Raw genomic sequence first — 57,671 nt, forward strand, 5'->3', positions numbered from 1 at the left:
AGGCGTGCAGCCCTATCGGGAGGTGCTCAGCAACATCTTCGGCCCTCATAACCGGGAATTTGTCCGCGCGCTGGTGGCGCGCATCACGGAGCTTGAAGGGCAGGGGCCACACCTGGCGCCATCCACGACCATTCTGGTTACCGAACTGACCAAGCTCCGGTTTTTTGAGCGGGTATTTCAGCGGCCCGATGAAGCCCAGACCAAGACAGAAGCGGAGACGGAGCAGAGCATTTTGCGGGCACTACTAGCACTCAACACGGAAGCTGACGATGCGGAAGGGGCCTCGATGGCCGAGGTGAAGCACTTGCCGGGAGTGCCAACGCTGGTGCGCCTGATGCTCATCACCCACCACGCCACCTATGACCTCAGCCAGGACGAGACCCACGAGGTTATAATGGGGCAGTTGGCTAAGTTCATCCAGCTGTTCCGCTTTCTGGAAGCCGACCCGGAATACACGCCGCTTCTGACTGCGTTTCTCCGCCATTTTGACTGTGCCAACTGGGAAGAATACGCCCGGCGAATTTTTGCGCTCCTGCAGCCCGTGCTACAGATGCTGAAGGGACCGGGCTGGATGATAATCGAGGTGAAGCCAGGGGCGGAGTTCGCCAGCGACTGTACCTTTCTCGACCATTTCATTCTGGCTGAGGGCACCTCTCTCATACAGGAGGATTTCCTGTCTACCCGGGAGTTTCCCCTCTATAAGGTGCAGCAGGGTAAGTACGTTATTGTGTACCCGCGCTTTGTAGTAGAGCTGCTACACAAGGGGCTGTTTTTCCGGTTGAAGAAGCTGAATGAAAGCGCTAAGCCACGGCTGCTAGGTAAGAAGGATTGGGGTTCACTTTACAAAAAAAGCTTCTCAGAAGAGAGCCTGTTGGTGCCCGCTCTTAATGCCATGCTCAAGCCCCGAGGGCTAGCCCTGAGCGGCAAAGAAATTGAAGACAGTGGCGCCTTAAAAAAGCTAAATAATGGGGAGCCTGACTATTATTTCCGTCGCGGCAAGCGGGTAATTCTCTTGGAATCAAAAGATGTAAACGTCAATAAGGACGTGAAAACAGGAGAGAAATTCTCCGAATTTGTGGAGGCCATGCGGAAGAAATTCTACCGGCCCAGTTCCGAGCCCATCAATGACGTTTTGCGTGAAACTGCTGTGCTACAGCTACTGAATAATATCCGGCGCCTCTTAGCAAAACAACTGCCTTTCGACACGGACTACAATCCGAAGAATTTGATTTTTTACCCGTTAGTGGTGGTGCACGACCGCTCATTCATGATGCCGGGCCTGAATGTGCTGGTGAATAGCTGGTTTCAGGAGCAGGTAGCTTACCTACGCCAGCTTGGCATGTTCGGAGGCACTATCAAGCCCCTAGTGCTGGTGGATATTGATACGGTGCTGGCATATCAGGACCACATGGCTAATGCAGACAACCGGCTTGTGCTGTGGGATGCGTTGGAGGCTTATTATGACTACTTGCAGGCAAACCCACGCCAGTATAAGGCGCGTGGGAGCCGGCCACTAAGTGGCCAGGAGCAGTTGAACCTCGCCAAGCGTCAGGCAACTTCCTTCCCGGATTTTCTGGCTGATTATGCCGGTCGAAGGCTTAAGCTTCCGGCCCTATCCGAAACCCAGCGTCAGTTGATTGAAGACTTCCTAAAATCATCGGCTTACAATCAAAAAATCAAGCATGTGCCTGACTAATAGAGTTGATATATAATTTTTCACCTCTCCAATTGGGATTCTTTCGCTACCCGAGCGCTTTCCACGCGGCTGGAGGCCTGCTGCCGCTCATCCCTGTCTCTGCCATGCTCTAGCACTCGGTTACCGCTCTGCTGTGCCACCGCGTCGAGCGCTTGACTTACCCGTGCAATATCAGGCTGGTCGGTGCGGTACGATACCTTCATCTCAGCGTGGCGCACGCCTTGCTCATCGATGCTGCTCTGCACGTCGCCCACTTTGGCTCCGCTGGCCACGACGGCAGCATGTACAGCTGCGGCTTGGCCTCGCTCTCCGGCGGCAGCCGGCTCGTCTACGCGGATAATTACCTGCTTTTCGCTGCCAAGTGATTCGGTGCTAGTGGCCTTCTGTCCAGAGCCGCTAAGCCCTCCTGCAGGTTTGGGTGCCACGTCCAGGCTCCGGTCCCGGATCTGGGGCTGGATGGTCGCGGCAGCAGCCGCAATCTGGCGGGCGGCGCGGTCTTCATCACGCTCGACAATGCTCACTCCGGTGTACTGTTCCTTGCCGGCCGTGGCGCGGGCATTGGTGTTGGTCACGATGGCGTGAATGATGGCAATATCCGGCTGGTCGTTGCGGTAGCGCATATCAAATTCCGCCCGCCGGATGCCCTGCTCATCTACGGTGCTGCGCACGTCACTCGTGTGCATGGAGTAGCCGGAATTATCCAACAGAGCTTTCCAGGCCTCGGCTCGGCCGGTCGTGCCCGGCTCCAACTCATCAATCTTCCACGTCGCCGTTTTCACGTCGGCGCCTGCCGCGCCGGCTAAGGTGCCGGCCGTAGCCGCCTCGGCAAAGCGGGCCCGGTCACGCAGCTCCTCCCGTTTGGCCTCATCGACTTTGCGGCCGGCTGGTGGGGGGTTATCGTGAATGTACTCTTTGAGCAGCACTAGGCCCGCATCCTTGGCGTGCACGAATTGAGCGGTGTGCTCCGCTGCTTCCTGCTCGCTGCGGTAGGAGCGGGCCGGCCGCTCACCCTCGGCAGTTGCCGCTGCCAGCACGGCCTGATTGAAGCGCTTATCGTTTTGTTCCCGCTCCTGCTGCTCCTCGGGACTGCTTTCCCGCTCGCGCTTGGCCTGCCGCTCGAGTTCGCGCTGCTCCCGCTCCTGACGCAGGGCTTCGGCCAGCCGCTGCTGGCGCTCGGACTCGCGCTGCGATTCTTCGCGCTGGGCTGCTTCCCGAATCTGCTCGGCACTCAGCCCCTGCGAAGTGTACGCTAGCTCCTGGTTGAAATCCTTGGCCAGCGGGTAGTCCACCCGCAGAAAGCTTTCCTGCTGGCGCTCGGCTTCCGCGCGCAGCTGCTCGCGCTGCCGGTACAGCTCCTGGGCCACGACTTCCAACTGGGCCGTGTCGGCGCGGGCCACGGTCAGGCGCACGATGGTGGCCTGCTCGGTGCTGCGCTGCACTTCCACCGCTAGGGAAGGACCGTCCTGCTGAGTCTGGTTGATGTGCTCCACCCGCTCGCGCAGCTGCTGCACCTGGGCACCGCCCTGCTCGGCCGATTCGTGGTGAAAGGTCACCTTCAGGCTGGTGTGATACTTATCGCTCGTAGCGTGCCACTCCACGGGCCGCCCAGCCTCGCGGTAGGCTTCCTGCTCGGCCACGGGCACCAGCGGGCGGGCCGGCTGCAGCTCGTTGAGGTAGTTGATGTTGAACTGCCGGCCGCCGGCATCACGGTCGTTGGCCAGCACTACTTCCTGCGGGGCCTGCTTATCAATGACCCGCTGAATCAGGGCAATCTGGGCCTCGGTGGGCGTGCCGCTGGTGGCAATGTACAGGGTGTTCTTTGGGTCCTGCCCGTGCTTAAGCTGAAAGTGAGACAGCGAATCAATGGCCGACTCGCTCACCACCACGCGCTCCACCGGCGTGTCCTTGCCCTCGGTAGGGTGCGACACCCAGATGCCGTTTTTGGGCAGGGGCAGCAGGCTTTTGTAGTGCTCGTTCTTCTGCTCGACGCTGGCCAGCCCGTGCTCGTTGTAGAGGGGAAAGGCCGTGTTCCTGTGCTCGTTCTGCTGCGCGGTGAAGATGCGCCCCTGAAAAGCCGGGCTGTCGAGGGTGGCATCCGTGATGCCGCGCCCGTGCAGGTAGCCGCGGTCAGTAAGCTCTTTTTTGACGCCCAGCACCTCAGAAATCAGGCGGGTGCGGCGCTCCTCCTCCGTCTGCCGGGCTGCCAGCTCCGGGTCGCCCACGGGCAGGCTGCTCAGGCGCGCGGCATCGGGTGGGGTGGCGTACTGAGTCGCATACTGGCGGGCCGGGGCAGGGGCGCCGTCAAGGTACTCCCGTAGCTGCTGGCGCACCTGGCCCAGGTTGAGGCCGTGGCCGTCGCCGCCCCGGGTTTTGGCGAAGTCGATGATGGAGCCCGCGTCGCGGTCGTCGCCGGTGTTCAGGTACACTTGGTGGTCGCCTTTGCGGGTGACGATGACGTGCTCGTCGTCTTTAACCAAGTGATGCCAGTCGCCGCGGCGGCTTTCCTTTTTGATGGTGTAGCCCTGGCGCTGGGCGTAGTCAACCAGGTCAATGTCGCGCTTGAAGCGGTCGAGTTCAGTAGGGTCGTTTTCCCGGGGTGCGTTCATAGGGTAGGCTGGGGGAGTGGAGCCGGACAGCTCCATCTCCTTGCCAGCACCCGGGGGCGGGGCCCCAAGCAGGAAAGCTATCCGGGGTTAGGTGGTCGGTGGCGAACCGCCGGCCCGCTGCGCGGCGCCGTCGAAGAAGGCCAGCTGCTCGCGGAATTGGGTTAGTAGCTCACTGGTGCCAAACACGTACTGATTAGCACCGCTGCCGATGTCGATGCGCACGATTTCCGTGGAGACACCCAGCGCTCGCAGCACCTTTTGCACGAGGCGCGGCTCGTCGCGCTTGAGCTTGCCATTCTTCAGGTTGACGACATTGGTATAGGTCAGGCCATGCTGGGCACAAAAAGCGGTTAAATCACCCTGGGGAAGGGCTTTAAGGCGAAACTGCACGTAGCGCAGGCACTCCGTGTAGGGCGCAGACAGGCTAAGGTCAGGAAACCCCAACGGGGCAGATAGATGGTCAGATGACGACATGCGAGGAGGTGTGCTGCCGGGGGCAGTAGGGGCTAAAAGATCAGAGCAATACTCCAAAGGACGCAAACCACGGCTACAAGATGCCATGCCCTTCGGGAAAAACTCAAATCTTCTATCTACTACCGATTGCGGTGTCGCAACCGGCAACACGCCACCTCACGGATAGCCGCTTCATACGACCAAGTTATTTTTAAGTTTTCACTAACTTTTAACTAACACAAACACGCATCCTGCCGTAAGGGGCCGGTATGCGTTCCGGATTACTCTTACTGGTGGTGATACTGGCCCTGGCCGCGCTGGCGGCGCTGCTCTGGTGGCGCTTCAAGGGCAGCGGCCTGCCGGCGGCTCCGGCCGCGACGGCCACCCGCAACCACCATTCCCTGCGCACCTTCCACTATGGGGCGACCTCAGCCGAGGAGGAGCACGCCCTGACTCCGGCCGCGGCTCCGCAGCCGGTCGCTGCTGATCAGGAGGAAAGGAAGCAAGAAACGTCCCTGGACGAAACACCCCAGCCTACCTCTATTCGTCACGCGGCCGGCGCCCTGGCTTCCCTGCTGGATGCGCAGGAAGTGGTAGCCGCACCTGCAGACTCAAGTCACGAGCCGGAGTCCGAAGCTGACGAAGAGCCGGCCGCAGCCTTGTTTCATAACCCCATCACCGCGCCGGCGCCAACGGCCAACGACCAGGCTAACCGCGCTGCCGAAATCGCCCTGCGCCAGCAGCGGCGTGCCCGCATGAGCACAGACGCGGCCGCCCAGCGCGCCGCCCTTAGCGAACTGTTTCCCGGCGCCGGCAGCCCCGTGCCCACTGCTAAACCTTCCTAGATGTCACACCTGCTTTTCGGGGAGATAAGCGCCCTGTTTCCACCTATTACCCCTTTCTATGCTAACCCATTTGCTTTTCCGGGCCCGTACCCACGCCGCAACGGCTACTGAAACCCTGCACACGCTGGCCGCCGCGGGTCAGACTTACCAGCCTTCCAAAGCCGAGCAGCGCGTAGCGGCCCTAGTGACCACCCTGGCTCTTGCCACCAGCCCCGCCAGTGCCCAGCGCGGCGGAGGTGCCGCGGCCGCGCTTGAAGGCGTACAGGAAACAGTAGTAAGTATCGTGCAGGTCATTTTCGCCATTGTGCTCATCGTGGGCCTGATTCGGGTGGTGATGAAGTTCGTGCAGGGGGCGCCCGACGCGCTGGGCTCTCTGGGCTGGTTGGTAGGCGGCGTGATTCTGTGGTTTGGCTTCCAGCTCTTCAAGGACGATTTGGTCAGCGCCGTGGGCGGCGGGGACGGGGGCGTACGCTAACCGGCCATGCGCTCCTACAAATCCATTGAGCGGCCCGCCCAGGTGCTGGGCATGAACATCCAGGACCTGGGCATCATGGTCGGCCTGTTCATCGGCTCGGTGCTGCTGCTCGGCTTTCTGGGCATGGCGGTCAAGATTCCGCGCCTGGTGTACCTGCTCGTCATCCTCATCGAACTGGGCCTCATTCTGGGCCTGCGCTACCTGAGCAAGCGGCAGGCGCCCGGCTTTCTGATGGGCTGGCTCTCCTTCACCTTCATCCAGCCCCGCCGCCTAGCGGTAGGGCCTATTCCCACCCCCAACCATGACCAAAAAGCCCAAAACGGCCGCGTTTAACGCCGTGATGCCCGTGCACAGCTTCGAGGGCGATAAGGTGGTCTTCAAGGACGGCCGCGTCGCGGTGGGCTTCCGCGTGGAGCCCGCCGAGATGGAAAGCTGGACTTCGGACGACTACGACGCCTTCCAGACCGCGCTGGTGGGCGTGCTGCGCCCCCTGCCGGTGGGCACTATCGTGCAGAAAACTGACATCTATTACGACCGGCCCTACCGCGAGGACAAAACCCAGCAGACCTACTTCGAGAACAAGATGAACAAGCACTTCTTCGAGCGGCTGGTGCTGTTTCAGAAGTCCTACCTGTTCCTCTCCTTCGCCCCGGTAGCCGTGAAGTCGCCCAAGACCAACGCCGTGAATGCCCTGGTGGCCCGCGCCGGCGAAGCGGTGCTCAAAAACCCGTTTGCCCAGCTCGTGCACACGCTCGAAGCGGCTGAAAGCGGCGCCGTGGAATTCATCCAGGGCATCAAGAACCTGGGCGGCGTGACCTTCGAGCGGCTGCCCAGCGCGGAGATTCACCAGCTCTACCTGCAGTACTTCAACCTCAACTTCGACGGCCAGCCCACCCGGCAGGAGCGCGAAATTGGCAACGACCTGGGCACCTTCAGCGTGGGCGAGCAAAAGGTAAACGTATTGAGCATGGTAGGGCAGGGCTCCGACGCCTACCCGGCCGTGCGCAATTCCTACGGGGTGACGGCGCCGATGCTCTACCCGCTCACCCACATCCTGCAATGCCCGCACGTGCTCACGCAGGCTTTGCTGATTCAGGATACCCGCGCCGAGCTCAGCTCGCTGGATACCGACCGCAAGCTCAACGCCTCCCTCTCGTTTCTGGCCACCCAGGATAATCACCTGCGTGCTGCCGAAGTCGAGGAGTTCACCGCCGAAGTACGGGCCGAAAACAAGCAGATTGTGGGCCTGCACCTGAGCTGCGTGCTCTGGGACACGAACGACACCAGCCGGCGTGAGAACGTGGAGCGGGCCACGGCGGCTTTCCGCTACATGTTCGGTACCGAGAGCGTGGTGGAAAGCTACCTGTCCCTGCCCGTATTCTTCGGGCTGCTGCCCGGCAACGCCTGGCAGGTGCCCGACCGCTGGCTGACAAGCACCGCCGACCGCGGCGCCTGCTACACCCATTGGACGGCTACCTACAAAACCGACCCGGTGGGTGAGTACCTGACTGATAGGTTTCGCAACCTGGTGCAGGTAAACCTCTTCAACACGGCCCTGGACAACCAGAACGCCATTGTCATCGGGCCCTCGGGCTCGGGCAAGAGCTACACCTTCGGCAACCTGATTGTGCAGCGCTTCGAGAAGGGCGCCCGGCAAATCATCATGGACGTGGGCGGCTCCTACCGCAACGTGCTGCAGTCGCTAAACGGAGAGGACTTCGACAACACCTACTTCGAGTACGACCCGCAGCGTCCCATCGAGTTCAACCCCTTCGTGGTGCCGCGCGACGCGGCGGGCAAGTGGCTCTACAACGACGAGAAAACCAACTTTCACCTGGCCCTGCTGGCCGCGCTTTGGAAGGGTGGCAAGGACACGGCCCTGGACAAGTCGGAGCGTACCATTCTCTCGCGCTTTCTGATTGAGTACTACGCCTGCCTCAACGAGAGCCCGCGCCTGAACCAGAAGGACGAGGAGTTTCCCGGCATGGAAAGCTTCTACCGCTTCGTGGAGCAGTACGACCAGGAAATGCAGAAACCGGTGGCCGTGCCAGGGGAGGGCGCAGAGCCCGACCCACTGGACGGAGCCCGCCGGCAGTACCAGAAAAACCTGAAGTACATCGACATGCACCAGTTCTTCCTGGTGCTGGGTCAGTACATCACCGGCGGCCGCTACGAGCGGGTGCTCAACGCCAAGCGCGACGTGGACTTGTCGGAGTACCGGCTCATCTGCTTTGACCTGGCCAAGGTGCAGGCCGACCCGGACCTGTACCCGGTGGTGGCCATGCTCATCACCGAGCTGAGCCTGGACCTGTTCCGCAAGTTTCCCGACGACATCAAGTACATCGCCCTGGACGAGGCCTGGACCATGCTCTCCGGCGTGCTCTCGGAGTTCATCGAGTCGATGTACCGCACCATCCGCAAAACCAATGGCTCGGTCACCATCATCACTCAGGGCATCACCGAAATTACCAACAGCAAGATCGGGCCTGCCATCATCAACAACTCGGCCACCAAGATTATCCTGCGCCACGTCAACCCCGACTCGCTGGCCCAGCTGCAGGCCCCGCTGGGCCTGACCGGCCACGAGATGGATCTGATTAAGTCGGTGCGCTCCACCGAGGCGCTGCGCGAGTTTTTCATCAAGCAGGGCGCGAAGGGGAAAGTGTTTGCACTGGAGGCCTCGCCGCAGCTGGATGCCATCCTGACGTCGAAGCCCGTGGAGCGCAACCACCTCAACAAGCTGGTCAAGTTCTACCAGCAGACCCAGCAGCGGCCCCGCACCGACAAGAACGGCCACGTGCTGCTCAATGCCGAGGGGCAGATTGAGTTCGAACCTGTGCGGGTGCAGCGCCTGGACTACGCCGTCGACCAGTTTGTGGAAGATAAACAGGCCCGGAAAGGGGCCCTGGCGAAATGAGTATGCTCGCTATGGTAGCCTACGGCATCGACCCGGGCTTTCTGCGGGCCTGCGACCAGACCCTGCAAGTGGTGCTCACCGCCTGCCGCTTCATCACCCCTTCGCTGATGGGCATTGCCCTGCTCTACACCATCGGGCGCGGCTTTATCTCGGGCAGCGGCCTGGCCATGGACTGGGGGCCGATTATCAAGGCCACCTGGATATTCTTCCTGCTCTTCTTCTACCAGACGCTGATGGATACGCTGGGCACGGGCATTGCGGCCTTTACGGCGCTGTTTGCCACGAACCAGTCAGCGGCCGAAGCTCTGCGCGACCTGACCACCCCGCCGGCCGTGGCAGCAGCGGCTCGTAACGACTCCATGGGTATCGGCGACATCGTCTCGGGCGCTTCGGCGCTGATGACGAGCATTTCAGAAACGCTGTCCACGTTCACATTTTCGGGGCTGATGACCCGGCTGTTTACGGCCACCACGGTGCTCATCATCCGCAAAATCATGACGTTCATCCAGCAGTTCATCCTGGGTTTTCTCTACGTCTGCGGCCCGATTGCCATGACTCTGTCAGTCGTCCCCTCCTTCGGACAGCTGGCCATGAAGTGGCTGCAGAACTTCCTGGCGGTGCAGATGTGGGGCCTCACGTTCGTGCTGCTCGACACGCTTTATAAGTTCTATGCCGAGTCGGCCCGCGCCCCCGGAGGGCTGTTTGGCAACATCGTGAACGGGCCCCAGCAGTCAGTCGATGACCAGATGTTCATGCTCACCTCGGTAGCCTTCGTGCTGCTCTACGTGATGGTGCCTTACCTCACGTCGATGTTTATCGGCTCCTCGGCCGCGCAGGGTTTTATCGGCTCCATGACGGGCATGGCTGTTGGCGCGGCGACGGCTGCCGCCGGCGTCGTGGCTCCCGGTGGGGGCGGCTTATCGAGTGCCGTTGGTCGCGCGCTGGGGAATGGGGGCAGCGGTGGGAGTGGGGGAGGAGGCAGTAGTGCCGCCGCCTCAGGCAGTAACGCCTCCGGTAGCGAAGCTCCCAGCGCTTCCGCTTCCTCCGGCCTGCCGGTCATAACGATGTCCGATGCGCTGAACCCATCCTACCGGCAACGCGCCTCCGGCATCTGGACCAAATAGCTCCTTCCACCTAACCTGTCACGCTATGAAAAGCCTGCCTTTATCCTTCGCTGCTATCATGCTTTGCTGCCTTGCTTCGAGCTGCCAATCAGACAACACCACACCGGCTACTACCACGGAACCTGGCTCCAGCCAATCTGCCCCCGCAGCCGCCGCTCCAACCGGCAGCGCGCCGGCTCCTTTGTCCCCTTCTACATTCGATGTGCGCCCGGGCGTGGAGCAACAAACGCCAAAGCAAGGCTACCTGCAGGTCGTTTCCGCCAAAGTCTTGAAGACAGAGCCGATGCAGCTAACGCTACCCTGGATGTGGGGATCGGACCCAGACCGCCCCGGTGGTCGAAAAGTCGGCACCGCGCCCGGCTACCGCATTTCCTACGAAGCCGTGCTCCGCTGGCAACCCATAGGCTACGGGCCTAAGGAAAAGGTACCGGCCTCGCTACCGCTGTACGCTCCTAATGGCACCGATTCGCTGGCCAGCTTCAAGGTCGGAGCCCAGGGCCTAACAAAGCCGGAGCGCTTCACGGTGTCGCAAATCCAGCCCCATAAGCCCTTGACGGTACGCGGCACCTTGTATGCCTACACGGGGCAGAACAATCAGAAGCAGCCTGCCCTGATAGTGTACCCCTACCGCGACCCTTCCGGTTTGCCGGAACCCAACAGGATGACCTTCCTCACGCTCCAATCATCGGGGCAGTAGGGCAAAAAGGCATTCCCTTCCAACACTCACAACCACTCACCAATGGATTCCGCCAAAGACTTAAGTACTTCTTTCTCCACCATGCGCAACCTGGCGCTGGGCAGCGTGCTGGCCCTACTGCTCGTGGCCCTGGCCTCGGGCTTCCTGGTGTACCGCGCCTACGAAAACAGCGGCCGGCGCGTGTACGTGGTCTCGCAAACCGGCTCGGTGGCGGCTCTCTCGGCGGGCAACGATGCCCACACGCCCTATGAGGCCCGCAACCTGGTGCGCCAGTTTATGCAAACCATGTTCGGCCACGACCAATACACCTTCAAGGCCAACCTGGACGCGGCCCTGCCCCTGATTGAGGGTCGCGGCGGCCGTCGCATCTACGAAGGCTTCACGCGCGGGCAGGTGCTGCAGAACTACGAGCGCTACGCGGCCCGCAACGTGGTAACCGTCGACAGCGTGCTGGTGGACATGAGCAAGCGCCCCTGGTCGGGCGCGGTCTACATCAAGCAGCGCATTTTCATCGGGGGCCAGCAAAAGGAGCCCCTGCCGCTGGCCGCCAAGTTCAACCTGGTGGAAACCAACCGCTCGGATGCCAACCCCTACGGGCTGCTCATCACAAACTTCGACTACATCCCTTACTCGCCGCAGCTGACGCGGGAAGAGCAGGAGCTGCTGCAGGCCCAGGAGGCTGACCGCCAGCGCCGCCTGCAGGAAGCCGAACGCGGCCTGGCTCCGGCCGGCGCGCCGGCGGCTCCGGCCACCACGCCTGCTCCAACTGCCCCGGCTAACTAACCACCAATCCCTTTCTCCGATGCGACTTTACACCCTTCCGGCCTTGCTCGGGCTGTTTTCACTACTTCTTCGGACGGCGCCGGCTGCTGCGCAAAGTACTGCCGCCACCCCGACTACAGCCTTAGCTACCTCCGACAACCTGTTGGACGTGGCCGTGTCCGACTCCTCCACGACCTACCTGGTTTTTGGCGGCCCCGTGTCGCTGGTCGATGTAGGCATGGCTAATAACTATCTGGTAAAGATTGAGGCAAACGCTGTGTTTGTGCGCGCCAAGCGCAAGCATGCGCCGCCCACGCCCATGCTCATCCGCTACGGCTCGAAGTACTGGATGGGCCGGCTGGTGTACGCTAACCGGCCGGTGCTGCAGCTCTACGACTTTCAAAAGGACGGCGCGCTAAGCATTAACGGCAAAAGCGTCTCGTCCACGGGGGCCGCGCCGGAAAACGAGCTGGCCCTGGACAAGGAGCGCGAAAAGAAAGCTGTCGTCGAGGGCAAGCTCAGCCAGCTGCGCAAAGCCCGGGAAGAGCACCAGGCCGTGGCCGTGGTCGACAACGACTTAGTGCTGTCGCTGGCCAACGTGCGCAACGACAAGGATTTTACCTACCTGCGCTTCAAGGTCATCAACAAGACCAACATTGACTACAACGTGGATTTCACCGACTTCCAGCTGGTGGAAAACGCCCAGAAGAAGTTTCTGGCCCGCAAGAAGAACGAGGCCCGGCGCCCGCTGGCCCCCTCAGGCGGTAGCCCGAACCAGGTAATTACCGGCCGCACTACCGGCTACCTGACTTATGCCATTCCGCTGTACGCGGCCACCGAGCGCGGCTTCCTGGAAGTAACGCTGCGTGAGCTCAACGGCGCCCGGGTGCTGGTGCTGCCTGTGCCTTCCCGCGTCATCAATCGCGCTGCCACCATTTAACGCCGCTCCTCCCGTTATGGAACCTATCACACCTCCTACATTGCCCAGCCGTCCGGACAGTGAGCAACCCACTCCGGCGGCCGAGTCCCACAAACGCACTCCGGCAGAACTACTTCGCGCCAACTGGGTAGCCTTGGCTGGCCTGCTCGTGGTCCTTATTATCGGTGGCCTGCTGCTGTGGCTGAAAGCCGCGCAACGGGCGGCCCAGCAGGAGCGCGAGCCGGTGGCGGCCGCCTCGGCCAACATCGAGCCCGAAATTCCCTCGGTAGAAACCGCGCCGCCGGCACCGGCTGCCTCGCCTTCCGCCCAGATTGAAGCTCAGCGCCGCGCCGAGCAGGATGCCCAGAGCGCTCCGGCCCGGGCGACGGACCAGGATGTGGTGGACGTGTTTGCCGTTGACACCACCGGGCTGGCCCTGCGCAAGCGGCGCCGCGCCCAGGCAGCCGCGCAGGCCGCGAGCCGCCGGGCAGAAGCGGCCCGCCTGGCCGCGGCCGACGTCGACACGATTGAAACCACCATTCAGGACCCGGCTACCGGCTCCTACCGGGCACAGACGCTGGTCGTACCCCGCCGGCGCCTGACCGCCGGGGGCAGTACGGCTCGCCGCTCGGGCGCTGGTTCTGTCCGGACGGGTCGCAGCCTGGTGCCGGCCCGCGACGTGGACGGCACTCCGTTTGAGACCGACCCGGACGTGCTGGCGATGCTGGGCTCCTCGCCGCCGGAAACTCGCGCGGCATACGAGCGCATGACCGGCAAGCGCTACCGCGACCCTAACCAGACCGCGCAGCTGCTGGCCAGTCGCATGAGTGCCCCCGGCATGGACGGCTTCAATACCGTGAAGGTGGGTAACGCTACCCGGATGATGGCCCAGGGCAGCCAGCGCGAGCAGCAGCTGGCCCCGGACGTGTTTTTCAAGTGCGTTATCAACGGCGAGCAGAAGGTACGCACCGGCTCGGTGGTCATCCTGCGCCTGCTCGAGGATGCCGTAGTGTCCGGGGTAACCTTCCCCAAGAACATGGTCTTTGCCGGCGTGGCCACCGTGGGCACCAACAACGTGACGCTGGAAGTCAACCGCCTCGGGCCGACGCGGGTGCAGGCCGACATCTACGACTTCAACTACATGCCGGGCATCATGATTGACCCGGTGAAGCGCGTGGCCCGCGAAGCCGGGATGGCCGGCAACGAGCTGCAGCAGCAGACCACCCAGGAAATCAGCACGGCCATCGACCGCTCGGCCTCGGCGGCCAACTCCGTGGTGGGTGTAGGCGGCCGGGTAGCTGCCTCGGTGCTCTCGCGGCCCAAGACCCGCACCAGGCTGCGCGACGTGCTGCTGCCTGACGGCTACCCCATCCTGATTACCACCGCGGCCGCCGGCCAGTTGGGTCCGGAGGCGGCCGCGCGCTGATTCAACTCCTTTTACTAAACCGGTTACGACAATGAAAAAGACGCTTTTGCCGGCCCTCGTGGCCTTCGCGCTGATTCTGGCTACTGGTCATGAGGCTTCCGCCCAGATGGTGGTCAACGACCCCGTACACATGGGCGTGCACATCGGCGACTTTGCCAAACGCCTCAAGCAGTGGACCGAAACGGTCAAGAACTATCAAGTGATAAAGGATGCCAAGCAAATAGCCGGCGTCACGAAGGACATTACCGGGCAGGTCAAGGACATCACCGACGAGACCCTACAGCTGCAGCGCCAGGTGCAAGCCGACCTGCGCAAGGTGCAGAGCATTCAGGATTTGCGCCTCTCCAACCCCCAGGAGCTATTTGCCCGCGCCCTGGCCATGTCGGGCCGGGGCCAGAGCAACCAGTACATGCCCGTGTTTCAAAAGGCCGAGCGCCTGCGCCAGGCCCTGCAGCTCAACAACCCCCAGCAGGATTTGAACACGGTGTACGACGTGTTTTCCCGCTTTGGCTCGGGCGCTACGGCCGGCAACAACCGCATGAGCTCCCAGCAGTACCAGCAAAAGCGCGAGGAAGCCGCCGTCTCCACGTTCGCCTACGAGGAGATGATGCAGAAAAAGAAGATTGCCACCGCCTTCGGCTACTACAAGATTGCCGACGAGATGACCCAGCAGAGCATTGAGATGAATGCCACGCTGAAGAACCCCGGCCGTTACGCCATGACCGAAGGCGAGCGGATGGTGGCCCTGAACACCTCGAACGACAACATGATTAAGGCCATGCAGCTGCGCCAGGAAGCTGACCGCCTGCTGGCCGAAGCCGCCCAGCCCGGCCCCTCCCGGCAGGCGGCCGAAATGGTCTACTCCGACATCCTGGTGCAAAACGCCCTTATCAAAGCGGACCGGGCCCGCCCCCGCAACTAATCCCCTATGAAGAACCTAGTGCTAGTGGCCCTGTTGCTGGCGGGGGCCGGCGCCGTGCCGGCCTCTGCCCAGCGCCACGTTAAACATATTTCCAGCTGGGGCGCCCACCTAGGCCGCTCTGAGAAAGGCGACTACTACGAGCTGAGCTACACCAGCATGCTCACCAACCACCTGGCGCTGCGCGCCGGCGCCCTGCGCGACGCCGGCAACCTGGGCGGCCGCGGCGAATACTCCAGCTACGCGGGCCGGGTACTGCTCGCCCCGCAGCTTTTCCGCCTCGGGGAAGTCGCCTACGTGCACCTGCTGCTGGGCGCCACAGCCGGCTACGAGCGCACCCATGAGAACGGCACGGGTGAGTTACTGGTGGATGCCAGGGAGCCGCAGCGTTTCACCTACGGTCCGCAGGCCGGAGCCGAAGTCGACTGCTTCCTGGGTAACCGCTTTTCCCTCGTAGCCACCGCGACCAAAGGCTACCTGCTCAACAATCCCATTATCGACCAGTGGCCGGGCTATGCCAGCGCCGGACTGCGCTACCATTTCCGCTAACCTGCTTTTCTGACCTATGAAACGACTGACTTGTCTGCTGCTGAGCGCTGCTACCCTGGCCACCGCTGCCGGTTGCTCCAAAGACGACGCTGCCCCCACCGGCCCAACCGAATACCAGGTGGAGTACCGCGTTTCTTCCACCACCGCTCCCCTGTCTGATTACATCAGCTACGACAACGAGAGCGGCGGCACCACAACCCTTAACAATGTTCCGCTGCCGGCCACCTACCGCTTCAAGCGGACCATGAAGCGGGGTGACCACCTGAGTTTGCTGGCCAGCCTGGACGGGGGTACGGCCGCATCGGAGATTACAGCCTCTATCCTGCTCGACGGGCGGGAAGTGAAGAAGGAAACCGGCCGCGGCACCAATGCGCAGGCCGTCCCGGTGTACGTGATTGGGCAGTAGGGAAGGAATTATACGAAATACCTCCATGGACTCTCCCTTTGCTGATGCGGGCTTTCCCGACCCGGCGCTCATCATCAACTACCCTACGGCCCTGCGCTTCGTCCGCTTCCGCCTCAACCGCATGCCGCACGGGCAAATGAAGCCCTGGGCAACTGCGCAGCGCTTCAACTACGCCCGGCTGGTAGAAATCAAAAAGGATGAGCGCCAGCTATACGCCCCGCTACTCAAGCGGCTTTTGGCAGCTTTTGGCTACTCGGTTGACGTGCTTCGCCTGATTTCAATGACCGACGAAAAAAGGCATTTCTATTGGTTTGCGACGCCCGAAGAGCATGCTCTGTTTTGCCAGGAGCTGCGTGCCTACGATGCCTTGGTCGTGCAGGCCAGTCAATAGCTCCTGCCGCTGGCACAATAAAAAGGCCGTCCAGAAATCTGGGCGGCCTTTCTTGTAAGAGTTCGCAGTGGTGCTACGCTGCTTTGGTCAGCTCCCGCTGCAGGCACTGGTGCAGCAGCGGGTAGGATTCCGGGCAAAGCCGGATGGTGGGCTCCTGAGCGGTGCAATACAGAAAAGAGGGGTCGGCCAGAGCAATGGCGCGGGACCAAGCCGCCTCGGGTGCTTCAGTGGAAAGGGATAGCTGTGGGGTGAATTCTTCTTGAATGAGCCGGATCACCAGCGCCTGCACGGTAGGGCAGATGCTGGAGAACCGGCAGTAAGGACTGGCGGACATATGGGTTTGCTTCGACGGAAAGGGTTGACAACGCCCTGCCCGTGGCCGCACGAATGGGGCCGGGCAGGAAACAGCGAATCAGCGGCACCGCCCTCCACGTCTTGCGAGTGAGGCAGCAACCTGCGGATTACAGCACGAAGGGAGCGTTAGTCGAGGGAACCCACGAAGAGGGCCGGCCGCTGCTGGATGGGCAGCGGCTGCCGGTGAGCCCAGCTCAGCCAGTCCGCAGCGAGGTCTGCTGACGAGGGGCATTTATGCAAAGCGGAGAATTTCAGAGCTAGCATACTCGGCAATCAGTTTGATGGGACAAAGCTAGCCAATATGCTTAATCAGGGCATCTTTTGAGCTTTAAAGCCAAAATTTTTCCTTCGCTGGGCTGAAAAGCTTGTAATGGCGCGCCGACAATTCTCCTGCGCTTTCCAGCGGAGGAGCAACCTCTTACCAAGGCCATGCTTGCCCTTAAGCTTCTATCGCTTCTTACTGCCTTATAAGCTCACAGAACCTACATCTGACAGGGCCTTTATGGGTCTTAATGGAAAATATTCGTCAATTTCAGCCTCTTATTGGAAATGAAAGCCCACTGTCGGCCGACGGCTCCTGGTTACTGGAAAAAGCATGAGTGGCCCTGCTGGCCTGAATCAGATGGAAGAAATGCTCCAACCCCGCCACCCGCTCGACAAGCAGCACCAGTCCCAGTTGCAGGCCCTGCAGCAGCTGCCTGAAAGCCAGCGGGCCGAGACGGCCCGGCTGTTCCGGCTGGGCAACGCCACGTATCGCTACCAGCAGCTGGCCGATGGGGATGTAACCGAGGAGGATTACCAGCACTGGCTACAAGGATTGCCTGAGCGCTTTCGCCAAGCCATGGAACGGGACGGCTTTGCGGGCGCTAAAAGCAGCTTGGCCCTACGCCGTCATGCGCTGGAACGACGCGATGTGGGCTGGAACGACGCGACGTGGGCTACTCCGCTTTCATGCAGGCCATTCTTTCCCCAGAGGATTGGGGCTTCCCGCTAGCAACAGTGTGCGGCCGCAGGTCTGTAGCTAGCGGGAAGCCCCTATCGGTTTTAATAGCTGGTTCTTTTAGGAGCGAACAACCCAGTGAGCCCTTGATGAGCCCATTGCCACTGCGCAGACTCGCACTAAAAATGGCCCATACGTGCCAGAGAACCGCTTGCATCAACTATAAACCGGGTGCGATGAGCCTATTGAGAGCCCATTCGCTGAGGAGTACATAGTAGACAACATCCGCCTTACTGTTTACGCAGCCGTTGAACTGCGGCTTCATCCGCAGGGGCAACCCCTGATAGGTCAAGCGAGCCCTCCCCCGCTTCCCCCTCCTCGCCCTCATAGCCGACTGATGTACGCCTGAAACTCGCCCGGCGCATCTTTGGGCCGCAGTATCCGCTGCCTGCAACTATAGGCATGGTTTCCTTGCCAATTAGTATTCAACCAAACCCTTAGCAGAAGACCGATTCGGCCCAAACGCAAGTAACACGTAATACTTTTGACTGATATGTCATACACCGTGTAGTAAATCAGGCCTTATTGCATGATTTATCACTCAATGTTGTTTCACAGTAGCTGCAAACGTAACTTGCACGATAAGTCATTCAAAAGTCACCGTTTTTAGCCTTTATGACTGATATATCATACATCCACTGGGCAGCAATGAGTGATGATGCTTTGGCAGCCCACATTGGGGCCTTTGTGAAGCATCACCGACTAACCCGGAACAAATCACAAGAAGCCATAGCCCACGCCGCGGGCATTAGCCGGTCAACACTCAGTCTATTGGAGCGGGGACAAACGGTAACCGTTGCCACCCTGATTCAGGTGTTGCGGGTGCTCGATTTGCTCTATACTATGGAGGCGTTTACCGTCCCCAAAATGGTCAGCCCGCTAGCCATTGCTAAGCTGGAGCAGACCAAGCGAATTCGAGCATGGTCGACGGGCAAAGCCAGTAAAGCGTCACAAGGCGGGAAACGAAACACCGATTGGTAACGATGAAAGTAGCTAAAATCAATATTTGGGATGAGTTCGTGGGGGCCGTATTCTGGGACGAAGCAACCGGCACCGCCACCTTTGAGTACGACCCGGCCTTTAAAAGACAAGGCTGGGATTTGGCTCCGCTTAAGATGCCCGTCTCCTCGTCGCAGGCCATTTTTTCCTTCCCCGAACTGCGCAAAAAGGAGAAAAGCGGGCTTGATACCTTCAAGGGACTGCCTGGGCTGCTGGCCGATGTGTTGCCCGACCGCTACGGCAATGAATTAATCAATCTGTGGCTATCGCAGCAGGGCCGCCCAACGGACAGCATGAATCCGGTGGAGATGCTCTGCTTTATTGGCCAACGGGGCATGGGAGCCCTGGAATTTGAGCCCACCACCCTGAAAGAAAACAAGAATACGTTTTCGGTAGAAATTGACAGCTTAGTGGCGGTGGCGCAAAAGATGCTTTCCACCAAGCAGGAGTTCCTGGCCCATATGAATCAAGGCGAGGAAAAGGCCCTGATGGAAATCCTAAAAATAGGCACTTCCGCCGGGGGCGCCCGTCCTAAAGCGGTAATTGCCTACAACGAAAAAACCGGGGAGGTGAAATCCGGGCAAACCAAAGCGCCTCAGGGATTCGAACACTGGCTGCTCAAACTCGATGGGGTCAGCGATGTCCAACTGGGGGCCACCCACGGCTACGGGCGGGTAGAGATGGCCTACTACAACATGGCCCTCGCGTGTGGCATCGACATGATGCCCTCGCGACTGCTGGAGGAGAATGGCCGGGCGCATTTTATGACCAAGCGGTTCGACCGGGACGGCGGCAGCACCAAACACCACGTGCAGACCCTGTGCGCAATCAATCACTTCGACTACACTGCTGTGACCAGCTTTAGCTACGAGCAGTTGTTTCAAACGATGCGGGAGCTTGGGCTGTCCTATCCCGAAGCGGAGCAGATGTTCCGGCGGATGGTGTTCAACGTGATAGCACGCAACTGCGACGATCACACGAAGAACTTCGCTTTTCGGCTGAAAAAAGACCACGACTGGGAATCAACCCCCGCGTACGATGTGTGCCACGCGTACCGACCCGGGAGCCCGTGGGTCAGCCAGCACGCGTTGAGTGTGAACGGCAAGCGACAGGGTATTTCCCGGGATGATTTGCTAAGCATCGGCCGCTCCATTCGGACGAGGAGTGCTGTCGACAAAGCCCAGAGCATTATTACGGAAATCAGCGAGACCGTTAATCGGTGGCCCTCTTTTGCCGAGGAGGTGAATGTGGCCCCGAACTTACGCGATGCCGTTGCAGCAACCCTGCTAAAGCTATAGACAGCTCTCCCATGAGCACAGCTCCAAATGGAGACGGCGCAACTCCGTCCGCCAGTGGGCAATTCAGCTGACAGAGCATTTCAGGCATTTCCCCAGTACCGGGCGCCGCCGGCCGCCAGAGGCGGGTCGGACTTCGTGCAAATCCATCGGCTCCAATGAAGCATGCTTACTGGAACGCGTCCACTGCCCGGATTCCGGGAGAAGCACGGACAATTTAGGTATCATAAGTATTAATTATAATGCCTGCCATCTCTTGCAGCCTCAAACAAAACTTAGGTTCCATAATTGTTCATTATCGGACCTAGGTTTTGCGTACCTTTAGCCGGCGGCAATACCCGGATGTGGGACGGTCGCCGACGAGTAAATGGCTGCCAAACCCAACAAGCATCTGCCGGCCGTGACCGGCGAACTACCGGCGCTGGCCTTGGCCAATGACCTGGCCAACCAAGTAGCGCCTAATGTGGGGCGCTACCTCACCCTAGGCTTAGAAGGCGCCGACAACACTCGTTTGGCGTACTCGGCCGACCTGCGCAGCTACGAAGCCTTCTGCGCCGCACACGAGTTCACTCCCTGGCCGGCCGACGTGGCCACGCTGGCCAGCTACGTGGCGCACCTGGCCGACCTTCCGCGCAAGCTGGCCACCATCAACCGGCACCTGGCCGCCATTGAGAAAAACCACCAGCTGCTCGGGTTACCCTCGGCCGTCAACGCGCCGGCATTGGACGTACTGCGCAAGGGCGTGGCCCGCGCCGTGGGCAAAAAGCAAAAACAGGCCCCAGCGTTTTCGGTGGCCCACTTAAAAAAATGCATCGCCGCACTTGACTTGAATAGACCCGAAGGCGTACGCGCGCGCGCACTCCTATTAATAGGGTTCACCGGCGCCTTCCGCCGCTCCGAACTCGTTGGCCTGAACCTGGAGCATATTGAGCTTACCGATGCGGCCCTGGTCTTGAATTTACCCAAAAGCAAAACCAACCAGGCCGGTGAGTTGGAGCAAAAAGCCGTTTTCTACGCTTCCAATCCGTTGTTCTGCCCCATCCGGGCATACAAAGCTTGGGTGGAGTTGCTGGGCGAGCGCAGCACCGGGCCGCTATTCGTGTCGCTTTTACGAGGCAAAACCGGCGAAGCCGGCACCCCTTCCCGCCGCCGCCTGTCGGACCGGCGCGTGAACCTGCTCGTCAAAGAGCACTTAGGCGAGAAATACTCTGCTCACTCACTGCGGGCCTCGTTCATCACCACCGCCAAGCTAAACGGGCAATCCAACGAGTTTATCAAAAACCAGACTAAGCAGAAATCCGATGCCATGATCAGCCGCTACTCCCGGCTGGACGATATCATTGCGTATAACGCGGCTCATTCACTGGGCTTATGATATCGTAGCTTTCGATATGTAGGCCACTTCTCACTCTTGCCTAGATGCGGCGTGCCGGAAATCTACCTGACTGACTGACCTCGGCAATTCCCGTGAGTTACACCAACTGGATTATATCTCCGTAGAGGCCAACCCGCATAATACTACCTCTAAGATTATGGCCAACTCGACCAAGGGTGTTGTTATCCTGGCGCCTCTCAATCCGCCGTAGCGGGCACTGCTGGCCTGCTCATTGTGTCCAATTTCCTGAAGGCTGGCCCGTTGAAAGGGCGATAGCGCGAATACATTCACGTCACAAGCAACTGCTTCAATCCATCTGCTATCACTAACACTTTACATTTAATACAAGCGGAGAGCGATGAAAAAGTCCTGGTTGTTACCTGTGAAGCAGCATCTTTGAAAACTCTGCGGAAACGGCCTATCCATTAGCAAGAAATTGGTTTCCGCCATAATTCAATTGTTGATCCAGTATGGAACGCTACTTGGTTGAGGAATTTTACAAGGCAGATCACGATGCATTTGAGCGCCATGCCAATGCTGGTAGCGAACTTGAACTGCTTTTTCCTTTATCATCAGTTGGTTTTACGCAAAGCAGCGTTGATATCGTTCAGGACTATAGCATGGTTTCTTACTGCTGCGAGACGATTGCTCCTTTCATATCGGTGATCAGCTCTGGATACGAGAACAAAGACCGCATACATCTATACTTCAGGATAACCTGCAAATCAACTGACACCTCCTCTTTACGAGAGGAGCTCGCGTATTTTTCTGAGGTCATAAGCCAAGAGCTTACGGTCTATGACGATATAGATGTTATTTCTTTTTGGGCTACAGTAGCTGAGTATGAGGAAAGCTTTGACAAAAGGGTATTCCACTTCCCGGATCTGATTAATGGATATTGGGCGAACCTGGTCAATCAAGGGCACTCGGAAATTGCCTCGGAATACCATAAATCCGAAAGAAAATACTTCAACAAACTTTACCGCAAGTACCCCGAGCAGAGCTATCTGTTCTGGCGGAATCCACTCTCCATAGACTTCGCGGATCCAATCTACTTCTCAACCGAAAATTGGATCATTCCCCCGGGAACCGATCTGAACGGTGCCTTGGCCTTGTATTCCGGCATCGGGCACACCACCAGGTTGGAACAAGCTGAGAAAGTGCATTACAATGGCTCACTCGTATTGGTCTCGGATACCGCCGCGTTATACTTCAGGCAGCTTGATCAGCTCTTTCATTCCATAAAATGCACTGCCCTCCTGTTGGCTCAGCGGCATAGCCCCACGCCTGAGTTGCACTTAAACGCCATCATCACACATGACCCCGGTTTTCAGGGCCACCTTTTCAAGGACAATAACGTCCCGGGCAAAAAGGCTCACAGCTTCACCAGAACTGTTAAAATCGATACGGAACAGATAAGCTATCATCTTTCAGAACTGGGCGACATCGTTGTTGCCGGTTACAAGGATTTCAAATATGTGTTTTTTAGTGAAAGCCCCCTAAGCTTTGAACAACTCAAAGAGTTGAACAAATTCCTGTACCCAGCATACGCAAAAACACAAACCATACTTGAAGCTTCAGTTACTGAAGAATGCAAATGGCCAGAATTGGATGACGAGAAGTTCGAGGAGCTTTGTTATGATATTCTGTATTGCGATCCAAGATTCGACTCGAATACTATTCAAAAAATGGGCAATTCCCGTTCGAGGGATGGTGGTAGGGATATAGTAATCAAAACCCGGACGGTGCCAGGCAGACCACCAGAGTTATACGTGTTCCAGTGCAAATACTTGTCTACCCGCACGTCGCTGTCAGCGGCAAAATTGCCAAACGCGGCTAATGTCATTATGCAGTATGGCGCACAAGGGTATGGGGTTTTCACGACAACTGTAATAGACGCCACCTTATATGATATGCTAGCCGGGTTTGTCAAGAACGGGCACCTGCACAATTATCACTGCTGGTCCAGATATGAACTCGAGCGCTTCCTCAACAGGCATCAGATGATAAAGCGCAAATACTTCACCCCCTAATAACCGCTTCCGAGCCACCTGGCTCACCGGTACTGGAAGTGACTGGGAGAATGCGGGCACCCGATTCCCGCTGCGGCCACGGCATTCGCCAGTCGGTGATCGCTGCCAATCACCATACCGCTTACCAGCCACGGCGCTGAACGGGCAGCAAGCCCGCTGCAGACGGCTGCACCAAGCTGGTATGCCACACGGAACCCCACCCCCAGAGGAGCTTCCTGATGCTGCCAAGCGATTCCGAGCACCTGCTCCACCTGTCGGGGCCATCTGATTTATACCCGCTTGGGCTGCACCCCTGTTCAACCATAACCAGTGAACGGGGCGCGCCCAGCAGGAGTTGAATGAGCTATGGCTGATAAGATTTCTCCCCAACGGCGCAGCTTCAACATGTCCCGGATCCGCAGCAGGAACACCAGGCCTGAGGTTACGGTGCGGAAATGGCTCCACAGTCAAGGGCTGCGTTTCAGGGTTCACTGCCAGACCCTCCCGGCCAGACCTGACATTGTGCTGCCGCGCTTCCGGGCGGTGGTTCTGGTACACGGCTGCTTCTGGCATGCACACGAGGATTGCTGCTGCTTTAAAATCCCTGCCTCACGAACGGAGTGGTGGTTGCGCAAGTTGGGGCGCAACAAAGCCCGTGACTGGCAGCAGCAACGGGAGCTGGAATTAGCAGGATGGCGTGTATTTGTTGTGTGGGAATGCGAGCTGAAATCAGCGCGACGGGCAGAAACGCTTGAGAAACTGAGAGATGGTATTACACAGCCTGATAATGATGTTCCGCTATGTGATTTGCAAGCGGATTATTCTGGTTATAATTAGCCTCGGAAATCACAAAATTCGTCCGCAAGGCCAGGATGATGAATTATATTGAGTGGAATAATCTACTAGGTGACCAATTATTCAAACAGAAGCGCAAGGAACAGGAAGTCTTTTTGTTCCTGACCAAAGAACAGGTTATTGAAGCGGGCTGGCAGGCGGCCGAAGCTCCAGGAGCCTTCGATCCCGACGAGGAGGCTGGCGAATGCCTGGACGATGCTTACATCTGGCGCAATTTCCTGGGCTGCGTCAAAGCAGGGCCCGCTGGTGCTGGCGGCAACAGTACGCCTTTGCTGGACAGGACTTACAAGTGCTTTACCCGTTGGCTGGCACTGCGGCCAGCCGGCAAGTCACTGGGTGAACGGATACTCCGGCAAAATGGGGAGGAGATCCTGGTACGCCACCCCTTGCACCTAGCGTACCTGCTGTTGTTCACAATGCCATTCGGCTCGGGCGGGGCCGCGATGACCAGCCGGGGGTATTACGATTCCCTCAACAACTGGCTGCACGACAATAATCTGCTTCCCTCTGGGGGGCGAGTGGACAAAATTGCCCTCAGGGAAATTGGCGGAGAAGGCGGTTGGCAGCGGATGTGGCAATCGGTCGGCGAATGGAGCACGGTCACGTGCGGGGGCGCCCTGGGGGCAGTGCGGAATCGGGCCAACGCTTGGCCCGCGTGGCCTTACGTGGGTTGGCCCCTTGCCCAGTGCCTGCTTCCGCCGCGGGCGCTGCAGCAGCTCAAGCAATTCTTCGTCAAGAATAACCTGGTTCCGGGTATACCCTGCCCACCCGCCAGGATGCGTCAGTTGCTGCTGCATACCAGCGGTGAAGAGCTAAGCCTGCCCCAGCTCACCCGGACCAGCTTAGCCCATGCGGAAAGCGAGTTGGGTAACAGCATTGTGGAAATGGTACTGGGAATGCTGCGCACCTGGAATGGCAGCACCAACTACTCGCGGCGCACCAGCTACCCGGGCGAAGACGGGCATCCGAGAAGCGGCAAGGAGCAGGAAATGGGTGAAACGATGGCCCGCCTGATGCCCTTTGTGCAACTGGACCCGGCCAACGAGCGGGTAATATGGTACCACCGGGTACGGATTCAGATCCCGCTGCCGGATGATTTCACGCTGCATGGATCAGGATACGAACCCACCCCATGCCCCACTGCCACCCCGGAATGGTCGGCGCCAGTCCGCAACCTGGGAATCGGGTTCAGCCCCAAAGTGCTGTATGATCCGGTGAACAGGTGGCGGGCGGTGTACCGTCCAACCGACACGCAGCTTTTCGTTGCGGCCAGCCGCTATGGACTGCCCCACTGGGCCCCTGTGGAGGAATTGGAACAGGGCGTGGAAATGCTTTTACTGTGCCGCGAGGGTGAGATCGGGGGGCACGTCCGGGCCTGGGGCCAGGCATTTGGGGCCAGGGGCTCATTCCTGGAGCTGAAAGACTACGATGGAATTCCAGAAGGGCACTGCCTATTCCGCCTTAAGAACCCGGTCAACGCATGCCCAGGGGTTGGGGAACTGGTGCTGGCAACGGGAGCCCGGCTGGTGGCAGAGGGCGGCATGCGCTGGGCCGCCCGCACCTATTTACAGGCGTTGCCACCGGGTTTCCGGCTGATCAACGCGGCAGGCGAGCATTCCGTGTGCATGCGGCTGGCAGAAGGACAGGTGCTGACCCTGGAGCGGGACTCCTCCGAGCCCAACAAGTGGTACTTGCCGCGCGAAGCGGCCGGTGCGGGAAGCTTCACTGTGTTCGTTGCCGGCCTGGAATTGGCAACTGACGGATACAGGTATGAGCTGGCTCAGCCCGTAACCTCCCCTGCCGTCAACGGCATAAAAAAGGGCCCCTACAACGACGATCTGACCGGGCAGGCGCCTGACATGGCCGGGACAGGAATGGTCGTTTTTTACAACGGCTATCAATTAGAAGAGGCCTGCTTGCCCGTCAAAAACCCGGCAGCACTTTGGTCCCCACCCCACAACTGGCATAACTCCGCTGCCTCCTCCCCGCTCGAGAAGATAAGAAATCACATGATGGTGTACAGCCCGATCTTCAACCCGGTGGTGGGCAACCACTGGCACGGGACCGGCGAATCTGGCAAAGGCCACGATGAACTGCTGCATCTGCTGACCACCAAGGGAAAGCTGACGCTGGCGGAGTTCTCGGCTGCCTATGACAGCCTGTGGTCAACCCGGCACCGGAGTGACCAGGACCACGGCTTGCCGACCACGGTACAGAAACGCGGTGTCATGCGGTTGTACTCCCACATGGGGTTTGGCGATTACGGCTACCGGAAGGACTCCGAGCAAATCACCGCGTTGGCACCTACCTTGCTGGCGTTACCCACCAGAACTGCGTCGGTAAGACGCATGCTGCTTACGGGGGGGCGTACCCCTGCCTTGCTGGGGCTGGTGAGGGAGTATATCCGGTGCTCTGCACCCGAGATAGAGCTGCTTATAACGGGGCCGGACGCAAGCAACCGCACACTTATTCTTCCTGACACCATTGTGCTGCAGACCGCAGCGCACAATGAGGAAGCTGCAAAAAACAAGTTTGGCGCCCTGGCGCAGGCGTGTGGCATCCGCTACATCGGATACGAAGCCCACGTGCCGGTGGAGCTGGTCCTGTTTGCCGGGAGCCTGCGCCAGTACGCCGAAAAACTGTCACCCAATCCCCACGTTGCGCGGGATGGGTGGCGCAAAAAAGTATTTGTGCCCTCTGCTTTGAAATGGCAGGACGTTGCGGACGATGAATCCTTCAAGCAGGGTAAGCACCTGATGGAATACACGCTGAGTGACTTTGAGCGGCGTTATGTATGGTGGGACGATGGCTGCCCGCACCAGGTGGACAAGAACTGGGGGCGGTACCTGGCATTATACGAGGCGCAGGAACGGGTTATCATTCAGGACCACGAAATGATAGCCGTGCCGGCAGCAGCCCCATTGCCAGAATTGCTGGCCCGGGCGCTGGTTCTGCTCAGCGGTCACGCGCCAACCACGGACCAGCTTCCTTGCAAGAACGGTCTGCGGCGCTTCAACGTGTACCGCCAGCCCGGCGCAGGTCTGCTGATTCACTTACTAACCCAAAACCTGGGACAAGCTTAGGCACTCCCTTATTTCACTCTCTCCCGTGCAAGATCCTATTGGTGCATTCGATACAATACGTGATAATTTTATCCGCTACGTGGAAACTGCCTTCCGCACGCGTTTTGATGATGTGGAAACGCGCCGGCACGCCCTGCTGCACCACGACCGGGTGCTGTACCGCCAGCCGTGGGTAGAACCACTGCCGGAATACCAGGGCAGTGGCCGGCAGGTGGAGCAGCAGGTGGGCGAAACCCTGCCTGGGCTGGAGGCGGCTGATTTGCCTGGCTTTGCCGGACGGGCGGCTGAGCTGAAGCTTTTCAAAGGCCTGGTGAGAGCCGGTCTGGTGGATGCCCCGGACCGGGAGCTCTACGTCCACCAGGTGGAGATGCTGAAAACCGCCTTGCAGCATAAGCACTGCGTGATCACGTCGGGCACGGGGTCCGGGAAAACTGAATCCTTCCTTCTGCCCCTCTTCGCCCAGTTGGCGAAGGAAGCCGGTCAATGGCCGGCGCCTGGTGCCATGCCGGATTCCGCCAAAGGATGGTGGCAACGGAAAGGGGCTCCCGGGCGGCTGACGGATGGCCAGACCGTCGACAAAGCTGCCGCGGCCGGCACGGGCTTGCGGCCGGGCGCGCAGCAAAGGGGGCACGAGACGCGGGTGGCCGCCGTCCGGGCACTCATTCTGTACCCGATGAATGCATTGGTTGAGGACCAGATGACCCGGCTGCGGCGGGCGTTGGATTCCGACGAAGTCCGGACATTCCTGGACAGGCACGCCAACGGGAACCGCATCCACTTCGGCCGTTATACCGGTGCCAGTCCGGTTGCGGGAGAACTGCTGCGCCAAGAGGATGGCCAGCAGGTGATCAACCAGTGGAAACTGGAAGAGTTGCGCAAGGAGTTGCGGGCAATCGGTGACAACGCCGCAAAAATTCAGCAGTATATCACTGACAAGGGCCTCAACGATCCTAAGGATGCCAAAAAGCGCGCCAAGGCCAAAGAGCTGACCGCTTATTTTCCCCAGGCGGACGGCTCGGAGATGCGCTCGCGTTTCGACATGCAAGAGTCCCCGCCGGACATTCTGATCACCAACTACTCAATGCTCAGCATCATGCTGATGCGGGAACTGGACTCTCCCGTGTTCGACAAGACCAAGGCATGGCTTCGTGGCGAGGATCTGGGTCAGCTGACGGAAACGGAACGCCTGGAGGCTCGGAAAGAGCGGATTTTTCACCTCATTGTGGACGAGCTCCACCTCTACCGTGGCACTGCAGGCACGGAAGTGTCATACCTGTTACGGCTGGTTCTGGACCGTCTCGGACTGACGCCAACGCACCCGCAGCTGCGGATTCTGGCCAGCAGCGCGTCGCTGGAAACCAGTGAAGAAGAAAAAGAAAAGGAAAGCCGCGGCTTCCTGCATGACTTTTTCGGATTTGCGGATGATGCTCCTGCTGATACCTTCACAATAATAGAGGGTAAGGAAATCACCGTTACCTCCCCGCAAGCCGACGGTGGCTTGCTGCCAGCTTCAACATTTGCCGACTTGTCAGCGGCGTTCGGAAGTGGTGAAAACGGGGGATTGAGCGAACCGGCACTGGCAGCGGCGGCTCACGGGCTGAACACGGGATGCGGGCGTTCCGGTGGTGGCCAAAGCGGACTGGCAGAACTGGCCAGTGTCCTTTTCAGCGAAGAGCTGCAGTTACGGGAGCGCTTATACGCAGCCTGCCACGTGCTTGAGCCTACGGGGAAAAAAGCAAAGCTGCGGGCGGTCCCGACCCTGCCCGCAGACACGGATGTCCTTCCAGCCGGGTTTGCCTATTTTGGCCACTCCCTGTTTGGCCCCTTGACCGACCCGGCGCGGCTCAGGCAGGCCGTCCGGGGACTTTTCATCGCGCGTGGCCTGCTTGACCTTCCAGCCTGTGCCGGACTGGAGAAAGCCGCTCGCGATAAGGGACGGGCTTTGCCCCGCTTCCGCTTTCACTTTTTCTTCCGGAATATAGAAGGGCTATGGGCGGCTTTGCCTGAGGCACCCCGGCCAGGTCAGCCGGCAAATGCAGCCGGCCTAGTGCGCCCGGTGCTGGGCAAGCTCCTCTCCCAATCCGACCTGAGGACCCCCGATGGGCAGCATATAGTTGAAGCACTGTATTGTGATAATTGCGGCACCGTGTTCTACGGCGGCAGCCGGTTGGACCTGCAAGGGATAAGCGATGAACTGAACTTCCAGATGCTCACCGTGAGTCCGGAAATTGAGGGCATTCCGGAAAAAGTTGCCGAAACCCTCGTGGAGCGCCGCAACTACCGCGAGTACGCCGTGTTCTGGCCCGGGACCGGCCAGCAGTTCACTCCCCACGAACGGGCCAATGGCCAAGCGTGGGGGGCCACCGAGGCGCTGTACCGGTGGACCCAACCCGGGGTGGGGGAAAACCGGCCCAACAACCAGGCACGTTGGGTGGAGGCAGCCATTGACAGCCGCTCGGGCAACGTGCGGCTTGGGCCAGCTGGGGAGATACCAGTGGATGCCGGCTCCGACTGGATCACCGGCCGGCTGTTCACCGTGGCCGCTGCCCAGGGAGAGGAGCTTGACGTCAGCCAAGTAAGGGCCATGCCCGCCGTATGCCCCGCCTGTGGGGTCTGTCACGAGATTACGGGGCCCGCCCACCAGCCGGTTGGCCGGCGCAAAACGAGTTCCGTGCGGGGGTTCCGGACGGGTTTTGCGCAAACCAGCCAGACCTTCGCAAAGGAACTGATGATGCAGCTTCCCGGTGACGTGGAGGGAGCCCGCAAGCTGGTGGTATTTTCCGATAGCCGGGAGGATGCTGCGCAGGTCGCCAATGGCATTGAGCGCAACCATTACAGCGATTTGTTGCGGGAACTGCTGGCCGACCACTTGTTGCACCGGGTGGCTTCAAGCAAACGGGTGCTGTCAGTGCTTGAACGCCAGCCAGCGCCGGCCGCCTCAGAGCTCAAGAAGCTGGAAACCCTTGAACCGGATTTATATGCCAGCCTGACCTGGTGGCTGGAACAGGCCGCTTACACGGGAAGCAATGCGCAGGGCAAGGCCCAGGCCGAGGAATTCCGCCGGAAACTGGCCAAAGTACGCAAGTCCCGTATTTCAATGCGGGACTTGACCGACAATCTGAACGCCGGGGGAGGCGAACTGGTAAGAAGGCTTTTGTCTTTGGGCGTGAATCCCGGCGGAAACGACCGGCGCATGCAGGAATTGCCCCCGGAGGAAGGAGGCAAAGAATGGTTCAGGGCAGTGAATTTCGAGCACTCCCCGGAGTGGAAAGGCGACTATCCCTTGTTTCAGACCCTTATCCGCAACGAGCTGACGGGCAATCTGGCCGGCTTGCTCTTCCGGCGGCTGTTCTACGCGCTTGAGGCCGCCGGCCTGGGCATCGTGCGGGTACTGGCGGGTGAAGGAGGAGCCACCAGGCTCGTAGAGACTTTGCAAAATCAGCTACCCATCCCGTTAAGGCCTCACACCGACGACCTGCTGAGTGCAGTGGTACGCATTTTGGGCGACAAGTACCGTTACGAACCGGGCGGCTTTCCCAAAGATCAGCCCTTGGCCTCAGGCAATGATTTCCCCCGGCCGGTGCGGGAGTATATCCACCGGGTAGTGGAACGGCTGGCGCCTGGGTCGGATGTTCCCCAGATACTGGAAAACATCCGCCAGTGCCTGCTGAGTACGGGAAATGAGGTACTGGATGATTCTGGCAACGTTCGGGTTGCCGAACTCTGGCTCGAGGCCGTTACGGAGGATAGCCCGGCCTGGGTATGCCGCAACTGCCAACGGCCGCACCTTCACCCTGCCGCCGGCACATGCACGGCCTGCCGCCAGCCCCTGCCTACCGGAACCACGGTGCGTTGCCATGATCTATGGGACCGGAATTACCTGGCTTATCATGCGGCTTTGCACCCGCGGCCTTCGATCCGGCTGCACTGCGAAGAGCTGACGGGGCAGACGGATGACCAGTTTGAGCGGCAGCGCCACTTCCGCGACGTTATCTTAAAAGACGAGGGCCCAGCGCATATCCGCACCATCGACCTGCTGAGCGTAACCACCACCCTGGAAGTGGGAGTGGACATCGGGGCTTTGCAAGCCGTAATGCTGGCCAACATGCCGCCGCAGCGCTTCAATTACCAGCAGCGCGTGGGCCGTGCGGGCCGGCGGGGGCAGGCCTACTCCGTGGCATTCACGTTTTGCCGGGGCCGCAGCCACGACGAATTTTATTTCTCCAATCCCCACAAGATTACCGGCGATGATGCTCCCACTCCTTTCCTGGCCATGGACCAGCCCCGTATCCTGCGGCGCGTACTGGCAAAGGCCGTGCTGCGCGAAGCTTTCCGGGACAGTGGAGCGGAGCGGGGCGGGGTGCATGGCGAATTTGGCGGGTCAGATAACTGGCATGCCCTCCGGACTGGGGTAACGGACTGGCTCACCACCAGCCACACCCGCGTCAACGAGCTGCTGGACCTGCTGATGGCTAATCCGGACCCGGTTTTGCGGGCCGGACTGCTGGCCTGGGTGACTGGCAACGGCCCGGGCAGCCTGGTGCAGCAGATGGACGTTGCGCTCGATGGAGACTCGCTGCTGGCGGATAACCTGTCCGAAACACTGGCTCAGAGCGGCATCCTTCCCATGTTCGGGATGCCTACCACCGTTCGCAACCTGTATCTGGGATTCAAGCAAGCCGGACACGGCCGCTGGGCATCGCCGCTCATCGACCGGCCATTGGACTTGGCGATTTATGAATTTGCCCCCGGTGCGCAGAAAATGAAGGACAAAGTGGTGCACATGGCGGTAGGATTCACATCCGAGGTGGAGGAGACGCGGCAACCCAACGGGGGGCGCACCCTGTCCAACCGGGTAGGTCCCGGCGGTGGGGCGGTTGCCAACCGGAAGTGGATGCTGCACTGTCCGGAGTGCTTCTTCTGCAAAACATACCCGGCCACGGTTCCCCCGCCGGCCGAATGCCCGGAATGCCACACTGATCTGACTCCTGCAGACCCGGAAGCCGGACCCTTCCACGTATTTGCAATCGGTTCACCACGCGCTTTCCGCACAGCTTATACTGGTGGCAAGGATGACCGCGAGCCGATTGATTCATTTGCGCAGCGGCCTCCCTTACTAGCCGAACAAAGGGAACATAACAAACCAGAGCAGAAAGTGCGCAACAACGCCCTGTTGTCACTAGCCGACGCCGACACCGTCTGGCGCCTGAACAAGGGGCCACGGGATATGCTGTTCCGCGGCAGGGTTTACGCTGGCGGCATCAATGTAAGGCCCACCAATCAGGAACTGCGCTTCACGGAGCAGTGGCTGATGACCCCGAACAACCTGTGGGCCCCAGCCACCAACGCCGGCTATAACATCAATTACTGGGCTCACGGTGCGGAAGAACGGCTGGCACTGGCAGCCAACAAAAAAACCGAGATTCTGCGCTTGCAGCCTTCCACAGTGCCACTGGTGCTCAACCTGGCCCTGGACCAGCGGCGCCGTGACTGGGCGTCGCAAGGGCAAGCCCATGGCCTGAAAGCAGCTTACTACTCCGCCGCCTTCCTCTTGCAGAGGGTGATGGCTGACCGCCTTGATGTGGAACCGGCCGAAATTGAAATCGCTGGTATATCCCAGATACCTGTTGAGGATGACCACTACGAGCGTTTTGCCGGGCAGATTGTGCTTTGCGATGCGCTGGCCAACGGCTCTGGCTTTGTGCGTCAACTGTACCGGGAACTGGGCCCAACCGGGGGAGCAGGCTTACTGGATGACATCCTGGCTCCTGCTGATGCGGAAAGCTACATCGGCAACATTCACCTCGGGCTGGACGGCAATGGGTCAACCCACCCGGACCGGTGCAAAAGCGCGTGCTACGATTGCCTGAAGGGGTACCGGAACATGAGCTACCACGCCTTGCTGGATTGGCGTCTGGGCATGGCCCTGCTTCGCGTGATGAACGATGCGGGCTATGTGGCGGGGGCAGACGGAAACTTTGGTTTTGTGGAACTCCGCGACTGGCCCGCCCTAGCCAAAGATTGGCTGGATTCATTCAATGCCGGGTTTGGCGCCGACGGCCAGCCTCTGGGTGAAACCAGGTTGCTTGGTTCTGGCCGGATTCCGGTTTTGAGTTGGGGACCTGCCAAAAACCGTAAAGCGGCGCTGGTTGTGCATCCCTTCTGGGATTTGTCGGCGCTGGAGGCCGACGGCTGGCTCGCGGAGGTGCTGCGGGAAGCACACAGCCTCACCACCGGGAGCGGTGCTGTCCATTACATCGACAGCTTCAACCTGTCCCGCCGGCCCGGCCGTTGTTACGAATGGCTCATGAAGGCAGCTGTGCGCCCCGCCACGACGGAAACCTCCTAGCCATGGTGTTAAGTCCAAGCCAATTCAGTCAGGTTCAGGAGTGTGGTTACCGGTTCGTGCTCAAACTGCAGGGAGCCGCGGCGCTGCCAGCCGGCAGCGCCGCGGCCTTAGGCAATGTGCTGCACCGTCTCATGCAGGAGCACGTCGGACGCCCATTCACGGATGCCGAAGCATTTGAGGAAGCCTGGCAGCGGCAGGTCGCGTATCAGGAACTGCTCCTCTCCACTAGCGTCCTCTCCGCTGCGCTGGTGCCGCTTGCGCGTACGGCCCACGGGTACGCCGTAAAAAAAGCGATTCTACGGCATAGCCTGCTTAACCCGTCACAACCCCAAGCACGGTGGTCCGCGAAGGCCGGCACTTCCAAGTCCTATCTGGGCGCGGAAGTCAAATTGGGGGGAGCCGGGCCTGTTGCTGGGCGGGCAGACCTTATCCGTGCGGCCAGTGGCGGACCTGAACTGGTGGATTACAAATCCGGCCGGTTCACGGCAGACCAACTGGACAAAGACGGCCAGGTGGTCGCTAAACCAGAATATGTCCAACAGCTTCACCTGTACGCGGCGCTCTACTACGAGGAAGCAGGCCATTGGCCAAGCCGCCTGCTGCTTGCCGGGCTCGATGGAACCGAGCTGGAAGTACCCTTCCTGCCGGCGGAGTGCCTGACCCTGCTGGCTACAGCCAGATCCATGGCGACGGCGCTTGAGGCGGCTGCGCGGACCGGGGACGGTGCGCAGCTCGCCCGGCCCGCGCCGGCAGTATGCCGAAGGTGCGCGTACCGGCCCCATTGCACCCCGTATCTGGCGCTGGTTGCGGCCGAGGGTGGGTGCTTGGGCTCCGACGTGTCGGGAGTGATCTCCGCCATTGTCCACCGGGGCAACCGGCTGGTGCTTACCCTCTCAACCGGAACCGGCTCGATCAGCGTGCAAGCCATAGGCGCTACTGCCGGCCGCTTACACCAGGACGCGGCCATGGTAATGGGCGCTAAAATCATCATTTTTGGAGTGCATCCAACCCCGGTAAACCGTACTTTTACTGCCGAGCCAACAGCAGCGGTGGCTCACCTTTAAAGTATTTGACAATAAACTAGCTATCTACCTTGGCATCTATTCCCCTGCCTGGCAAAAAGCGGAAGGCCCCCGTTTCCATCCCCGTGCTCTCCTTCTTCACTGGGGGCGGTCTGATGGACATGGGCTTCGAACAGGCAGGCTTTCAGGTAGTCTGGACCAACGAGATGGATCCCGAGTTTGTGCGCCTTTATGAAGCCGGCATGACTGCCTGGCGGCGGGCGGCAGATCCGCAGGCCAAAGAGGCAAAAATCACCGCACCGGGCCGCCTGATGGAAGCCGGCGAGCCGACGGAAGTGCTTCAGCAGGCTTTTGGCAGTGCGCCTCCCCCCCTGTTCGGCATGATTGGCGGGCCGCCGTGCCAGGATTTCAGCATTGCGGGCCTACAGGCCGGATTTGCGGGTACCCGGGGCAGCGTCACCCACGAGTACTGCTTATATGTACACTACATGCGCCCGGCCTTTTTTGTCATGGAAAATGTGACCGGGCTGCTGAGAACCAAGCACCGGCAAGGGTTTGAGGATTTGCTGGAATTCCTTGGCCGGGATTATGTCACTGATTTCTCTTTGCTCAACTCCCTGGACTACGGTGTCCCCCAGAACCGAGAGCGGTTGTTCCTGATCGGTTTGCGCCGGGACCTCCTTAAACCAACAATTGCCCCTGAAACATTCCAGATGGGTTGGGCCAACTGGGTTGTTGAGCAGACGCATGCCGGAGTGAAAGGCAAATACAAATGGCCTACCGTGGTCAGCAAAGGAAAAGAGCCCAAGCCCCCAAGAACGGCCAAACAGCTGAGGTTATGCGTCGAAAGATGCTTGGTGCCGGAAGAACTGGAATCATCCACTCCCAACGCAACCGACCGGTTCAACTTATATTCCGACAAACCCGCCAATACGCCTGAAGGGATGGTATCGAACCGGTCGTTCAAACGGCTTCACCGCTACCGGTTCAGCCCCACGGCCTGCTACGGGAACAACGAGGTGCACCTGCATCCGTGGCGGAACGAGCGGCTATCGGTGCGGGAAGTGCTGCGCATTCAAGGCGTGGAAGACAGCTATGTACTGCCCCCTGGACAGCCCTTGAGCGCAAAGTTCAAGATGATTGGTAATGGGGTACCCGTCCCCTTGGCCTACGGCATCGCACGTACAGTCTCCCGGTTGCTGCAGGCGTATTGCACCCTGCCCGCCGGGGCCGCAGTTGCCCCCGCCCCCACAAGGCCCCGGCGCAGGCGGGCCGCTGAGCCACTCCTGGCGCAGGCCCCGGTCCTGTTCTGACCTCCCGCTGCCACAAAATGTGGTTACTTTACGCAATGCTGAACGCCATCCTTTACCAACCGCATTGCCCACCCCAGGCAGTCCCCGCCGGCGGATTGGCGCTGCCTGACCAGACAACCGGTTACGCATCCGTTACTGATCAGGTAGCTGCTTTGCTGGACTGCAGGCCGGGCATGGTGGACGTGCTGGCTTGCGGACCCGCTTACGTAGTATATACGGTGTTTGACTGCGAAGGACCGGTGAACGAAGTGGCCATGGCGGCAGTGGCAGCAGTATCCGGAGTGAATTTCGAGATGAGCGACGAGCACTCCATTCTCTGTGGCCCAGTGCTTGTCGTGTGCTGAGGTGGCTGTCCACTTTGCTTCGCACTGAAAGTCATTCCTCCACTCTGGAGGCCCCCGTTGATGGAGGTGAATACCCCAGAGCACGGCGTAAGGCTCCTGTTGCAATGCCCCGAAGCTTGTCGCGTAATCCTGAAAAGGCCCCCAACACGTCCACCCCGAACGCTGACGTCAGTAACAGGGCCAGTTTCACCCATCCATTCTCAGGGTAGCGCACAGTGGCAACACCCAAGCTCACTACCAGCGCAAGTACCGGCACCGTGACCACAAATGCCGCGATGCGGCGCGTGCGGAGCAGAAAGCGCTCCGTGAATTGCTCCGCCGCAAAAAACTGCTCGGGGTTCAGCATCCCCTTGCTGTTGAAAGCCAACTCCAGGGCCTTCAGTGAGATCAGGTTGAGAAACGGTGAGGTGAAAAACGGGAATGGCTGCCGCCACAAAAACTTGAACATCTTGTTCAGGCGCGTCTCGTCAGGAACCTGTTCGCCGGTAAGCACCTGGTAAACCAGGGACACCTGGTGGTAGTCTTCGCGATTGTTGAGGTTGCCCGCCAGGATGTTGCGCAACGTGGCATTCAGCTTCTGCCTCTCCTCATCGTGGGACGCACGCAAGGAAAGCAACTGGCGCACCCACTCGCTGGGCAGCGCAAATTTTTTGACCGCGCATACCAGCGAGAACACCAGGTAATCATTGTAAATCCATTCTGATTCCTTGTTCGGCTTACGCCCCTGCAGCTGCTGGTACAATTCCCGGCACGGCACCGCTTCAGCGTGGCGCACAAAGTGCAGCACATTACAGGCCAGGCTGTTGGAATCAGCCAATTGCAGCCTGGGCGGCTGCAAATCGGGCTGGTCGTAGAGGATGCCCACAAAAAAGTGGGGCATGGGGCTTTCCAGCAGCGGGGCCATGTAGGCCGATTTTGCTTCTAGAGAAACCATTTCTTATGCCGGAGCTGGCGGCTGGCCACGTCGTAATTCCACCCGGGTATGCCCCGTAAGTCCTTGAGTTGCCGGGCCAGCATGTTGGAGTAAAGCAACGTAACCGGTGAGTGTGCAGGGTAGAAGGTCCGGAACGAAAGGCGGGTGAACTTGAAGGCCTGCTGCACCACATAGGTCAGGTCCACGAAAGTGGAACTGCGGTGAATGCGCACCAGCACCGGCCGTGACGCCCCGTGACGGGAGGTTTTCATTTCACGGGGACCGAGCATCTGCACGAGGCAGGAACGCGGATCAAGCAGCACATTGTAACCCCGCCAGGGCACGTGAGCCCCTTTATATACTTTACGGTAAGTGTCAAATTCACCCCGCTCGTTCTCGTTAAACAGAACGTAGGGGTGGAATTCAGAGAAGGTGACAAAAGCGAACTTGATGTCGAACTCACGGTACTGCTCCATCAGGCTGGCCACCACGTCGGCCTCGATGTGCTTGATGGGTTTGAAAATGTGGAAGATGATGCGGATACGGTCACCCGGGCTCCAGCTGTAATTATTGGAAATCTCGTCAATGGATAGCTTCAGGTTGCGCAGCAGCTCGTCAAAGTACTCGTCGTAGGGCACGTCCTGGGTTTTGCGGTTGGAAATGTACTTCCCGTCGGCCGAGAAGAAAGTGCTGATGCCCACGATCCGGGCTTGTGTCGCCCCTGCGTACTGGTTGCTGCGCAGAATGGAGCTGCCGATGCCAATCACGAGCTCGTGGTCAACACTCGGGCCCGTGGGTACCGTCCACGGCGTCCCGCCCAGCTTGGCATACATCTGCAAGGCGATGCTGTCGATGCTGTAGGTTGGTTTCTGGGCAGTCTCGGCCCGGATGAACTGCGTGGAAATGCCGTGTGAGTACAGCAGGGACTTTACCTGGAAATAGGGATTATCCAATGGAGGTAACTGCCGGAAATTCTCGCACGTCTCGATGATGGCAATATCAAACGAGCCGTTTTCGGCGCGGAGCAGCTTGGTGATGGCAGCCAGATATTGCGGCACGGTATAATCCGTTATTTCGGCAATGCGGTATTCCATCGCCGTCAGGCCATACTTGCGCACCATGCCATTAGCGAAATAGGCATGCTGGGCGATGCCCCCCTTGAGTTGGGCCAGAAACTCTGCAAAATGGCCGGCGTTCCGCTGGTGAAACACCACCAGCACCTTGGGCGAGTTCACATCGAAAGAAGTGGAGCGGCTGTATGGTCCGAACGTGTTAAGGCCGGCCGTGGGCGTGGCGTGGATGTTGGTGCCGCTGACGTCGAAGATGAGCTTGGGTTCTTCCAGCCTAATACCGGCCTGCCCCGGCACGGCGTTATCCGTTCCGATGGTGAATACAAACGAGTCGTAATTCCGGTACGGGAGGCGGCTCAGCCATGCGCCCACCTCTTCAATCTCGCGCATCACTACATCAGGCTGCAGTCGCCGGGCCTCATCCTGCTTGATGTGGCTCACTATCTGCTCGGCCTTTCCTTCCCCAACCAGGGAGCCCAGGTAGTAAACAATATTCTCCTTTGACTTGAACAGGCTCAGGTCGGAGAGGGCGTATTCGGTAGGGCCTTGATTGGTGCCTACGGTAGCGTGGTCGCCTTCCACGGCCATTACCCGTCCAAGCAAGGTCAGCTCGGGAGCGACGACCCCATCAGAGTAGTCGGGTGAAGCGGAACTGTTGACTTCAAGGCCTATAATGTCCAGCCCTTCGTTGACCAGCTGTTCACAGGTGCGGTCAATGGTCCACTGGTAACGATGATTCACCACTGCCACAAACTGCGGATGCTCATCCGTTTCATTGTAACGCAACTGAACTTCGGTGATGCGCTTGTACGTGATGATATTTTGCAGCCGCTCCGGCAGCATGTTCAACGCCAGATCGTACTTGTCTTGTTTCGCGGGGAAGGTAAACGGGTGGAAGGCAGGCATCAGATCGGGTACCTTGTCTTTGACGGCCCGAAAGAAAATGTGGCGTACCAACGAAGCCACGACATCGGGGTTCTTGCTGATACTGAGCCGGACCACGTCACCCAAATTGGACGCAGCCTCCACGCCAGGCGAGATGTAAATGAACTCGTCGCGACGGAAAAAAGAGTGGGTCGCGTTGTGTTGCTGCCGTAGCCTATCTAATACTTCCTTTTGATAGGGGAGACGTTGGATGTGAAACTCGTCAAAATTGAATTGGAGTGGGAAGAAGTTAGATTTCATACGCAGCTGACGAGTATAACCAACTCGGGACAGACGGCAAATTGCATGATTGCCAAATGAGGATGTTAAAGCTACTCATCATGCACATAATTTTAGTAATGTTCCGAGGTATTACGCTTCACTTGTTGCCTTTATGTTATATGTACCCAAAATCTGCACGCTTATCCACATTCCTTTTCATCAACACTTAGGAACGTGTCTCTTGGTCGACCAATGGTTGGTTTCCTCCTCGAAGCAGAGTGATCTGCTCATTGCGCAGAATAAGTCGGAACATCGCTTTAGCTGGAGCTACACCCCGACTGAGGCAAATCAGTTCTCGCTGCTCAACGCGTAAAGCTCTGGCTGTATGTTCGATTCGACAATGGGTGAGCGCGCTATCGCCACGATCCTTAAGCACGACAATAAGACCACCAGTTACAAAATTGCGCTGCTCAGGGCCATCAACGACTTGGTCCTTGCTTACCCGGATTTAACGGCCAGTGAACGTGACATCGCAGTTCCCCTTCGGCGCATCGCGGAGCTCTGGATTGCCTACTATTGGCCTTTCGCGGATGAGCAGCACCCCATCTACCAAGGTGCCCGCGCGGAGCGCGCCGGCATAGAACGTAACGATTTGAGCTTTCGACCCGCGTTAAGCCAGTTACGAAAGCTATGGCAGCAAACAGTGCACTTGACCGTACTTCCGTCCGATGGATTCTTCCTCGTGTCAGATATGCGTACTCCCAGACGGCAGGCCAGCTACGATCCTAGGCTGCAAGAAGCCTATACTGCGGCGGTAGCTGCTATCTCTACTGCCGTCCAAATGCCGATTCGGTATGCCGGCCCAGAACAATGGATGGTTTTCGGCAAGCCTGCGCGATTAAACAGTTTGCCTTCCTCGGTTATGCCATTGCCCGGTTCCCATCCCAAAGAGATGTGCGTCATCGTAAACGCGGGGTTATGGGCAGCATTCCACCGCCTTTCCCTCTATATTGAGGCCTTGAGCATTCATGAATGGTGCTTGTTCACAGAAGGTGTAACACAACCAATGGGGGTTACTGCTTCGCGTGGCCACATCTACAGCCTGCTTACCGCCCGCCCGGACAACCGTCGGCCCCTTACCTGGGAACGCAACCAGGTGGATGTCCTGCTGCTGGAGCAGGTTACTTTCGTCTGCCCCTGGACCCGGAAACCCATTCGCAAACCCCAGGAGTACGACCTGGATCATTTACTGCCCCTGGCCGTGTACCCCGTCAATGAACTGTGGAACCTACTGCCAGTGGACCGGGAGTTTAACCAGCGCATTAAGCGCGACCGGGTACCCTCCAGCCAGCGGCTGCTGGAAGCAGAACCTTGGCTCGCGGCAGCCTACCGAACCTATGCTCATTCCGCTTCTTTAGCAGCAGCGGTGAAGGAGGACGCCAGCCTGCGCTTTTCGGGGATCTGGTCGCAGCCCGATTTTGCCGCTGCCCTGGCACATCAGGCCGTTGACTTCATCGACGGCGTCGCGGCCGCTCGCTATGTCACACGCTTTTAACTATTCCATGGAGTACCCAAAACTCATTCGCGATCTCATCCCCAGCATCATTGCCGCCTCGGGCCGAAACTGCGAAACCCGCATTTTAGATGGGCCGGAATATGTAGAAGCATTGCGCGAGAAGCTGGTCGAGGAAGCCTGCGAAGCCAAGGCCGCTTCAGCGACCGAGTTAGCCACTGAGTTGGCAGATGTCCTGGAAGTCATCGATGCGCTCCTTGAGGCGCATGGATTGCAGATGGAGCAGGTCCAGCAGCTGCAGGCCGCCCGGCGGAGCGAACGGGGCGGCTTCGCTAACCGGCTGCTACTTCTCCGCATTGATGATTGATAGTCTATACCTAGCAGCCATAAGCCTGATAGCGCAGGTGGGGGTACCATCCTGCCACGCTGCTTAAATCATGCCTGGAAATTTCGCCATACCCTTCCTCACTGCCCCCTTCTACCCAACTTTCCGATCCTGTTAGCTTGCAGTGCCATTCGAGAGCATGATCATAGGAAATGATCTCTAGATTGTGGCCTTACGAACTCTCACAACCCTTTTCGTTAATTTCCTTGACCGATCTTTTTACCTACCAAGACGTTGCCACCGCTACCCTTACTGAGTACGTCTCCTGGTTTCTTGACCCTAGCCATGAGCACTTCAACCAGGTACAGCTACCACCTATCCAGCGGAACTCCGTTTGGAATATTGCGCAGGTAGAGCGCCTCTGGGATTCTCTGCTGCGCGGCTTTCCCGTTGGCAGCATTCTACTGGCTCACCGTGCCAACGGGCAGGCAGCCAGAGCCCTGACCTGCGATCAACAAACCCGCCCCGATCGGGCAGGGTACTTCCTGCTCGACGGCCAACAGCGCACTCGCACGTTGCTGCTGGGATTTAAAGCCACTACGACCAGCCGTCTCTGGATTGACCTGGATCCAGAAATCGTATTCGGAAACGCCGACCAAAATGACCGGAGGTTTCTGCTCCGGCTCCTCACCGGCCACCAACCCTGGGGCATGCGCAGCGACAACCCGGAGGAACGGTTCCATGAGCACGAAAAGCACGAAGCCCGCAAAAAGCTCGTTTACTCCCGCCGCTACGACTACCAGATTTATCCGGTCAAGCAGTCCGAGGACTCTCCTGACACTTCTTGGCCTTTACAGGCTAAAGCTCCAGTACCACTGGATGTGCTCATTGATCGCTGTGGAGGCTGGAAGGGGCCTTTCTCGCGCCCCACCTGGAAGCAGCTCCGCCCCCATATTCCCAAAGCATATACATCGCCTGAAGAAGAGCCGGCGCATCTGGCGGTTGTCCTCAATGCGTTGGAGAATTTATTAGCTGCTAAACCTTCAACGGGCCGTCCCCAGCGTAGTATTCCCCTCTTGTTACATCCCGAAGAAGCGGCGGGTCACGCGCCCGAGGCGGAGCAAGTACCCGATTCTATCGAGGTTCTGTTCCGCCGCGTCAACGCCGGCGGCACCGTTTTGGAGGGCGAGGAGATGGCCTACTCCCTTCTTAAGTCCAGTTGGGACCAGGCGTATGATCTGGTGTCTCAGGTCGTTGACCACGAAGAAGTCGGCTACTTGTTCCCTCCAACGGGGGTAGTAATGGCCGCAACGCGCCTGGCTCGCCGCCAGCAGGGACATCGGCTAGACCTTAGCCCCTCCGTATCGCAGTTTCGTCGCTGGCTGGGACGCACTGGCTCCAATCAGGCGGATGGTGACTTCCTTCAAGCACTGAAGCAACTACTCGTGCCCGGCCCTGATCAGACCCAGGGCTGCTTCACGCAAATCCTGGTGGAATTCTGCCGGCTAGCGCTTTACGATTCCAGCTCTTCTACCGACCCTGGCCTCCCCCGCAAACTGCTGCTGGAACTCAATCCGGTCCTGCTTCATCCCGTTTTGAGTTGGGTGCACGATAATTTGGGCGATACCGCCCGCCTTGCTGCCAACCGTCTGCCCATCCTCCGGTACTTGATGTACCTTCTCATCGTGCGACCCGATGCGCAGAAATTTGCTCGTCAAGCGGGGCAGGTCTTGTCGGAGCAATCGTCCCCATCGGATTTTCCCGATACGGCTATCTACTGTAACTGGCTGCGCAAAGCCGAGGCGCCCGCGTTACCCAATTTCTCCGAGCTAATCCTGCCTCAGCCCGAACACATCTCGAAAGGGTGGTTGAGCAATGCTGAAGAAATGTTCGGCTTATCCGCTACCAGCGACGACCAGCCAGCTGACATCTATCATCAGTTTCGGTCCAGGTTCTGGCACCGGCGCTACCTGCTACTCTGGTTCCAGCGAGCTTACCTAGAGCGTTGGTTCCAGGGATACAATCCTATGCGTCAGGACACCGCTGACACACCCTACGACTACGACCACATCGTGCCGTACTCGCACGCAGTGTGTCAGGGACGGCGTTCTTTGGATCTGGAAGAAAAGGGAGAAGGGGAACAGCGTTTCAACTGGCATCGCTACTTCTACCTTAATTCCTTAGGCAACTACCGGATGTGGCCGGCCTGGGCCAACCGTGCTGACGGAAACGATTGCCATACTAAAAAGCTTCGTTTCGACGCCACGGAGCCGTTGTCCTGTGAGATGTCGCAGGAGCTTATGCTAACCTCCTCCACCGAATATCTGCTGGCTTCTGCTATCCCGCTCACCAACGCCGCCTCTTGGCTTGCCGCTGGCGGCAGACCCAGCTACTGGCCCGCACTGCGTAGGCAGGCATGGATGCAGGCAGTTGAACATCGCGCCAGCAGCCTGTACGACGAGCTATTTGTTGCGCTGGATTTTAGCAGCTGGTACCAGGCAGCTTGCCATCCCGTTGACCAACCCGCCTAGGCTACTTCAGACCCAAATTCAGGGCAGCCTTAGCAGTACTTCCGCTTTTCCCCTATATGTCGTTAACGCAAACTCCACGGTCTAGCACTACCCGCTGGGCCGTATGGACTATTTTTTTAGGAGCCATCTTATCACTGGTTCTCCCCTGGGTTTTGACGCATTTCCATTCCGGGATCAGCTTCGCTGAAACCGGCCCGATCGGCGATACCATTGGCGGCATCACTGGGCCTGTGCTCAACTTTACCGGCCTGCTGGTGGTGTATTTTTCCTTGCGGGAACAATTCCTGTCCAACCAGATCCAAATTCAGCACTTTGCGGAGGAGCAGCAGCGCGGTGCCAATGAAAACACGATCAGCACGGCCTTTAAGATTATCGACGACCTCCGGGCGGAAGCCCGTCGCATTCAAGATCGGTTGCCACTTTATGGTCAAGGTCCTACGGATCTGACTCAATACATTGATCTGCCCGATTTTAAGGAGCCCAATTACCTGCCAGAGCCTAAACTCTTACAATTTCAGCTAACCTTAGATGAGATAGTAACTACCGAGGGCTACGCATTCCAACGCATGGTCATGGATTATTTCCAACGGGTCGGCATTGAAACCAAAGTGCTTCGCGCTACCCTGGATATGCTCCTGTACCTGCTGGTCAACAGCCCGCTGCCGCTAGCCCAGCGCATGCATCTCTACCAGATTGTGCTGGCCTTCTACGAGCCCTTGGTCATTGACCTATTGGGTGGCCTGGAGGTATTCAGCCAGGCACGCCAGCCCATCCAGGAATTAGTCGACGGGGTAGCCGCCCTGCATGGCGACCTGAGCAATGCAAACGAAGCTTTCCTTGACCTGGCAATCCATGACCCGGACGGTAATTGGTAAATCCTGCTTCGCTGATTAAAGTACCTTTGTCTTCTGCAGCAATTAGCCGGGGCCATTTACATGATCATCCAACATCCTCTCAACGACTTTCTTTATAGCCTTTTTCCGGACGCCGAGGTCTTCGGCCAGAACCCGGAGCAGCTCGTTGAGCACCTGACCGACTTCTACACCTTTGGCCCCTACCGCCCCACCGTTACTATCAAGGGGGCAGTGGTGGAAGTAAATATCGATACGAAAGCCATCAGCAGCCAGAAAGCAGAGTACGATAAAGTGCTGCGCCAGTGCGAAGCCCGCCAGTTTCAGCAGGCTCTGCAGCGTCTAAGGCAGCTCATCCAGCAGAATCCCACCGTCTCCGAGTACCACCGCGTGCTGGGCCAGGTGCTCTCCGAGCTGGGCCAGCCCGATGAGGCGCTGGACGCTCTAATTGACGCCCTGCGCTGGGACCCACGCAACGGCTACGCCCTGATCATGGCGGGCAACATCTACGCCCGCCAGAAGGACGACCTGAAATCGGCCAAGACCTTTTACGACCAGGCGCTGGCGGTAAACCCAAAAGACTTTATCGCCATCAACAACATCGGCGGCAACCTGATGCAGTTGGGCCGGGCGCAGGAAGCGGAGCGCTACTTCGAGATTGCGCACGAGATCGAGCCCGACTACCCCAACACGCTCTACGCCCTGGCCATGGTCAGCCAGCAGCGCCGCGATTACGCGTCGGCGTTCTACCAGGCTACCCGGGCCCTGCGCAACGCCCGCCCCGGCGACCCTATCCTGCGGGCCAGCCTGGCGCTGGCCACCGAGACAGCCACCCAGTACCTGAACAGCACCAACACCTTCGCCATTGCCAACGAGTACCAGGAAACGGTCCAGGACCGGGCCGGGCTTGAGATCCGCGTGGACGAGGACCCGCTCATCCCCACGGCCGCCAAGCTGGAAATCGCCGAGAACTATGGCCGCCGCTACCACCAGGTACGCTTCAAGCCCGACTATCCGGCCGTCGAGCACCTGATCATGCACGAAATCGTGCATCTGGACTTCATCCTGCAGGCCCGGGCTGCGGATGGCAACCTGCTGTTCACAACCACCGGCAAGAGCAAGGAGAAGTTCATCCGGGCCGCCGAGCCTCAACTCAAGAAGCTGGCCAAGGCCGGCTTCAAGGAGCAGAACATCACCAGCTACATTGACTCGCTCTTCGAAGGGATGATGCGCCAGATCTACAACCAGCCTCTCGACCTCTTCATCGAGGATTTCCTGTACCGGGAGTACCCCGAGGCCCGGCCCCTCCAGTTCCTGTCCCTGCTCAAGCTGTTGCGCGAAGCAACGGAAGCTGTTCGCAACAAGCAGGCCCAGGAATACTCCCCCCCTGTTGTACACAAGGCCAGCACGGTGCTCAACCTGGTGATGGCCCTGCAATTCCGGGACCTGTTTGGCTACGATGCCCTACCTGACTTCAAAGCCCCGGCCCTGCAGGTGAAGGAAGCCGAGCGGCTGTGGACGGAGTACCAAGAATACCGGGCCGACCGCCAGCCCGGCGAGGAATACGAGATGGTGCAGCACTGGGGCGAGGACTTGGGGCTGGCCGCTTATTTCGAGCTGAAGGACGAAGAGACGGTTCGCCGGGAGCAGCCGACCACGCCAACTGGCGAGGCAACTACCCTGGCTCCTACTGACGAGCCTGCTGGGCAGGAGTCCCCGGAGGATCTTCTAGCACGGATCGAGCGGGACCCGTTAAACCTGGATGGACCGGAGCCCGCTGATGCCCACCAGGGCCGGATGTCCTTTGCCGACAGCCCCGCCGGCGGTATGGCCGTTATGTTCTACTGCCTGGACTGGCTCAAGCACTTCGACGGCAAGTCGCGCCAGCAGGTGCAGGACATCACCTTCGAGATTGCTATGCTGGGCCGCTCCGGCCTGGACCCTAAGGACTCCGCCCAGAAATACAATCTGGCCTCGGTACCGGGCAAAAAGTATTCCGCCCTGCACCTGCTCACCGGCATGTACACCGGCTTCCAGCAGCTGGACCCCAGCCTGGATACCGGGCTGGACTTTGGCAAGGAGCTGGAAATGGCCCGGGCCATGCACAAGGGCAAGGATGAGTAGCCCCATCGACGAGCTATTGGAACAGCTGCGCCAGTTCCGCGACGAGCGGGACTGGGAACAGTTTCACAACGCCAAGGACCTGGCGCTGGCCTTGAGCATCGAGGCCGCCGAGCTCAACGAGCAGTTCCTGTGGAAGACGGCCGAGCAGGCGAATCCCGACAAGGTTCGGGAGGAGCTCGCCGACGTGCTGCTCTACGCTTTTCAATTGGCCGACAAATACGGCTGGGACATTGCCGAGCTGATGCGCGAGAAGCTAGCCCGCAACGCGGAGAAGTATCCGGCCGACAAAGCGAAAGGATCAGCCACCAAGTATGACCAACTGTCATGATAGCTGCCGAATCCTTATTGGCTTGTGCTTAAAGCAGTGGGATTAAAAATTCCCTTAGCCTATTTGCCAATGCTTTTTTACTCTTGCCAAGCTCTCGGGGTGGAGTTCCTTTTCGTCGTTCAATGTGATTGCCTGCGCAAACGCCAGCTGCTGGCCGGCGTTGGTTTTCTGGAGGGTGCTCGCACGATCTAACTCCCCTAAGACGGCAAACCCAACGAGCAAGAACTTTTCCACCGGGCTGGTGGGGGTCGATTCCTAGTTCCAGGGTCTTAAAGCGGATACCAAGTTAGTGGGTGCGGTTAGCTTAATTTACTAAGAGTGTGTGCACCGGCAACGGATACTCCCGTTGCGGCTGACAACACTCACGCCCGTGCTTCCGTGCGGGCAGCGGCAGCTTCTGGTGGCATCAGCGACTAAGCTTTTTACTGCTGGGGCAATCAAGCCTACTTCTTCGGCGGCAATGGTCGCCACCGCCGCTTTAGGCTGAACCTGAATCGCTACTACTTCATACTTCCCTCCCTGGTGTTGGTCCTGTAAGTGCTGGTTGATGAGCTCCAACAAGGGAAGCTTTTTCAAGAGATCTTGCACCTCGTGCTGCTGCTCGGCGGTGAGTCTGGCCATACGATTTATCAGGTTAATGATGGATTAAAAGTTGACGGTGAGCAGAACGGAATCCGCCACCCGGGTTTTAAGGCCATTCGCGTCGAGCACTGTGCCCCGGACTTTGATGGTTGTGCCAAGTGGGTAGGCTGGGGCCGCATAGATTGTACTTACTCGGGACGTGTCGTTCGACTGGAGCTGGTTATTGCGAAACCGTCCGTTGGCCCGGGCGCCGCTGGGTAGAAAATCTTCAAACAAGACCCGGTTGCCCGTCGACACGTTTCTTCGCTGTGCATTACGCAGCGTACCCAAGAGCCGCACTTCACCGGTATAGTTAGTTCCCAAGCCGAAGCGGCTTGGCTCAATAACCAGGGATGCGGGTACTGAAGGGGTGGCTTCGATAACGTCCTTCAGCGCGTACTCCTGCACGGGGCTGTCGTACTCGAGTTGGGCGGTCACCTCAACGGAGCCGGGCTGCAGGGGCATGCGCAAGGTCGCCTTAGCGATCAGCTCGCCGTTGATGAACTCGGCTTTGGCCGTGTACTTGGCTGTGCCTGCCGGGGAAAACAATCCCTTCCCAGCGGTGAACACCACGTTGCGCCGATCCGCACTGGTTTCGGGCGGCAGTTTCACGCTAACCTCCGCCGTAGATTGCCCATCAGCTTCCAAGGTGCGGGGGCTCACGGTAAAAGCTTGTAGCACGTCCCCCACAGGTACATCTTTTTCGCACCCGGCCAGAAGGCCGGATGTGAGGAATAGAATAGCGAGCTTTTTCATTTAAATAGAAGGGAAGTGACATCCTTCAGCCCTTGGATGAAATCAATGTCGGTGGAGAGGGACAGGTACATGCCTGGCGTAACGACCTTGTTGGACGTCTCCGGGTGCTTGGAAGTGCGCTTGAGCAGGGCCAGCCCGCCGCTGACCTTGAATGCCCGCCGGAACCGGTAGGCCGGCCCGACTAGGAGCGACATGTTGTTGTACAGGTTATCAAACTCACTGTTGGGCAGCGCACCCAGCGTAAAGCCTAGATTAAGCGAGAGGTGCTGCCAGACTGAGTTGCGCGTTACGATGCCGTAATCCGGTCCATACCCCTGCGAGTCATTGCCTCCGGTCTTTAAGGGCGGGTCAAAGTCTTTGGGAAACCGATTACGCCGCGTGTTTTTGTCGATTGGGCGGAAGTAGACGTTTACACCCCAGTACAAGCGTGGTAGGTACACCAACTCATCACGGAGATTAGGCACAGCTATGTTGGTCAGACCAGCATCAAGGAAAAGGACGTTGCCCCCAGCAGTCTTCAAGTCACTGGCCACCGTGCCACCGACCAGCGTAGTGCTTTGCAGTATTTTATCCGTCTTATCAATTAAGCTTTGGATGGTTTTCCCGCCACTCGCCAGTCGTCCGTAATTTTTGCGCATCCCAGCGCGTATGTCTGAGACGACCTGCCGGGCGCTTCTTAAGACGACTGGCACAGGCGTGCTGCCACTGACAATTGCCGCGTCTACCAGCTGCTGCAAACTATCGCAGTAAGCGATGTTCGCTTCCAGGTTTTGTAAGCGCCTGTGCAAATATTCCATCTCCGTAGGCTGGTCCTGATACACTCTGGTGACATTAAGTAGCCCGAGTTGCATATCTCGGTAGCGAGTACCGGCAAGCAGTTCCAGGCCGTCCCCTACCCGCTTGAATCCGAGCTTCGCCATCTTGACCGCAACGCCCATCGCCTGGATTTGCGCTTGGGTAAGTGGTGCCGCGACGTCAAACTTCGCTGGGTTGGATAAACGGGTGTAAACGGTATCCAGGGTAGCCTGGTAGAAGGTGCTATACTCAGCGTAATCGAAGTCCAGCGCCGTTCGTTGCAGGTCGGCGTTGAGGACTTGGCCTTCCAACTGCTCGTACTTGCGCTTGGCAACCGGTTCCTTTTTCTTTTCGGCCACACGGGCCGCGTCGGTCTTGCTTTGCTGTAGTAACGCATTCACATCGAGAAGCGCGGTCGAGTTATCCGGCGAGAACTTCTGTATAATCTCAATGTCAAATACCTTGTTGGGTTTTAGAGGGGGAAAGAAGATGTCGATGCCCGTAGCAGTAACGTGATAGGTTAAGGCCACGTCTTTCACAGCGCGCAAAGTCCTGGCTGGCTTAGCCGCTGCCTTGATTTCCTCAGCTGTTAGAGGCACCCCATCGGCAGCCTTAGCTTTCGCCTCCAAGGTAAACTGAACTTCCTCCACAGCTTTCTGCTTACTCGTAAGCCCCTCCCCTGTCGCAGGGTCAATAACGGTCATGACCAGTTGCCGCCTGCCGTGCGCATACCTGGACTCGTAAGCATGTACGTCCAGCACGTCTTTGACCGTCAGGTGCTCGATAGTTAGGGTAAAGGATCGGTCAAACGGAATAGGCTTATCGGTTTTGTGGGTCAGGTAATCATACTTTATAAGGCCCTCAGAATCATAAGGTGTCTGGCCCCAAGCGCCCAATGCGCAAAACATCCATATAGACAGAAATAGGGTGTATCTCATAAAGTAGAAGCGTTTTTATATGAATATATAAACAAAATATTGGCGTGCAACTCTTGACGCGTCTCAAGGCAGTGGCAAATCAGGCATCGCTGACACATATAGCAGCACCTGTTAGAGATGGCTTTAGAATGATCGTTGCTAAACTAATAGGTGCAATTGCAGATAAGTAATATAGGCGGCTACAAGGCCCGCTTCTGCTATGGTTGAGATAGCACTTTCTTGGACGACCCTGGATTGGCTGACGGATGCTACCAGCATACCCTGATTAAAATGACCTCACGCGTTCAGGGAATAATATGGACGTGTGCTTATCCTCCCTCACAATAAAACGGCTCACCTCCTAAAACACCATGTGTTTAACATGGCGACAAGTAGAGATCGACGCCATACCCTTATTATCTGTGACCCGAACTTGCTTTCTATGGGCGCATCAACGCTTCGGTGCAAGATTAATTTAAAAGCTTATATGTATAGCAAGTCGCTGAATTTTAAATCTTAAGGTCGATTACACCCCTGAGCTGCCTTTGAATTTGATCGATAAAAGCAAGGATGGCAACCTGTGCTTCCCCCCTCTACCCTTCAGGTATTTCCGTGCATTAATTAGCTTCAGATTGGTACCTTGAGTCCGCATTTGCCTGTATTCAAGCTGACGTGATATTTACGATTGATACTTTCTGCGACCGCGTAGAGTCCGACATGAACGGGCTGATTGACGAGCTCATGTATACCACGGGTCGTGATACGCCCGCCGAGCGACAAGCCTGGCAGAAATCCCTGCCCCGGATGTCCGTAGTGCTGGCGCAGGCCCAGCAGCTCAATCAAAAAATCAAGGGCGCACACCTATACCTGGGCAGCGTTACGCTGGAATACAAGCTGCCCGCCGCCTCGGCCTGGTGCGACGTCGTGCTACTCGGGCGCAATGCCCAGGGCCAGGCGCAAGTAGTCATTGTAGAGCTCAAGGACTGGGACACCAAGGATGACGAGCCGGGCGTGAGCGAGGCCCTGATTCGCCACCACGGCCAGGATCGCCTGCACCCCTCCGATCAGGTGCGCGGCTATACGCTCTACTGCCAGCGCTTCCACTCGGCCGTGCACGCCTACCAGGCCCAGGTAGACGGGTGCGTGTACTTTACGACTACGACCAGCGTAGCAGCCTACACCCAGCCACCGCACACTTCGCTAACCAGCACCTACCCGGTATTCAGTGCCGGCAAGGACGTGGGCACGCTCGCTGGCCACCTGGCTGGCCTGCTGCAGGAGTCTGACGAGCAGTTTGCCCACGACTTTGAGCGCGGCACCTACAAGCAGGACCGCAACATGCTGCGGCAGGTCGCCAGCTCCCTGCGCAATACATCTTCCCGGCCCTTTGAGCTGCTGGACAAGCAGCGGCTCGGCTACGAGCTGGCCCTGCAGACCATCGAGCAGGCCAGCCAGCAGCCGAAGCAGAAGCACGTGGTGCTGGTGCTGGGCCCGCCCGGCTCGGGCAAGTCGGCCCTGGCCACCAACCTGTGGGTGGAAGCCGCCCTGCGTCACAACGCGCGCGGCAATGTTGCCTTCGTGACGACCTCCAGCTCGCAGAAGACGAACATGAAGCACGTGTTCGACGCCGCCAGTAAAATCACCGGGGCCCAGTTCCATGTGCTGCCCGCTAACCAGTTCAATCCCGGCCTCTACGGCAAGCAGGTAAAGCAGCTGCAGGGCGAGGGCTACACCATGAAGCCCTTCTCCTGGCGCGAGAACCTGAAGGTGCTGCGGCAGGAGATCGGGGACTTCAAGACGCCCGACGACATGAACTTCCTCTCGGTGGTCGACGAAGCGCACGCCCTGATCAACCCCGAAGGGCACGACATCGGCTTCTCCGCCGGCTGGTGCCTGCAGGCCGGCCCTCAGGCCTGGCACATCATGCGCTGCTCCCAGGTCAGCGTGTTCCTGCTCGACGCCAAGCAGAGCTACCGCGACAACGAAACCACCACCCCGGCCGACCTGGAGCGCTTCGCCCAGGACTTCGGGGCTCAGGTGCACACGGTCGATTTGAGCGGGGCGCAGTACCGCTGCGGCGGCTCCACCGAGTATGTGGAGTGGATGGAGGGCTTGTTTGGTATCCATGACGAGCCGACCACCCTGGACTGGCGCCAGACGCCGGCCAGGCCGGATGCGCCGTTCGGGCTACAGCTGGTGGACTCGCCCACGGAGTTGGAGTCCGTGCTCGGCCAGCACCACGCTGATGGGCAGCTGGTGCGGTTGCTTTCCAGTTACTCAGTGGAATGGAAAACCAAGAAGGCCACCGACGTGCACGGCGTCGCGCCTCAACACCAGGACTTCTACCTCTCCTACCTTGATTCCAGCGGCCAGCGCCAGTCCTGGTCCCGGCCCTGGAACTACGCCCCGGCCGAGGACTACACACTGTACGTGCAGGCTCCGGAAGGGTCAAGAATGCACCAGAACCCACTGGCCGAAGTGGGCTGCCCCTACGTCGTGCGGGGGTTTGACTTTGACTACATCGGCCTGCTCTGGCTCAATGACTTAATTTGGCGAGAGGGCCGGTGGATGGTCGATCCGGAGCACGTGCACGAAACCGCTTTTGCCAGCACCAAGTCCAAGAAGGCCTTGAAGCAAGCCGACGGGCTGGATCAGCTCCTGCTGGCCGTGCTCAAAGGCTACCGCATTCTGCTGACCCGCGCCACCAAGGGCGTGTATCTCTACGTGCAGGACGCCCAGACCCGGGCCCACCTGCAGCAGTTGCTGGCCGATGCAGACCACTGAGCTGCTGACCTACCTGGAGCGGGAAAAGGAGCTGGTAGAGGCCGACATTCGGCAGATTGACGCCATGGGCCTGCCCGAGCGGGTGCAGCGCGGCCTAGCCGTTGTGAACCTGCGGCCGCTGCGCCAGGAAGGCGTGGAGGTCTTGCTGGCCTGCGAGGAGAACCTCACGCGCTGGAAGCCCGGCGACTGGGTGGAGATCAGCCTGAACGGGCGCTGGAGCACGGCCACGATCGCCGAGAACGGCTTCAGCGAGATTCTGGTGCTGCTGCATGCCTACTTCGACGTGCGGCCGGATACGCAGATCGTGCTGCAGTCCAACAAGAGCCAGCTGCTGGATCCCATCATTCAATCGGTGCGCCGACTGGAGCCGGGCGCGCCCGGGGCTGCCTTCCTAGACCTGCTCTGGGGTGAGCGCAAGATCAACCCCCAGCAGTTCGGGGGACTGGAGCTGAGTGAGGAGCAATTAGCGGCCGTGGCCAGCCAGCTCAACGAGTCGCAGCGGCGGGTGGTGCGCCGGGGCACGCGTCGCCCTTCCCTGCTGGCCGTGCAGGGCCCGCCCGGCACGGGGAAGACCCACGTGCTGGCGCTCACGGCCCAGCAGCTGGCCCGCAAGAAGCAGCGCATCGTGGTGCTGGCTCACACCCATCAGGCCGTCAACAACTGTCTGAACGCCATCCGCGCCCTGGATTCTCAGTTGAGCGTGTTCAAGATCGGCGAGGTGCTCAAAGCGGAAGGGCTGGACGAGTCCATTCCCAGCTTGCCTTACGCCGAGTTTCAGCGCCTATACAAGCAGAAGAAGCGGCCGGAGTTCTGCGTGATCGGCATGTCTTACTACGCGGCCCTCGTGCATCTGGGGCTGCGTGCGACGGGCTTTGCGCCCACGGTCGTGCTGGTGGATGAGGCCGGGCAGATTCCGCTTACCTACGGGCTGGCGGTGGGCTCACTCGGGGCGGGCTCGGTCATGCTCTTTGGGGACGACGCCCAGATGCCGCCCATCTACCACCCCGGCCTGGTCAGTGACCCGCTGTCCCGCTCCCTATTTGAGCAGGTCCGGCAGATGCAGCCCGAAGCCGTGGTTGCCCTCGACACCACCTATCGACTGAACGCGCCGCTGAGCAACCTTATCGGGACGCTCTACTACCGGGACGCTGACACCCTAACGTCCTTTCTTAAATCGGCTCCCGCCGCCCAGGGCCACCGGCTGCGTTTGGCGCTGCCAGCGACAATTCCAGCCCCCATCGCCCGGGTACTCCGGCCGGAAGCTTCCCTGATCTGGGTAAACAATGCCACCGAGGAACCTTGTGAGCAGGAAAACCTACCCGAAGCGCAGGCCATTGCGGAATTGGTGGCCATCAGCCTGGCAGCCGGGCTGCCGGCCCGGGAAATAGCGGTGGTGGCGCCCTTCCGCCGGCAGGTCCTGGCCATTCGGCAGGCGCTGCGCCTGCGCTTGGATGCAGTACCCAAAGAGCTCATTGTCGATACCGTCGAGCGCGTGCAGGGGGCCAGCGTGGAGCTGATTCTGGTTTCATTCGCCGCCAACAGCCCTGAGTACCTGCGCCTGGTCCGCCGCTTTCTGCTGCTGCCCAACCGCCTGAACGTGGCCCTGAGCCGGGCCCGCGCCAAAGCAGTCTTCTTCGTCAGCGATGCGCTGCTGGAACTGGCTCCCGCCGATGCCTTGCGCAGCCAGCTGGCCTACCTGCGCGAGTCGAGCGATGAGTACCTCCCCCTGTCCGAATTACGCTACCTATCCAATCCCAGCTAATGCGACTGTACGCCGGCAGCTCCGCCGAATTTATCACGGCCACGGCCCACCAGGCCATCGTGGGCCTGCTCAAGCAGGCCTACTTTGAGCAGTACCGCGACCAGGCCCGCGAAGGCGAGATCCTGTCCTGGCAGAACAGCCTGCAGGCCGTCAGTGAGGTATTCCAGCAGGCCGGCTTGCTGGACCACGGCGTGCTGCTGGAGTACCAGTTGCCCCTGACCTCCAAGCGGCTGGACTGCCTGATCTGCGGCACGGACATCCGTCAGGAGCCGCGGGCCGTCATCATCGAGCTCAAGCAGTGGTCGCGCACAGAGCCGTCGGCGGGGCAGCACGAGGTGGTTACCTGGCTGGACGGCGCTAAAAAGGATGTGCTGCACCCTTCGGCGCAGGTGGGGCAGTACCGCAGCTACCTGCGCGAGGTGCACACGGCCTTCAACGGCGAGTCCGACCGCATCAAGCTGCACGCCTGCTCCTACCTGCACAACTACCACTTCGGGGCCGCTGACGCGGTGCTGGCACCCAAGTTTTATCGTCTGCTGGAATCCTTCCCGGTATTTGGCCAGCAGCAGCGCACGGAACTGGGTGACTTTTTGCAGCGGCGCCTGGGCGGCGGGCAGGGCTTGGAGCCCCTGCGGCGCATTGAGCAGGGACGCTACGCGCCCAGCAAGAAGCTGCTGGATCACGTGGTCAGCCTCATCGATACGGACGCGACCTACGTGCTGCTGGATGAGCAGATGCTGGTCTACGACCAGGTGTTTGCCGCCGTGCTGGCCGCACGCGAGTCGGGCCAGAAAACGGCTATCCTGGTCAAGGGCGGTCCCGGCACGGGCAAGTCGGTCGTGGCCCTGAACCTTCTGGCCGATCTAATGAGCCAAGGCTACAAAGCGCACTATGCCACCGGCTCCAAGGCCTTTACCGAGACGCTGCGCGACAAATTCGGCTGGCGGGGCCGCTCCTTCTTCACCTATTTCAATGCCTACGCTACTGCCCCGGAGAACGCGCTGGACGTGCTGCTCTGCGACGAGGCCCACCGCATCCGCTCCTCCAGCGTGGACCGGTTTACGGCGGCTGATAAGCGCAGCGGGCTCAACCAGGTGCAGGAATTACTGCGCGCAGCCATGGTCACGGTGTTTTTTCTCGACGACTTTCAGCGGGTGCGCCCCGGCGAGATCGGCTCCTACGACATGCTGCGCCAGCAAGCCGTGCAGGCGGGGGCCGTGGTGAAAGAGCACGAGTTGGAAGCGCAGTTTCGCTGCAGCGGCTCCTCGGGCTTTATCAATTGGCTGGACAATACCCTAGGCATTAAGCGGACGGCCAATGTGCTCTGGGGCACGGGTGAGGGCTATGATTTCCGGATCCTGCCCACCCCGATGGCCGTGGAGGACCTGCTGCAAGAGCAACTGCAGCAGGGTCACACGGCCCGCATGGTCGCCGGCTTCTGCTGGCCCTGGTCCGAGCCAACCGACGAAGGCTACCTGGTGGAAGACGTGGTGATTGAGCAGCCGGGCATCAGCTACCGACGACCGTGGAATGCTAAGTCGACGAAGAAGCGTCTGGCTCCCGGTATTCCCAAGTCCTCGCTCTGGGCCACCGAACCGGGCGGATTTGAGCAGGTGGGGTGCGTGTTTACGGCCCAGGGCTTCGAGTTTGACTACGTGGGTGTCATCGTGGGTCGCGACCTAACCTACCGGTTTGCCCAGCAGTCCTGGATGGCCAACAGCCAAGCGACGCACGACAGCTCCCTGAAGCAGAGCCGGCTCACCGATCAGGAGCGGGTGGAGTTCTTCCGCAATACCTACAAGGTACTGATGACCCGGGGCATGAAGGGCTGCTACGTGTATTTTGAAGATGAGGAGACGGGCCAGTTCTTTCGCAGCCGCATGGAAGCCTCATGATTAATGCTGTATTGACCACCTCTTGGGCCTTCTCTGTCCACAAGCCTCTATATCCTCTAATTAAAGAAGGAAACTCTTGATCATCAGGAGTCATGTGGCGAATATTGACGGCCAAACTGGAGTTGAACTGTGGGGAAACAGCTCTTTATCAATGAGTAAAAAATGCGTATTCGTCAACTTACTTAACTGGGAGAAGTAATTTGGTGTTGCGAATAAGCTGCTGTTTCTGACACCGTACAGTGCACGTAAAAGCTAGTATTAAGCATCTCCGCTGGTCATAAAAAACGGCTACTTTAGCGGTCTTGAAGTTTCGACCTTCTGCGAGTAGCGCGGCAAAAAATTCTAATTCCAAGAATACGGTTTTGGTGACCAATGCTTGACCCAATAGCAGGAAAAGGAAGCCAGGAACGATATACCCTTCGCTTTTTGCCAATTAGCTATGTCTTCTTATTTCCTGGATCGTCACATTGCCATCCGCTACCCGCTTGCAATTCCAGCTATAGAAGGCATCCAAGAAGCTAAAAATGGGCTTCGGGATTCCCAGATTGGGGCTTTGGGGGCAATATCAGCCCATTTTGTTTTGAAAGAAACACCAGCGGTGGTTACCATGCCCACAGGCTCGGGAAAAACGGCTGTGTTAATGCTGACGCCATTCCTGCTGCGGGCAACCAGGGTCTTGGTCATTACTCCCTCCCGGCTGGTTAGAAGCCAAATCCACGACGATTACAAAGATTTGGCCGTCTTGCGTAAAATTGGTGCCCTCGACGCCGTCCAAGTGCCTGCCGCAGATAATCCCAGAGTTCACGAAGTGGAAGGGTACGTTAAAACCGAGGCCGACTGGCTCGCCATGGACCAGTATGACGTCGTCGTGAGCACACCCAACAGCGTGAGTCCGGCCATTAAAGACGTGGCAAGGGTACCCGAGGGATTGTTTGACTTGATTCTGGTAGACGAGGCGCACCACAGTGCAGCCGGCAGTTGGCAGGCCATTCTGGATTCCCTACCAAGTGCCAAAAAGATCCTGTTCACGGCGACCCCGTTTCGGCGCGACAAAAAGGAAATCAAGGGCGACTTCATCTTTTCTTATCCACTCCGAAAATCCTTCGAGAGCAACGTATTCGGTCAGGTTAAATTTGAGGCCGCTGCCGAATATG

The 57,671-nt window shown here is 59.0% G+C and carries 42 protein-coding genes (1 of these 42 running past the window's edge); 34 read left to right on the forward strand and 8 right to left on the reverse strand.

The features are described from left to right. Positions 1-1,696 (forward strand): hypothetical protein (locus LGH70_RS22260; RefSeq protein ID WP_226190096.1); only part of this gene is annotated, 1,696 nt, incomplete at its 5' end. 20 nt (positions 1,697-1,716) lie between these two features. Here the strand turns inward: LGH70_RS22260 and LGH70_RS22265 are convergent. Together LGH70_RS22265 and LGH70_RS22270 are read right to left on the reverse strand one after the other, a co-directional pair. Beyond that, positions 1,717-4,302 carry a toprim domain-containing protein gene (locus LGH70_RS22265; protein WP_226190098.1) on the reverse strand — a complete coding sequence of 862 codons (2,586 nt, stop codon included), beginning with the start codon at positions 4,300-4,302 and terminating at the stop codon, positions 1,717-1,719. An 87-nt stretch (positions 4,303-4,389) separates the two neighbouring features. Next, a complete protein-coding gene (locus tag LGH70_RS22270; protein WP_226190100.1) occupies positions 4,390-4,776 on the reverse strand; it encodes a hypothetical protein in 387 nt (128 codons plus the stop codon). Between the two features lie 248 nt (positions 4,777-5,024). On the opposite strand from LGH70_RS22270, the gene LGH70_RS22275 reads away from it, so the two are divergent. The 13 genes from LGH70_RS22275 to LGH70_RS22335 all read left to right on the forward strand — a co-directional run bounded on the left by LGH70_RS22275 (position 5,025) and on the right by LGH70_RS22335 (position 16,185). After that, complete coding sequence (locus LGH70_RS22275; RefSeq protein ID WP_226190102.1) at positions 5,025-5,600, forward strand: hypothetical protein; 576 nt, start codon at positions 5,025-5,027, stop codon at positions 5,598-5,600. A gap of 58 nt (positions 5,601-5,658) precedes the next feature. Next, positions 5,659-6,075 (forward strand): hypothetical protein, encoded by a 417-nt coding sequence (locus LGH70_RS22280; RefSeq protein WP_226190104.1) that lies wholly within the window; start codon positions 5,659-5,661, stop codon positions 6,073-6,075. A gap of 6 nt (positions 6,076-6,081) precedes the next feature. Beyond that, a complete protein-coding gene (locus LGH70_RS22285) occupies positions 6,082-6,408 on the forward strand; it encodes a hypothetical protein (protein WP_226190106.1) in 327 nt (108 codons plus the stop codon). Further along, positions 6,377-8,992, forward strand: coding sequence for a TraG/VirB4 family ATPase (locus tag LGH70_RS22290; protein WP_226190108.1), 2,616 nt, complete (start codon positions 6,377-6,379; stop codon positions 8,990-8,992). The genes LGH70_RS22285 and LGH70_RS22290 overlap by 32 nt, the downstream gene beginning before the upstream one ends. Then, entirely contained in the window at positions 8,989-10,116 is a 1,128-nt protein-coding gene (locus tag LGH70_RS22295) for a conjugal transfer protein TraG N-terminal domain-containing protein (RefSeq protein WP_226190110.1), read from the forward strand. The genes LGH70_RS22290 and LGH70_RS22295 overlap by 4 nt, the downstream gene beginning before the upstream one ends. Positions 10,117-10,399: 283 nt before the next feature. Next, a complete protein-coding gene (locus tag LGH70_RS22300; RefSeq protein ID WP_226190113.1) occupies positions 10,400-10,813 on the forward strand; it encodes a hypothetical protein in 414 nt (137 codons plus the stop codon). Between the two features lie 42 nt (positions 10,814-10,855). Next, entirely contained in the window at positions 10,856-11,596 is a 741-nt protein-coding gene (locus tag LGH70_RS22305) for a conjugal transfer protein TraK (RefSeq protein WP_226190116.1), read from the forward strand. A gap of 19 nt (positions 11,597-11,615) precedes the next feature. Next, complete coding sequence (locus tag LGH70_RS22310; RefSeq protein ID WP_226190118.1) at positions 11,616-12,515, forward strand: DUF4138 domain-containing protein; 900 nt, start codon at positions 11,616-11,618, stop codon at positions 12,513-12,515. Positions 12,516-12,648: 133 nt separating this feature from the next. Beyond that, the gene (traM, locus tag LGH70_RS22315) at positions 12,649-13,920 is read left to right on the forward strand and encodes a conjugative transposon protein TraM (RefSeq protein WP_226190120.1); all 1,272 of its coding nucleotides are present in this window, start codon (positions 12,649-12,651) and stop codon (positions 13,918-13,920) included. A gap of 31 nt (positions 13,921-13,951) precedes the next feature. After that, positions 13,952-14,842 (forward strand): hypothetical protein, encoded by an 891-nt coding sequence (locus LGH70_RS22320; protein WP_226190122.1) that lies wholly within the window; start codon positions 13,952-13,954, stop codon positions 14,840-14,842. 6 nt (positions 14,843-14,848) lie between these two features. Next, positions 14,849-15,388 carry a hypothetical protein gene (locus LGH70_RS22325; RefSeq protein WP_226190124.1) on the forward strand — a complete coding sequence of 180 codons (540 nt, stop codon included), beginning with the start codon at positions 14,849-14,851 and terminating at the stop codon, positions 15,386-15,388. Positions 15,389-15,404: 16 nt separating this feature from the next. Further along, positions 15,405-15,794 carry a hypothetical protein gene (locus tag LGH70_RS22330; protein ID WP_226190126.1) on the forward strand — a complete coding sequence of 130 codons (390 nt, stop codon included), beginning with the start codon at positions 15,405-15,407 and terminating at the stop codon, positions 15,792-15,794. A gap of 25 nt (positions 15,795-15,819) precedes the next feature. Next, positions 15,820-16,185, forward strand: a complete 366-nt coding sequence (locus LGH70_RS22335; RefSeq protein WP_226190128.1) for a DUF2458 domain-containing protein — start codon at positions 15,820-15,822, stop codon at positions 16,183-16,185. 73 nt (positions 16,186-16,258) lie between these two features. On the opposite strand, the gene LGH70_RS22340 is transcribed toward LGH70_RS22335, so the two are convergent. Further along, the gene (locus LGH70_RS22340) at positions 16,259-16,519 is read right to left on the reverse strand and encodes a hypothetical protein (protein WP_226190130.1); all 261 of its coding nucleotides are present in this window, start codon (positions 16,517-16,519) and stop codon (positions 16,259-16,261) included. 615 nt (positions 16,520-17,134) lie between these two features. On the opposite strand from LGH70_RS22340, the gene LGH70_RS22345 reads away from it, so the two are divergent. The 10 genes from LGH70_RS22345 (at position 17,135) to LGH70_RS22390 (ending at position 35,842) form a co-directional block, all read left to right on the forward strand. Then, positions 17,135-17,533, forward strand: coding sequence for a hypothetical protein (locus tag LGH70_RS22345; protein ID WP_226190139.1), 399 nt, complete (start codon positions 17,135-17,137; stop codon positions 17,531-17,533). Between the two features lie 621 nt (positions 17,534-18,154). Next, positions 18,155-18,520: a helix-turn-helix domain-containing protein gene (locus LGH70_RS22350; RefSeq protein ID WP_226190141.1), complete on the forward strand. Its 366-nt coding sequence runs from the start codon at positions 18,155-18,157 to the stop codon at positions 18,518-18,520. Between the two features lie 2 nt (positions 18,521-18,522). Beyond that, positions 18,523-19,836: a type II toxin-antitoxin system HipA family toxin gene (locus tag LGH70_RS22355; RefSeq protein ID WP_226190144.1), complete on the forward strand. Its 1,314-nt coding sequence runs from the start codon at positions 18,523-18,525 to the stop codon at positions 19,834-19,836. 364 nt (positions 19,837-20,200) lie between these two features. Further along, positions 20,201-21,208: a site-specific integrase gene (locus LGH70_RS22360; RefSeq protein ID WP_226190146.1), complete on the forward strand. Its 1,008-nt coding sequence runs from the start codon at positions 20,201-20,203 to the stop codon at positions 21,206-21,208. A 470-nt stretch (positions 21,209-21,678) separates the two neighbouring features. After that, the gene (locus LGH70_RS22365) at positions 21,679-23,241 is read left to right on the forward strand and encodes a PDDEXK family nuclease (protein ID WP_226190148.1); all 1,563 of its coding nucleotides are present in this window, start codon (positions 21,679-21,681) and stop codon (positions 23,239-23,241) included. Between the two features lie 345 nt (positions 23,242-23,586). After that, positions 23,587-24,057: a very short patch repair endonuclease gene (locus LGH70_RS22370; protein ID WP_226190150.1), complete on the forward strand. Its 471-nt coding sequence runs from the start codon at positions 23,587-23,589 to the stop codon at positions 24,055-24,057. Positions 24,058-24,092: 35 nt separating this feature from the next. Then, positions 24,093-27,158 carry a hypothetical protein gene (locus tag LGH70_RS22375; RefSeq protein ID WP_226190159.1) on the forward strand — a complete coding sequence of 1,022 codons (3,066 nt, stop codon included), beginning with the start codon at positions 24,093-24,095 and terminating at the stop codon, positions 27,156-27,158. Between the two features lie 79 nt (positions 27,159-27,237). Then, positions 27,238-33,507 (forward strand): DEAD/DEAH box helicase, encoded by a 6,270-nt coding sequence (locus tag LGH70_RS22380; protein WP_226190164.1) that lies wholly within the window; start codon positions 27,238-27,240, stop codon positions 33,505-33,507. A 2-nt stretch (positions 33,508-33,509) separates the two neighbouring features. After that, positions 33,510-34,571: a RecB family exonuclease gene (locus LGH70_RS22385; protein WP_226190167.1), complete on the forward strand. Its 1,062-nt coding sequence runs from the start codon at positions 33,510-33,512 to the stop codon at positions 34,569-34,571. Between the two features lie 29 nt (positions 34,572-34,600). Next, a complete protein-coding gene (locus LGH70_RS22390) occupies positions 34,601-35,842 on the forward strand; it encodes a DNA cytosine methyltransferase (protein WP_226190169.1) in 1,242 nt (413 codons plus the stop codon). Positions 35,843-36,217: 375 nt separating this feature from the next. Here the strand turns inward: LGH70_RS22390 and LGH70_RS22395 are convergent, their stop codons facing one another. Further along, the gene (locus LGH70_RS22395) at positions 36,218-37,120 is read right to left on the reverse strand and encodes a hypothetical protein (protein ID WP_226190175.1); all 903 of its coding nucleotides are present in this window, start codon (positions 37,118-37,120) and stop codon (positions 36,218-36,220) included. Next, positions 37,108-39,171 carry a Piwi domain-containing protein gene (locus tag LGH70_RS23885; protein ID WP_226190177.1) on the reverse strand — a complete coding sequence of 688 codons (2,064 nt, stop codon included), beginning with the start codon at positions 39,169-39,171 and terminating at the stop codon, positions 37,108-37,110. Before LGH70_RS23885 ends, LGH70_RS22395 begins: the two co-directional genes overlap by 13 nt. A 529-nt stretch (positions 39,172-39,700) precedes the next feature. Here LGH70_RS23885 and LGH70_RS22405 point away from each other — a divergent pair. The 6 genes from LGH70_RS22405 to LGH70_RS22430 all read left to right on the forward strand — a co-directional run bounded on the left by LGH70_RS22405 (position 39,701) and on the right by LGH70_RS22430 (position 46,987). After that, a complete protein-coding gene (locus LGH70_RS22405; RefSeq protein ID WP_226190179.1) occupies positions 39,701-40,870 on the forward strand; it encodes a DUF8808 domain-containing protein in 1,170 nt (389 codons plus the stop codon). Positions 40,871-40,877: 7 nt separating this feature from the next. After that, positions 40,878-41,195: a nucleoside triphosphate pyrophosphohydrolase gene (locus tag LGH70_RS22410; RefSeq protein WP_226190182.1), complete on the forward strand. Its 318-nt coding sequence runs from the start codon at positions 40,878-40,880 to the stop codon at positions 41,193-41,195. 224 nt (positions 41,196-41,419) lie between these two features. Further along, positions 41,420-43,684, forward strand: coding sequence for a DUF262 domain-containing protein (locus LGH70_RS22415; protein WP_226190184.1), 2,265 nt, complete (start codon positions 41,420-41,422; stop codon positions 43,682-43,684). 152 nt (positions 43,685-43,836) lie between these two features. Further along, positions 43,837-44,559 carry a hypothetical protein gene (locus LGH70_RS22420; protein WP_226190192.1) on the forward strand — a complete coding sequence of 241 codons (723 nt, stop codon included), beginning with the start codon at positions 43,837-43,839 and terminating at the stop codon, positions 44,557-44,559. 60 nt (positions 44,560-44,619) lie between these two features. Then, a complete protein-coding gene (locus LGH70_RS22425) occupies positions 44,620-46,659 on the forward strand; it encodes a tetratricopeptide repeat protein (protein WP_226190194.1) in 2,040 nt (679 codons plus the stop codon). Continuing rightward, complete coding sequence (locus LGH70_RS22430; protein ID WP_226190196.1) at positions 46,652-46,987, forward strand: nucleotide pyrophosphohydrolase; 336 nt, start codon at positions 46,652-46,654, stop codon at positions 46,985-46,987. Before LGH70_RS22425 ends, LGH70_RS22430 begins: the two co-directional genes overlap by 8 nt. Positions 46,988-47,299: 312 nt before the next feature. On the opposite strand, the gene LGH70_RS22435 is transcribed toward LGH70_RS22430, so the two are convergent. From LGH70_RS22435 to LGH70_RS22445, 3 genes are read right to left on the reverse strand one after another with little or no spacing between them, the layout of a single operon-like run. Beyond that, on the reverse strand, positions 47,300-47,608 hold the full coding sequence (locus LGH70_RS22435; protein WP_226190198.1) for a hypothetical protein: 309 nt from the start codon (positions 47,606-47,608) through the stop codon (positions 47,300-47,302). Between the two features lie 24 nt (positions 47,609-47,632). Continuing rightward, positions 47,633-48,364 (reverse strand): hypothetical protein, encoded by a 732-nt coding sequence (locus LGH70_RS22440; protein WP_226190200.1) that lies wholly within the window; start codon positions 48,362-48,364, stop codon positions 47,633-47,635. Next, entirely contained in the window at positions 48,361-50,097 is a 1,737-nt protein-coding gene (locus tag LGH70_RS22445; RefSeq protein WP_226190202.1) for a hypothetical protein, read from the reverse strand. Before LGH70_RS22445 ends, LGH70_RS22440 begins: the two co-directional genes overlap by 4 nt. 651 nt (positions 50,098-50,748) lie before the next feature. Between LGH70_RS22445 and LGH70_RS22450 the strand changes: the two genes are divergently transcribed. The 4 genes from LGH70_RS22450 to LGH70_RS22465 form a co-directional block, all read left to right on the forward strand. Beyond that, positions 50,749-52,860, forward strand: coding sequence for a DNA/RNA helicase domain-containing protein (locus LGH70_RS22450; RefSeq protein ID WP_226190204.1), 2,112 nt, complete (start codon positions 50,749-50,751; stop codon positions 52,858-52,860). Next, entirely contained in the window at positions 52,847-54,622 is a 1,776-nt protein-coding gene (locus LGH70_RS22455; RefSeq protein WP_226190206.1) for a DEAD/DEAH box helicase, read from the forward strand. The genes LGH70_RS22450 and LGH70_RS22455 overlap by 14 nt, the downstream gene beginning before the upstream one ends. Further along, the gene (locus LGH70_RS22460) at positions 54,622-56,517 is read left to right on the forward strand and encodes a DUF2075 domain-containing protein (protein ID WP_226190208.1); all 1,896 of its coding nucleotides are present in this window, start codon (positions 54,622-54,624) and stop codon (positions 56,515-56,517) included. Before LGH70_RS22455 ends, LGH70_RS22460 begins: the two co-directional genes overlap by 1 nt. Positions 56,518-56,956: 439 nt before the next feature. Beyond that, on the forward strand, positions 56,957-57,671 hold the 5' end (the start) of the coding sequence (locus LGH70_RS22465; protein WP_226190210.1) for a DEAD/DEAH box helicase. It continues 2,249 nt past the right edge of the window; the window shows 715 of its 2,964 coding nt (coding positions 1-715); it begins with the start codon at positions 56,957-56,959; the stop codon falls past the right edge of the window.

Origin of the sequence: Hymenobacter nitidus, from assembly GCF_020447315.1 — a bacterium.
GTDB lineage: Bacteria > Bacteroidota > Bacteroidia > Cytophagales > Hymenobacteraceae > Hymenobacter > Hymenobacter nitidus.

Coding starts and splice junctions, on each gene's coding strand:
- LGH70_RS22265 (WP_226190098.1), bottom strand. CDS start 4,302: ATGAACGCACCCCGGGAAAACGACCCTACTGAACTCGACCGCTTCAAG.
- LGH70_RS22270 (WP_226190100.1), bottom strand. CDS start 4,776: ATGTCGTCATCTGACCATCTATCTGCCCCGTTGGGGTTTCCTGACCTT.
- LGH70_RS22275 (WP_226190102.1), top strand. CDS start 5,025: ATGCGTTCCGGATTACTCTTACTGGTGGTGATACTGGCCCTGGCCGCG.
- LGH70_RS22280 (WP_226190104.1), top strand. CDS start 5,659: ATGCTAACCCATTTGCTTTTCCGGGCCCGTACCCACGCCGCAACGGCT.
- LGH70_RS22285 (WP_226190106.1), top strand. CDS start 6,082: ATGCGCTCCTACAAATCCATTGAGCGGCCCGCCCAGGTGCTGGGCATG.
- LGH70_RS22290 (WP_226190108.1), top strand. CDS start 6,377: ATGACCAAAAAGCCCAAAACGGCCGCGTTTAACGCCGTGATGCCCGTG.
- LGH70_RS22295 (WP_226190110.1), top strand. CDS start 8,989: ATGAGTATGCTCGCTATGGTAGCCTACGGCATCGACCCGGGCTTTCTG.
- LGH70_RS22300 (WP_226190113.1), top strand. CDS start 10,400: ATGCAGCTAACGCTACCCTGGATGTGGGGATCGGACCCAGACCGCCCC.
- LGH70_RS22305 (WP_226190116.1), top strand. CDS start 10,856: ATGGATTCCGCCAAAGACTTAAGTACTTCTTTCTCCACCATGCGCAAC.
- LGH70_RS22310 (WP_226190118.1), top strand. CDS start 11,616: ATGCGACTTTACACCCTTCCGGCCTTGCTCGGGCTGTTTTCACTACTT.
- LGH70_RS22320 (WP_226190122.1), top strand. CDS start 13,952: ATGAAAAAGACGCTTTTGCCGGCCCTCGTGGCCTTCGCGCTGATTCTG.
- LGH70_RS22325 (WP_226190124.1), top strand. CDS start 14,849: ATGAAGAACCTAGTGCTAGTGGCCCTGTTGCTGGCGGGGGCCGGCGCC.
- LGH70_RS22330 (WP_226190126.1), top strand. CDS start 15,405: ATGAAACGACTGACTTGTCTGCTGCTGAGCGCTGCTACCCTGGCCACC.
- LGH70_RS22335 (WP_226190128.1), top strand. CDS start 15,820: ATGGACTCTCCCTTTGCTGATGCGGGCTTTCCCGACCCGGCGCTCATC.
- LGH70_RS22340 (WP_226190130.1), bottom strand. CDS start 16,519: ATGTCCGCCAGTCCTTACTGCCGGTTCTCCAGCATCTGCCCTACCGTG.
- LGH70_RS22345 (WP_226190139.1), top strand. CDS start 17,135: ATGAGTGGCCCTGCTGGCCTGAATCAGATGGAAGAAATGCTCCAACCC.
- LGH70_RS22350 (WP_226190141.1), top strand. CDS start 18,155: ATGACTGATATATCATACATCCACTGGGCAGCAATGAGTGATGATGCT.
- LGH70_RS22355 (WP_226190144.1), top strand. CDS start 18,523: ATGAAAGTAGCTAAAATCAATATTTGGGATGAGTTCGTGGGGGCCGTA.
- LGH70_RS22360 (WP_226190146.1), top strand. CDS start 20,201: ATGGCTGCCAAACCCAACAAGCATCTGCCGGCCGTGACCGGCGAACTA.
- LGH70_RS22365 (WP_226190148.1), top strand. CDS start 21,679: ATGGAACGCTACTTGGTTGAGGAATTTTACAAGGCAGATCACGATGCA.
- LGH70_RS22370 (WP_226190150.1), top strand. CDS start 23,587: ATGGCTGATAAGATTTCTCCCCAACGGCGCAGCTTCAACATGTCCCGG.
- LGH70_RS22375 (WP_226190159.1), top strand. CDS start 24,093: ATGATGAATTATATTGAGTGGAATAATCTACTAGGTGACCAATTATTC.
- LGH70_RS22385 (WP_226190167.1), top strand. CDS start 33,510: ATGGTGTTAAGTCCAAGCCAATTCAGTCAGGTTCAGGAGTGTGGTTAC.
- LGH70_RS22395 (WP_226190175.1), bottom strand. CDS start 37,120: ATGGTTTCTCTAGAAGCAAAATCGGCCTACATGGCCCCGCTGCTGGAA.
- LGH70_RS22405 (WP_226190179.1), top strand. CDS start 39,701: ATGTTCGATTCGACAATGGGTGAGCGCGCTATCGCCACGATCCTTAAG.
- LGH70_RS22410 (WP_226190182.1), top strand. CDS start 40,878: ATGGAGTACCCAAAACTCATTCGCGATCTCATCCCCAGCATCATTGCC.
- LGH70_RS22425 (WP_226190194.1), top strand. CDS start 44,620: ATGATCATCCAACATCCTCTCAACGACTTTCTTTATAGCCTTTTTCCG.
- LGH70_RS22430 (WP_226190196.1), top strand. CDS start 46,652: ATGAGTAGCCCCATCGACGAGCTATTGGAACAGCTGCGCCAGTTCCGC.
- LGH70_RS22435 (WP_226190198.1), bottom strand. CDS start 47,608: ATGGCCAGACTCACCGCCGAGCAGCAGCACGAGGTGCAAGATCTCTTG.
- LGH70_RS22440 (WP_226190200.1), bottom strand. CDS start 48,364: ATGAAAAAGCTCGCTATTCTATTCCTCACATCCGGCCTTCTGGCCGGG.
- LGH70_RS22445 (WP_226190202.1), bottom strand. CDS start 50,097: ATGAGATACACCCTATTTCTGTCTATATGGATGTTTTGCGCATTGGGC.
- LGH70_RS22455 (WP_226190206.1), top strand. CDS start 52,847: ATGCAGACCACTGAGCTGCTGACCTACCTGGAGCGGGAAAAGGAGCTG.
- LGH70_RS22460 (WP_226190208.1), top strand. CDS start 54,622: ATGCGACTGTACGCCGGCAGCTCCGCCGAATTTATCACGGCCACGGCC.